The sequence below is a fragment of the Pseudomonas sp. L-22-4S-12 genome (assembly GCF_009799935.1).
Lineage (GTDB): Bacteria > Pseudomonadota > Gammaproteobacteria > Pseudomonadales > Pseudomonadaceae > Aquipseudomonas.
In genome coordinates this window covers 1,283,846-1,338,730 of sequence record NZ_WELL01000001.1, presented here as the reverse complement: position 1 = coordinate 1,338,730, position 54,885 = coordinate 1,283,846, and the positions used below count along the sequence as shown (strand labels likewise).

Below are 54,885 nucleotides of genomic sequence, written 5' to 3'. Positions count from 1 at the left end.
CGGATTATCGCCGGGCCACGGCTCCCGACCAGAAGGACCTTGCCATGCCCACTGCCCTCTACCGAATTGTCCTGTCACTGGCCCTGCTCCTGCCACTGACCGCCCATGCCGGCGATGCCGCCGATTTCGTCGCGGCCAATCCCGCCCAGCAGGCCAGGCTGCTGGAAAGCTGGGCCGCCCAGCCCGACCCCGCCCGCCTGTCGCTGCTCGATGCCCTGCAGAACGGCCGCCTGGCCAACGACAGCGGCAAAGTGCCCTTCATCGAGGAAGCTGGCCGCTTCGTCGCCGCCGAAGGCCAGGCCGAGCCGGCCAGCACACCGAAGAAGCTGCGCCTGAACAACCGCCTGCGCGGCCTGCTGGCTACCGCCCAGGCCAGCCACCAGTTGCTCGCCAGCGAGCCGGCCGTGCGCCTGGCCGCCGCCCAGGAGCTGCAGAAGAAAGCCAAGCCGGCCCAGCTGGGCCTGCTCAACGACCGGGTCGCCAGCGAACAGGACGCCGCCGTGCGCGACGCCCTGGCCCTGGCGCTGGCCAACCTGCAACTGGTCGACCCGGACCCGGCGATCCGCCTGAGCGCCGTGCGCCTGCTCGGCGAGACCGGCGAGCCGCTGGCCCGCACCCGCCTGGAAGGCCTGCTGGCCGATGGCGTGGAGAGCGACGCCGGCGTGCGCACCGCCGCGGAAACCAGCCTGGCCCAGGTCAAGCGCCGCCTGCTCGGTGGCGAGCTACTCGGCCAAGCCTTCAGCGGCCTGAGCCTGGGCAGCATCCTGCTGCTGGCTGCCCTCGGCCTGGCCATCACCTTCGGCCTGCTCGGGGTGATCAACATGGCCCACGGCGAGATGCTGATGCTCGGCGCCTACACCACCTACATGGTGCAGATCGCCTTCCAGAAACTCGCCCCCGGCTACCTGGCCATCTACCCGCTGGCCGCCCTGCCGATCGCCTTCTTCGTCACCGCCGCCATCGGCATGGCCCTGGAACGCACGGTGATCCGCCATCTCTACGGGCGCCCGCTGGAAACCCTGCTGGCCACCTGGGGCATCAGCCTGATCCTGATCCAGCTGGTGCGGGTGATCTTCGGCGCGCAGAACGTCGAGGTGGCCAACCCCGAATGGCTGTCCGGCGGCATCCAGGTGCTGCCCAACCTGGTGCTGCCCTACAGCCGCATCGTCATCATCGGCTTCGCCCTGTTCGTCGTGTTGCTGACCTGGCTGCTGCTGAACAAGACCCGCCTAGGCCTCAACGTGCGCGCCGTCACGCAGAACCGCAACATGGCCGCCTGCTGTGGCGTGCCCACCGGCCGCGTGGACATGCTCGCCTTCGGCCTCGGCTCGGGCATCGCCGGCCTCGGCGGCGTGGCCCTCAGCCAGATCGGCAACGTCGGCCCGGACCTGGGTCAGAGCTACATCATCGACTCGTTCCTGGTGGTGGTGCTCGGCGGCGTCGGCCAGTTGGCCGGTAGTGTGCTGGCCGCCTTCGGCCTGGGCGTGGCGAACAAGATCCTCGAACCGCAGATCGGCGCCGTGCTGGGCAAGATCCTGATCCTCGCGCTGATCATCCTGTTTATTCAGAAACGCCCGCAGGGACTCTTCGCATTGAAAGGACGGGTGATCGACTGATGACTATGCCCCTGAATCAAACCCTATTGGCTCGTGCCAGCCATGCCCTCGGGCCGAAGACCTCGCTGGCCGTCGGCGGCCTGATCCTGCTTCTGCTGCTGGCCATGCCGCTGCTGCATCTGCTGCCGGCCGACCATGCCCTGCACGTCTCGGCCTACAGCCTGACCCTGGTCGGCAAGATTCTCTGCTACTGCGTGGTCGCCCTGGCCCTGGACCTGGTCTGGGGCTATGCCGGCCTGCTCTCGCTCGGCCACGGCCTGTTCTTCGCCCTCGGCGGCTACGCCATGGGCATGTACCTGATGCGCGAAAGCGCCGGTGACGGCCTGCCCGCATTCATGGTGTTCCTCTCCTGGACCGAGCTGCCGTGGTACTGGTACGGCACCTCCAGCTTCCTCTGGGCGCTGTGCCTGGTGGTGCTGGCGCCGGGTCTGCTGGCCCTGGTGTTCGGCTTCTTCGCCTTCCGCTCGCGGATCAAGGGCGTGTACTTCTCGATCATGACCCAGGCGCTGACCTTCGCCGGCATGCTGCTGTTCTTCCGCAACGAAACCGGTTTCGGCGGCAACAACGGCTTCACCAACTTCCGCAGCATGCTCGGCTTCGACATCACCGCGCCGAGCACCCGCGCCGTGCTGTTCCTCTGCACCGTGGCGCTGCTGGTCGGCAGCCTGCTGCTGGGCTTTCGCCTGGCGCGCAGCAAGTTCGGCCGGGTCCTCACCGCCCTGCGTGATGCGGAGAACCGCCTGATGTTCTGCGGCTACGACCCGCGCGGCTACAAGCTGTTCATCTGGGTGCTCTCCGCCGTACTGTGCGGCCTGGCCGGCGCGCTGTACGTGCCACAGGTGGGCATCATCAACCCCAGCGAAATGTCGCCGACCAACTCCATCGAGGCCGCCGTGTGGGTCGCCCTCGGCGGGCGCGGCACGCTGATCGGCCCGCTGCTCGGCGCCGGCCTGGTCAACGGCATGAAGAGCTGGTTCACCGTGGCCTTCCCCGAATACTGGCTGTTCGCCCTGGGCTTCCTGTTCATTATCGTCACGCTGTTTCTGCCCAAGGGAGTCATAGGACTGCTGCGCAAGGAGAAGGAGCAATGAGAGCCACTCCGGTACCCGAGTTCATGCTCGAACCTGCGTTCAACCCCAACAGCGATGCCGGCACCAGCCGCGAAGCGGTCGGTCTCGGCAGCGCCGCGGCCAAGGGCCTGGATGTGCGCCACGGCACCATCCTTACCCTGGAAGGCATCAACGTCAGTTTCGACGGTTTCAAGGCGCTGACCGACCTCAACCTGTACATCGGCGTCGGAGAACTGCGCTGCATCATCGGCCCCAACGGCGCCGGCAAGACCACCATGATGGACGTGATCACCGGCAAGACCCGCCCCGACAATGGCCACGCCTACTTCGGCGAAACCCTCGACCTGACGCAGATGAGCGAAGTCGAGATCGCCCAGTCCGGCATCGGCCGCAAGTTCCAGAAGCCCACGGTATTCGAGGCCCTCAGCGTATTCGAGAACCTCGAACTGGCACTGAAGACCAACAAGTCGGTATGGGCCAGCCTGCGCGCCAAGCTCTCCGGCGCGCAGAAAGAGCGGATCGATGAAGTCCTCGCCACCATCAAGCTGGAAAGCTCGCGCCAGCGCCCGGCCGGGCTGCTGTCCCACGGCCAGAAGCAGTTCCTCGAGATCGGCATGCTGCTGGTCCAAGACCCGCAATTGCTGCTGCTCGACGAGCCGGTGGCCGGCATGACCGACGCCGAGACCGAATTCACCGCCGAGCTGTTCAAGTCCCTGGCGCGCAAGCACTCGCTGATGGTGGTCGAGCACGACATGGGCTTCGTCGGCTCCATCGCCGACCACGTCACCGTGCTGCATCAGGGCAGCGTGCTGGCCGAAGGCTCGCTGGCCCAGGTGCAGGCGGATGAGCGGGTGATCGAGGTTTATCTGGGACGCTGACCCTCTCCCCCGGCCCCTCTCCCGCAAGCGGGCGAGGGGAGACAAGCAGCGCGGCGCTTAGCCTATGCCTCGCACCAGTCACCTCTCCCACTCTTGTTTATGAAGAGAAGGGAGAGGGTTAGGGAGAGGGCTGGCGGCGCCAAGCCACAAGAACAGAAACAAGGACATCGACATGCTGCAAGTCCAACAACTGCACCAGTACTACGGCGGCAGCCACATCCTGCGCGGCCTCTCCTTCGAGGCCAAGGTCGGCGAAGTCACCTGCCTGCTCGGCCGCAACGGCGTGGGCAAGACCACCTTGCTGAAATGCCTGATGGGCCTGATCCCATCCAAGGAAGGCGCCGTGCAATGGGAAGGCAAGTCGATCACCGCGTTCAAGCCACACCAGCGCGTGCACGCCGGCATCGCCTATGTGCCACAGGGCCGTGAGATCTTCCCGCGCCTGACGGTGGAGGAAAACCTGCTAATGGGCCTGTCACGTTTCCCCGGCAGCCAGGCCAAGGAAGTTCCGGCCTTCATCTACGAGCTGTTCCCGGTGCTGCTGCAGATGAAGCAACGCCGCGGCGGCGACCTCTCCGGCGGCCAGCAGCAACAGCTGGCTATCGGCCGCGCGCTGGCCAGTAAGCCGCGCCTGCTGATCCTCGACGAACCCACCGAAGGCATCCAGCCCTCGGTGATCAAGGAGATCGGCGCGGTGATCAAGAAGCTCGCCGAGCGCGGCGACATGGCCATCCTGCTGGTCGAGCAGTTCTATGATTTCGCTGCCGAGCTGGCCGACCAGTACCTGGTGATGAGTCGCGGCGAGATCGTCCAGCAAGGCCGCGGCGAGACGATGGAAGCCGATGGCGTGCGCGGACTGGTGGCGATTTGAACCGCCATCCCGTAGGTTGGGTTGAGGAGCACAGCGACGAAGCCCAACAGACCTTCCGGCGACACGTTGGGCTGCGCAAGCTCATCCTAACCTACGGACTCGGTTGCCCGTTATGAACGCTCCCGCCCACCTGTTCACCCCCAGCTGGCATGCCGAGCTGGAGCTCGGCTATGCGCGCCAGGGCGATGCCACGCGGCCCGTGCAGCGCCGCCACCTCGGCCCGCTGCGGGTGCAGAAACACCTGTACGCCGAAGGCCCCGAGGTGTGCCAGCACATCATCGTCCACCCACCGGGCGGGATTGCTGGGGGTGATCGCCTGCACATCAGCGCCAGCCTCGGCGAGCACGCCTGGGCCCAGCTGACCAGCCCCGGCGCCGCCAAGTGGTACCGCGCCGCCGGGCCGGCCTATCAGCAGCTGGAACTCAAGGTCGGCGCTGGCGCCACCCTGGAATGGCTGCCGCAGGAAACCATCGTCTACGCCGGCGCCCAGGCCGAGCTGAGCACCCGCATCGACCTCGAAGGCGACGCCCGTTTGTGCTACTGGGACATGGTCGCCCTCGGCCGCCCGGCTGCCGGCGAGCGCTTCGACAGCGGGCATTTCCAGGCGCACCTGGATATCCGCCGCGACGGCCAGTTGCTCTGGCACGAGCGCCAGCGCATGAGTGGTGACGACGGCCTGCTCGACTCGCCGATCGGCCTGGATGGCCAGCCGGTGTTCGCCACCCTGCTGATCAGCGGCGAACTCTCCGCCGAACTGCTGGAACGCTGCCGCACCCTCCCCAGCCCGGTGCGCGGCGACCTCAGCCAGCTGCCGGGCCTGCTGGTCGCCCGCTGCCTGGCCGGCGAGGCGCTGCATGCCCGCGCCTGGCTGATCGAACTCTGGCGCCTGCTGCGCCCTGCCTTGCTCGGGCGCGCCGCCGTGCCCCCTCGTATCTGGAGTACCTGATGGACCTTTCGCCCCGCGAGAAAGACAAGCTGTTGATCTTCACCGCCGGCCTGGTCGCCGAGCGGCGCCTGGCCCGTGGGGTCAAGCTCAACTACCCGGAAGCCATGGCCTATATCAGCGCCGCCCTACTCGAAGGTGCCCGCGACGGCCAGACCGTGGCCGAGCTGATGCACTTCGGCACCACCCTGCTGAGCCGTGAGCAGGTGATGGAAGGCATCCCGGAAATGATCCCGGAAATCCAGGTCGAGGCCACTTTCCCGGATGGCACCAAGCTGGTCACCGTGCATCAGCCGATCCCATGAGCATTTCAATTCGCGACGCCCGCGACAGCGACCTGGAAGCCATCCGCGACATATTCAACGACGCCGTGCGGAGCACCACGGCGATCTGGATGGACGCCACCGTTGACCTGGCCAACCGCCAGGCCTGGCTGGCCGCACGCCGCCAGCAAGGCTACCCGGTGCTGGTGGCGGTGGATGCCGAGGACAGCGTGCTCGGCTATGCCGCCTATGGCGACTGGCGGCCCTTCGACGGCTTCTGCAACACCGTGGAGAACTCGCTGTACGTGAGCGCCGAGCAGCGCGGCCGTGGCCTCGGTGTGCTGCTGCTCGGCGCCCTGATCGAGCGCGCCCGGGCGGGCGGCAAGCATGTGATGGTCGCCGCCATCGAGAGCGGCAATAGCGCCTCCATCGGCCTGCATCAGCGCTTTGGTTTCACCATCACCGGGCAGATGCCCCAGGTCGGCCGCAAATTCGGGCGCTGGCTGGATCTGACCTTTATGCAGCTGATCCTTACCCCCGAGAGGAGCGCGCCATGATCCCCGGCGAATACCAGATCCAGGACGGCGAGATCGAACTCAACGCCGGCCGCCGCACCCTGAGCATCACGGTGGCCAACAGCGGTGACCGGCCGATCCAGGTCGGCTCCCACTTCCATTTCTTCGAGACCAACGATGCGCTGACATTTGACCGCGCTCCGACCCGAGGCATGCGCCTGAATATCGCCGCCGGCACCGCCGTACGCTTCGAACCGGGCCAGTCCCGCGAAGTCGAGCTGGTCGAGCTGGCCGGTGACCGTCGCGTCTACGGTTTTGCCGGCCGCATCATGGGAGCGCTGTGATGAAGATTTCCCGCCAAGCCTACGCCGACATGTTCGGCCCCACCGTCGGTGACAAGGTGCGCCTGGCTGACACCCAGCTGTGGATCGAGGTGGAAAAGGACTTCACCACCTACGGCGACGAAGTGAAGTTCGGCGGCGGCAAGGTGATCCGCGATGGCATGGGCCAGAGCCAGCTGTGCGCAACTGACGTGGTCGACACGGTGATTACCAATGCGCTGATCATCGACCACTGGGGCATCGTCAAGGCCGACGTCGGCTTGAAAGGCGGGCGCATCGCCGCGATCGGCAAGGCCGGCAACCCGGACATCCAGCCGAACGTGACCATCGCCATTGGCGGTGCCACGGAAGTGATCGCCGGCGAAGGCATGATCCTCACCGCCGGCGGCGTCGACACCCACATCCACTTCATCTGCCCGCAGCAGATCGAAGAAGCCTTGATGAGCGGCACCACCACCATGATCGGTGGCGGCACCGGCCCGGCCACCGGCACCTACGCCACCACGGTGACCCCGGGGCCGTGGCACATGGCGATGATGCTCAAGGCCGCCGATGCCTTCCCGATGAACATCGGCTTCACCGGCAAGGGCAACGTCTCGCTGCCCGAGCCTTTGATCGAGCAGGTCAAGGCCGGCGCCATCGGTCTGAAGCTGCATGAAGACTGGGGCACCACCCCGGCGGCGATCGACAACTGCCTGAGCGTGGCAGACCAGTACGATGTCCAGGTGGCCATCCACACCGACACCCTCAACGAGTCCGGTTTCGTCGAGACTACGCTGGGCGCCTTCAAGGGCCGCACCATCCACACCTACCACACCGAAGGCGCCGGCGGCGGCCATGCGCCGGACATCATCAAGGCCTGTGGCTTCCCCAACGTGCTGCCCAGCTCGACCAACCCGACCCGGCCGTTCACCAAGAACACCATCGATGAACACCTGGACATGCTGATGGTCTGCCACCACCTCGACCCGAGCATCGCCGAGGACGTCGCCTTCGCCGAAAGCCGCATCCGCCGCGAGACCATCGCCGCCGAGGACATCCTGCATGACCTCGGCGCGTTTTCCATGATCAGCTCCGACAGCCAGGCCATGGGCCGTGTCGGCGAGGTGATCACCCGCACCTGGCAGACCGCCGACAAGATGAAGCAGCAGCGCGGCGCTCTGCCCGAAGATGCCGCGGGCAACGACAATTTCCGCGTGAAGCGCTACATCGCCAAGTACACCATCAACCCGGCGATCACCCACGGCATCAGCCACGAAGTCGGTTCCATCGAAGTGGGCAAGTTTGCCGACCTGGTGCTGTGGCGCCCGGCGTTCTTCGGGGTAAAACCGACTCTTATTTTGAAGGGTGGCGCCATCGCCGCCAGCCTGATGGGCGACGCCAACGCCTCGATCCCGACCCCGCAACCGGTGCACTACCGGCCGATGTTCGGCAGCTACGCCGGCATGCTGCATGCCACCAGCCTGACCTTTATCAGCCAGGCCGCCTTCGATGCCGGGGTGCCGCAGCAGCTCGGTCTGCAGAAGCAGATCGGCGTGGTCAAAGGCTGCCGCACGGTGCAGAAGAGCGATCTGATCCACAACGACTACCTGCCGGACATCAAGGTCGACCCGCAGAACTATCAGGTCAAGGCCGACGGCCAGCTGCTGTGGTGCGAGCCGGCCGAAGTGCTGCCGCTGGCGCAGCGCTACTTTCTGTTCTGACGCCTCGTTCGTTGGGCTTCGCTGCGCTCAACCGCAACCTACGGTCATGGGGCTCAACCAACCCGTAGGTTGGGTTGAGCCGCGCAGCGGCGAAGCCCAACACAGCGCACTGGTCTACGCTAGAAACGTCTTCTTTTCACCATGGACGGTGAACATGCGTTATCGGCGTGCCAAGGTGCCGGGTGGCACCTATTTCTTCACGGTGGCCCTGGCCGACCGCTCTCAATGCCTGCTGACCGAGCATATAACGGCTCTGCGCCAGGCCATGCGCACCGTGCGCGCCAACCATCCCTTCGAGATCCTGGCGATGGTGGTGCTACCCGAGCATCTGCATTGCATCTGGCAATTACCGCAGGGCGACCTCAATTACCCAACCCGCTGGGCCCTGATCAAGCCAGCATTCAGCCGCCAGATCGCTGCTGGCGAAAGCGTTAGCCTGTCACGCCACCTCAAGCGCGAGCGCGGAATCTGGCAACGTCGCTACTGGGAACACTGCATCCGCGACGAACAGGACCTGCAGCGGCACATCGATTACATCCACTACAACCCGGTCAAGCACGGTTACGTGCAACGTCCGATCGACTGGCCTTTTTCCTCCATTCACCGCTATATCCGACAGGACCTGCTAACGGCCGATTGGACGGTGCAAGCGTAGGTTGGGTTGAGGCGCGCAGCGGCGAATCCCAACGTAGCCGCGCACAAGACACCGCCCGTTGGGCTTCGCTGCGCTCAACCACAACCTACATCAAACCCAACCTACCGGGTCCGCTGCCCCCAGGCCAAGGCCGCGCCGCTGAGGATGATCACCGTCATGCCGAGGATCGACCAGGCATCCGGGGCATGGTCGAAGAACACCAGGCCGAGCAGCGTGGCGGTGACGATCTGGCCGTAGGTGAACGGCGCCAGGCTGGCCGCGCTGGCGAAGCGGTAGGCGTGGGTCAGCAGCATGTGGCCGGTCATGGCGGTGGCGCCCAGGGTCGCCATCAACAGGCCATCCACCAGGCTCGGCGTCTGCCAGGCCCAGGGCAGTAACACGCTCATGCTCAGGGTGCCGACCAGGGCAGAGAGGAAGTTGCTGGTGGCCGGGTGGTCGGTCGCGCTCAGCCGCCGGGTCAGCAGCTGATACAGGCCGAAGCAGAGCGCCGCGCCCAGCGGCAGCAGGATCGCCGGAGTGAACAGCGCACCACCGGGACGCACGATCAGCAGCACGCCGAGCAGGCCGCAGCCCACCGACAGCCACAGGCCGCGGCTGATGTGCTCTTTCAGCCAGGTCGCCGACAGCACGATGACCACCAGCGGCGCGAGGAAGATTACCGCCGTGGCTTCGCCCAGGGGGATAAAGCGCAGCGCGCTGTAGAACAGTAGGGTAATCGCCACCAAGCTCAGGCCGCGCACCAGCTGCAGCCAGGGCCGTTGGGTGCGCACCAGGCTCCAGCCCATGCGCGGCGCAAACAGCGCCAGCATCAGCACGCTCTGTGACAGGTAGCGCAGCCACACCACCAGCAGCACCGGATACACCGCCGTGAGGATCTTCGACAGCGCATCCTGGCTGGCCAGCAGCAGGCCGGAACAGAGGATCAGCAGTATCCCCAGCCCCGGACGAGAGGTGTTATGCACAGAAGGTAACCCGACACATAATTAGCAAGCTATCCATATTACTGAACGGCCGCCCAGCCTGACCAGCGGGTCGAGTCTTTTATTGACCGGCGGCCATGCACCCGGGCAGTCGAGGACTAAAGTCAAAGGTACCTCCACTGCGCGAGATACCCGTATGCCTTCCCTCAAGCCCCTCTCGGCCAGCACCGCCTTCCTGCTGCTGTTCAGCCTCGGCCCGGTGCACGCCGAAACCCTGGTGCCGTTGAACGGCCAGACCCAGCAACAGATCCAGAGTGATATCGCCGCCTGCCAGAGCCAGGCCGCCGGCAGCTCGACCAGCACCAGTGACAGCGGGAGTGACGGTGGCGGCCGGCTACGTGGCGCGGCTGCCGGGGCAGTGGCGGGTGCGGCGGCGGCCGAGGTGCGCGGCGAACGCCACGAAGAGGCCTATGACCGGGTGGACGATGATGTGAAACAGGAATACCGGCAGGACCAGGCACGCGAGGCCGCAGCCGTCGGCATGGTGGTCGGTGGCTCCCGCGACCGCAGGGATCGGCGTGACGACAGGCGCACGACCGAGCAGACGGCCAGTACCTCGAGCTCGGCCTACTCCAGCTGCATGCAGAGCCGCGGCTACTCGATCACGCCCTGATCAGCGCAGCTGGCTGTCCTTGCTGCCGCGCCGGTTGTAGCCGGCGAACTGCGCCTGCTCCTGGTCGTGCTCGCTCTGGCAGGCCACGCACAGGCGCACCCCGGGTACGGCTTGGCGCCGGGCTTCGGGAATGGCGGCGGCGCATTCCTCGCAATGGCTCAGGCTCGCACCGCGCGGCAGCCGGCTGCGCGCTCGGGCGACGGCATCCTCGATGCTGCTGTCGATCTGTTCCTGCACCGCGCCATCGCTGCTCCAGCCACCGGCCATGACAACCTCCCGCCTCGCTACTGCCCTGTCACAGTTATGCGCAGGCGCGCGGCGAATTACCAGTGCAGTTCGTCTACTCCTGCACGTCCATGTACTCGCGCGCCCAGACGATGTAGTCCTCGGGCCGGGTGTACTTGTGGGTCAACTCGGTGGCGCTGTGCGCACTGGCGGCGATGCCGCGTTGCTCGCGCAGGCAGTCGTAGGTGGCCTTGATCGCGGCGAAATAGGCGGCATGGCCGTCGACCACGATGCGTACGCCGAGGCTGGCCAGGCGGGCGTCGTCGCGCAGCGAGGGGTTGCCGTAGCTGACCAGCATCAGCGGCACACTGAGGTTCTGCGCGATCAGCTCCAGATGGGCGAAATCGCGCACCCCGACCATGCAGATGGCATCGGCCCCGGCGGCCTGGTAGGCCAGGGTGCGGCGGATCACCTCGTCGACATCCAGCACGCCGGCATGGGTACGGGCGATGATCGCCAGGTCGGGATCGACCCGCGCCTCCAGCGCCGCGCGGATCTTGCCGACGCCTTCGTCGATGCCGATCAGGTCGGTGGACTTGCGCCCGAACTGGGCCGGCAGCAGGGTGTCTTCCAGGGTCAACGCGGCGATGCCGGCACGTTCCAGCTCGACCACCGTGCGCATCACGTTGAGCGCGTTGCCGTAGCCGTGGTCGGCATCGGCGATCACCGGCAGGCGGGCGACCCGGCCGATGCGGGTAGCCTGCTCGACGAACTCGCTGAGGCTGATCAGGGCAAAGTCCGGCGCCGCCAGCACTTGTAGTGAAGCTACAGAACCACCCAGGATACCCACCTCGAAACCGAGGTCGGCGGCGATCCGCGCAGACATGGGATCGAACACGGATGCCGTGTGATAGCAGGAATTAGCTGCAAGAAGTGCGCGAAACTGCGCTCTAAGGTCGTGATGTGAAGCTCTTTGCATGGTCTGCACTACAAGTCGTTGTCTGCTCTGAAGGATCAATTATGTAGCAAAACTACAAAAGCATCCATGCACCAAGATCTCCATATAGCCCCATCAACCTTGCACCCAGCTTTCAGCAACGAAGCAAAGGCCATATCCCGCTTACGCACTGCCGCAGGCTGCCCACCGAGGTCCGGCGAGCCTGCCCCGCCTGCCGGGCCCGCGCTCGACGCCAACCGACCCGTGCCAAAACACGGGGCGACCCTGCCAAGCTGAATCAGACCCGGCGCCACTACCCGTACCGATGACCCGGCAGCCGTTCACCGACGTTGCGTGGCAACTGTCGCGACCCGATCGCCGACAAATCCATTCCCACGCCAGGCCCGATGAGCGCCGTGGCACGCCACCGGGCATTTCCTATTGCGCGGGCTCTGCGGAGCCGGGTTCAGGCAGCCAGCGCTGCCGGATCTGCATGAGGCTACCGTCCCGGCGCATCCCATCAAGCTGCCGCTGCCACTCGGCGATCACCGCGGGGGCGGTCTGCCTGGAAAACGCGATGTAATAATCGGACTTCATGAAGCTCAGGTGGGCCTGCACGTCATCGGTGCTCAGCCCGCCGGCGGCCAGCTCCTCGCGCAGGGTCACGTCCTCGGCGGCGATCAGCTTGACCCGGCCGTGCTTGAGCATGATCACCATCTGCCTGGAGTTGGGCACGCCGTAGAGGTTGGTGAAGCCCATGCGCTGCAGGGTCTCGAAGCTGTACCACTGCTTGGGCAGGGCCAGGGTGCCGCTGTTGGCGACATCCTCCAGGGTATCGATGCGCAGGTTGCTGGACTTCAGCGAATAGAAGCGCGTGGTGCCCTGCAGGATCGGCCCCACCCACTGGAACAGCGGCTCACGCGCCTCGGTTCGGACCATGGAGAACAGCGCCGTGTCGGGCTCGGTCTTGACCAGATGGTAGGCCCGCGTCCAGGGCAGCAACTCCATGTGCACGGCATGCCCGGTGCGCTGCACCAGCATGCGCACCACTTCCACCGAGTAGCCACCCAGCCTGCCGTCGCGGCGATAGCTGGTCGGCGGTGCCTCCTCGGTCAGCAGCAACAACTCGGCCGAACCCGGGCTCGGCAGAACCAGGCCCAGCAGCAAGCCGGCCAGCAGCCATGCACGCATTGTCGCCTCCTCCCCGTTCAGTTCAGCCTAGCCCATGTCGACGCACTTGCCGGGCGGCCATGAGGGTCGGCCAAGCCAGGCCTGGCCAGCGGCGATCCATGGCTTGCAGGTGTCAGTCGGCATTCGTCCCGCATCCCCCAGCCCGGCATGACGCGCCCCGACACACGGGTGCAGATTCCCCGAGCACGACGCGCCGCTCTCGCATAAACTGCGCGGCCGTTTTTTCCCGGAACCGCTGCAGCATGAGTCTCGATCTTCCCGCCAATGCCCTGGGCATCGACTTCGGTACTTCCAACTCCACCGTCGGCTGGTGGCGCGCAGGCGTCGAGCCGCTGCTGGAACTGGAAGACGGCAAGATCACCCTGCCCTCGGTGGTGTTCTTCAACACCGAGGAACGCCGCCCGGTGTATGGCCGCCTGGCCCTGCACGAATACCTGGACGGCTACGAAGGCCGCCTGATGCGTTCGCTGAAGAGCCTGCTGGGCTCCAAGCTGCTGAAAAGCGAAACCACCGTGCTCGGCAGCGCCCTGCCGTTCCGTGATTTGCTCGGTTTCTTCATCGGCGAGCTGAAGAAGCGTGCCGAAACCTTCGCCGGCCGCGAGTTCGAACAGGTGGTACTGGGTCGCCCGGTGTTCTTCGTCGACGACGACCCGGTCGCCGACCAGGAAGCCGCCAACACTCTGGTGGCGGTGGCCAACAAACTCGGTTTCAAGGACGTGTCGTTCCAGTTCGAACCGATCGCCGCGGCCTTCGACTACGAACGCACGGTGACCCGCGAGGAACGCGTGCTGATCGTCGATATCGGCGGCGGCACCTCGGACTTCTCGCTGATCCGCCTGTCGCCGGAACGCCGCGACCAGGCCGACCGGCAAAGCGACATCCTCGCCACCGGCGGCGTGCACATCGGCGGCACCGACTTCGACAAGCAGCTCAGCCTGGAAGGCGTGATGCCGCTATTCGGCTATGGCAGCCGGATGAAGAGCGACGCTTTCATGCCGACCAGCTACCACCTCAACCTGGCCACCTGGCACACGATCAACGCGGTGTACGCGCAGAAGTCGCAGCTGGCGCTGCAGAACATGCGCTACGACATCGTCGACCCGAGCGGCATCGACCGCCTGTTCAAGCTGATCGAGCAGCGCGCCGGGCACTGGCTGGCCATGCAGGTGGAAGAAGGCAAGATCGCCCTGACCGAGCACGACCAGCACCGTATCGACCTGCAACGGGTCGAGAGCGGCCTGCAGGTTCTGCTCGACCGGCCGCTGTTCGACCAGGCCATCGGCGGCCTGCTGGAGCGGGTCACCGCCAGCGTCGCCGAGCTGCTCCAGCAGGCCGGGGTGAAAGCCGAGGAGATCGACACGGTGTTCTTCACCGGCGGCTCCAGCGGCATCCCGGCCCTGCGCCAGAGCATCTGCGCCCTGCTGCCGAATGCCCGCGCCACCGAAGGCAACACCTTCGGCAGCATCGGCAGCGGCCTGGCCATCGAGGCGAAAAAGCGCTACGGCTGATTCAGCCGAGCAATCCGGCCAGCTCGACGCGGCGACTGGCCGCGATGCCCGAGGCAGGCTATGGTGACGCCCTACCCTTGCCGGAGCCCGCCATGCGTACAGCCCTCATTTCTGCCTTGCTGATCCTCGCCCTGAACGGCTGCGACGCCGGCGCCACCGCGACCACCGCCGTCCTGCAGGCCGAACAAGCCAAGCAGGCACAGCAGCAGATGGACCAGCTCAAACAGCAGATCGACCAGGCCAACGCCCAGAGTCAACAGCGCCTGCAGCAGCTGGAACAAGAGTCGCAGTAACGACGGGCTTCGCGGCTGAAGCCGCTCAAGCGACTCAGCATGAAAAACGGCACCTTTGGGCGCCGTTGTCTATTTCAGAGAATCTGTCCCAGGGCATCCAGCAACGCCTGGCTCTGCTCCGGCGCACCGATGGTGATGCGCAGGAACTGGGCAATGCGCTGCTGCTTGAAGTGCCGCACGATCACCCCGTGCTCACGCAGGGCCGCGGCCAGCTCGCCGGCATCGCGCTGCGGGTGGCGGGCGAAGATGAAATTGGCGGCCGATGGCAGCACCTCGAAACCCAGGCCAGTCATGGCGGCGACCAGCGCCTCGCGGCTGGCGATCACCGCCTGGCAGGTCTGCTGGAAGTAGGCCCGATCCTCGAACGCCGCCGCCGCACCGGCAATCGCCATGCGGTCCAGCGGGTAGGAGTTGAAGCTGTTCTTGATCCGCTCCAGCGCCTCGATCAGGTCCGGGTGGCCCACCGCCAGGCCGACGCGCAGGCCGGCCAGGGAGCGCGACTTGGACAGGGTCTGGGTCACCAGCAGGTTGGGATACTGGTTCACCAGGCCGATCGCCGTTTCGCCACCGAAGTCGATATAGGCCTCGTCGACCAGCACCACGGTGTCCGGGTTGGCCTTGAGCATCTGTTCGATGGCCGCCAGGCCCAGGGCACAGCCGGTCGGCGCATTGGGGTTGGGGAAGATGATGCCGCCATTGGGCCGCGCGTAGTCTTCCACGCGGATCTGGAACTGCTCATCCAGCGGCAAGGCCTCGTAGGGAATGCCGTACAGGCCGCAGTACACCGGGTAGAAGCTGTAGGTGACATCCGGGAACAGCAACGGCCGGCCGTGCTGGAACAGGCCGTGGAAGGCGTGCGCCAGCACCTCGTCGGAACCGTTGCCGACGAATACCTGGGCGGTGCTCACGCCGTAGTAGTCGGCCACCGCCTGTTTCAGGCGATCGCTGTTGGGGTCCGGATACAGGCGCAAGCTGTCGCCCAGCTCGGCCTGCATGGCGGCGATCGCCTTGGGCGACGGGCCGTAGGGGTTCTCGTTGGTATTGAGCTTGACCAGCTTGGCCAGTTTCGGCTGCTCACCCGGCACGTAGGGCACCAGGTCCTTGACGAAGGGGCTCCAGAATTTGCTCATCTGCCCTTCTCTCCTCGATTCTTGAGTAAGGCGCGCGCGGCGCGCCTGCGAAAATTCAGTTCTTGATGCGGTACTCGGCGCTGCGCGCATGCGCAGTCAGCGACTCGCCGCGGGCCAGCACGCTGGCGACCTTGCCCAGCTCCGACGCACCTTCTGCCGAGCAGTGGATGATCGACGAGCGCTTCTGGAAGTCGTACACGCCCAGCGGCGAGGAGTAGCGCGCGGTGCCGGAGGTCGGCAACACGTGGTTGGGCCCGGCGCAGTAATCGCCCAGCGCTTCCGCGGTGTAGCGGCCCATAAAGATCGCGCCGGCATGGCGGATCAGCGGCAGATACTGCTCGGGGTTTTCCACCGACAGCTCCAGGTGCTCCGGGGCGATGCGGTTTGCCACCTCGATGGCCTGGGCCATATCGGCGACCTGGATCAGCGCGCCGCGGCCTTCGAGAGAAGTGCGGGCAATCGTTTCGCGCTCCAGGGTCGGCAGCAGCTTGGCGATGCTTGCGGCGACGCGGTCGAGGAAGGCCGCATCCGGGCTAACCAGGATCGACTGGGCGTCTTCGTCGTGCTCGGCCTGGGAGAACAGGTCCATGGCGATCCAGTCCGGATCGGTCTGGCCGTCGCACACCACGAGGATTTCCGACGGCCCGGCGATCATGTCGATGCCGACCTTGCCGAACACGTGGCGCTTGGCGGTGGCCACATAGATATTGCCCGGCCCGACTATCTTGTCCACCGGCGGCACGCTCTCGGTGCCATAGGCCAGCGCGGCCACGGCCTGGGCACCACCGATGGTGAATACCCGGTCGACGCCGGCGATGCAGGCGGCGGCGAGGACGATCTCGTTGATCTCGCCGCGCGGGGTCGGCACCACCATCACCACTTCCGGCACGCCGGCGACCTTGGCCGGGATGGCGTTCATCAGCACCGACGACGGATAGGACGCCTTGCCGCCCGGCACATAGAGGCCGGCGCGGTCCAGCGGGGTGACCTTCTGCCCCAGCACCGTGCCGTCGGGCTCAAGGTAGGTCCAGGAATCCTGCTTCTGCCGCTCGTGGTACAGGCGCACGCGCTCGGCAGCCTTTTCCAGGGCGCTGCGCTGCTCGGGGGTGATGCGGGTCAGGGCCAGCTCCAGGCGCTCGCGCGGCAGGATCAGGTCGGCCATGGCGGCGACGTCCAGGCCGTCGAACTGCTTGGTGTACTCGACCAGGGCGGCATCGCCCCTGCTGCGCACGGCCTGGATGATCTCCAGCACGCGCTGGTTGACCGCGTCGTCCGACACGCTTTCCCAGCTCAGCAGATGATCCAGATGACGAGCGAAGTCCTGGTCGGCGGCGTTGAGTCGGCGGATGGCGATAGGTACGGTCATAGCGGGCCTCATGATTGGCAAATGCTCAGGCGCCCGTAGAGTACCAGCCGCTCCGCGCGGGCACCTGAGAATTCTGGCTATGACACGGATAGGCGGGCGCGACGCGATGTCGCGCTAGGGGTGTCAGCTGGGGTGTCGCGACTCGACGGCGGCACGCAGGGTATCGATCAGCGCCTGGATGCGACTGTGCTGCATCTTCATCGACGCCTTGTTGACGATCAGCCGCGAGCTGATGGTGGCGATCAGCTCCTGGGCTTCCAGGCCGTTGGCACGCAGGGTATTGCCGGTATCGACCACGTCGATGATCTTGTCGGCCAGACCGACCAGCGGTGCCAGCTCCATGGAACCGTACAGCTTGATCACCTCGACCTGGCGGCCCTGCTCGGCGTAGTAGCGCTTGGCCACGTTGACGAACTTGGTGGCCACGCGCAGGCGGCCTTTCGGCTCCGGCGCGCCGACCTTGCCGGCGGTCATCAGCTTGCATTTGGCGATCTGCAGGTCCAGCGGCTCGTAGAGCTGGCCGCCGTACTCGAGCAGCACGTCCTTGCCGGCCACGCCGATATCGGCCGCGCCATGCTCGACATAGGTCGGCACGTCGGTGGCGCGGACGATCAGCAGCTGCACATCTTCCTGGGTGGTGGGGATGATCAGCTTGCGGCTCTTTTCCGGGTTCTCGGTGGGCACGATGCCGGCTTCGGCCAGCAACGGCAGGGTGTCATCGAGAATACGGCCTTTGGACAGGGCGATGGTCAGCATGAAGCGGTTTCCTTAGAACAATGACCAGCCCGTTCGGGCTGGCTGTTGGGCTTCGCCAAGCTCAGCCCAACCTAGCCCGGCACGCGGCGGATCTTGGCGCCCAGCAGCTGCAGTTTCTCTTCGATGCACTCGTAACCACGGTCGATGTGGTAGATGCGGTCGATCAGGGTTTCGCCTTCGGCCACCAGGGCGGCAATCACCAGGCTGGCGGACGCGCGCAGGTCGGTGGCCATCACCGGGGCGCCCTTGAGCTGTGGCACGCCGGTGACGATGGCGGTGTTGCCCTCGACCAGGATCTGCGCGCCCATGCGGTTCATCTCGTAGACGTGCATGAAGCGGTTCTCGAACACGGTCTCGATGACGGTGCCGGTACCCTCGGCGATGGCGTTGAGGGAGATGAACTGGGCCTGCATGTCGGTCGGGAAGGCCGGGTACGGCGCGGTGCGCACGTTGACCGCCTTCGGCCGCTTGCCCTTCATGTCCAGCTCGATCCAGTCCTTGCCGGTGGTGATCTCGGCGCCCGCTTCCTGCAGCTTCGACAGTACCGCCTCGAGAATGGTCGGATCGGTGTCCTTGAGCTTGACCCGGCCACCGGTGGCGGCAGCGGCCACCAGGTAGGTGCCGGTTTCGATGCGGTCGGGCATCACGCTGTAGCGACCGCCACCGAGGCGCTCGACGCCGTCGATGGTGATGGTGTCGGTACCGGCACCGCTGACCTTGCCGCCCATGGCGTTGATGAAGTTGGCCAGGTCGACCACTTCCGGCTCACGCGCGGCGTTTTCCAGCACGGTACGGCCCTTGGCCAGGGCCGCGGCCATCATGATGTTCTCGGTACCGGTCACGCTGACAATATCGAAGAAGAAGTGCGCGCCACGCAGGCCGCCTTCCGGCGCCTTGGCCTTGATGTAGCCGCCTTCGACGTCGATCTTCGCACCCATGGCTTCCAGGCCGCGGATGTGCAGGTCGACCGGACGCGAGCCGATGGCGCAACCGCCGGGCAGCGCGACTTCGGCCTCACCGAAACGGGCGACCATTGGGCCGAGCACCAGGATCGAGGCACGCATGGTCTTCACCAGCTCATAGGGCGCGACCAGGGTTTTGATGCTGCTGGCGTCGACTTCGACGCTGAGCTTCTCGTCGATCACCGGTTGCACGCCCATGCGCCCGAACAGCTCGATCATGGTGGTGATGTCGTGCAGGTGCGGCAGGTTGCACACGGTGACCGGGGTATCGGCCAGCAGGGTGGCGGCGAGAATCGGCAGGGCGGCGTTCTTCGCCCCGGAAATGCGGATTTCGCCGTCGAGGCGGATACCGCCGGTAATAATCAGTTTATCCATTGCTATCTCGCTGCCCGCAGGCTCAGGAGCGCTCGGCCCAGGCGGCCTGGCTGAAGAATTTCATGGTCACTGCGTGGATACTGCCATCGGCGATCCAGGCATTGAGGTGGGCATAGACTTGTTGCTGGCGCTTGACCGGGCTGAGGGCGGCCAGCTCATCGCTGATCAGGTTCAGCTGGAAATTGCAGCCCTCGCCTTCCACCTCGACACGGGTGTTCGGCATTTTGGCTTCCAGGAGGCTTTTTACTTCGACGGCCTGCATGCTCAACCTCGATCGGCGCATAAGGAATCATTGGCGGGCCGAGGCTCGCGGGCCGGCCATGATACAAAAAAGCCCCCCGCCTGCGAAGCCCGGATGCCGGTATCGCTGACGGAGGGCCCTGCAGCCTGCGCGCGAGCCGCGATGCGGCGCTCAAGCCGGCGGAACGAGCAGCTCGAGCAGGCCGGAAACCTTGGCGATTTTCTGCATGTCCGCCGGCAAGCCGCGAATGCTCAGGGTCTTGCCCGCCGCCCTGGCATCGCGCAGAAAGGCCAGCAGCAGCGACAGACCGACACTGCTGGACTTCTCCACCGCCGCACAGTCCAGCACCAGGTTTGCCTGCTGACTGGCCTGGATCAGCCGGCGCCCGGCCTCGCGCACGGCCGGGCCGGTGCGGTAGTCGAGCGTGCCAAGCAGCTGCAGCTCGCCGCTGTCGGCCTGGCGCACGGAGCCGCCGTTCATTGACCGGCGGCCTGCTGGCCTTCGGCGCTGTCCTTGGCCTTGGCGACCACGTCGGCCCAGCCGTCGATGGTCTTGTCCAGGTCGTTGCCGTTCTTCTGCATGCTGTCGGCGAACTGGTCGCGGAACAACTTGCCGATGTTGATGCCGTTGATGATCACGTTGCGCAGCATCCACTGGCCGTTGATCTGCACCATGGTGTAGGACACCGGGTAGATGGTGCCCTTGCTGTCCGTCACTTCCATGCCGACGCTGGCGCGCTCGGCGCCCTCGGCCTTGGCCGGCAGCACGCGGATGCCCTGGTTGTCGTATTCGAGCAGGGCATTGCCGTAGAACTGCATCAGGCTGCGCTTGAAGTTGTCCTCGAAGCGCTTCATCTGCTCGGCATTGGCCTTGCGCGAGTACTTCACGGTCATGATGCTGCGCGAGATGCCTTCGCTGTCGACCACCGGACCGAGGATGCGATCCAGCGCCGCATAGAAGTCCTGCGGGGTCTGTTTGTAGGTGGCCTTGTTGGCCTTCAGGTCGCCAAGCAGCTGATCGGTGGTCTGCTGCACCACGTCATGGGCGCTGGGCGCCGCCTGAACCAGCAACGGCAGGGCGGCGAGCATGACCAGCAGGCCGTTTCGCAGAGTCTTCAGCATGGTGAAAATCCTCATTTGCTTTCTTTATTCACCGAATTGATCAGGAACTTGCCGATCAGGTCTTCCAGCACCAGGGCCGACTGGGTGTCCTGGATCACCCCATCGCCTTTCAGCACTTCCTCTTCGCCACCGACGCTGATGCCGATGTATTTCTCGCCGAGCAGGCCGGCGGTGAGGATGGATGCGGTGGAGTCGGCCGGCAGGTTGTCGACGCGATTCTCGATTTCCATGGTCACCCGCCCGGTGTAGCTGTCGCGGTCCAGGTCGATGGCGGTGACCTTGCCGATGGTCACACCGGCCATGGTCACCTTGGCTCTGACCGTCAAACCGGCAATATTGTCGAAATTCGCGTAGAGCTTGTAGGTGTCGCCCGAACTTGCCGCGGACAGGCCACTGACTCGCAGGGCCAACAGCAGCAGGGCCAGCAATCCAGCCAGCAGGAACAGGCCGACGCCGATTTCCAGGGAGCGGCTTTGCATCAGAGATCTCCAAACATCAGGGCGGTCAGAATAAAGTCGAGGCCGAGTACGGCCAGGGAGGCATACACCACGGTCTTGGTCGTGGCGCGGCTGATGCCTTCCGAAGTGGGTTCGCAGTCATAGCCCTGGAACACGGCGATCCAGGTCACCACGAAGGCGAAGACGATGCTCTTGATCACGCCGTTGAGCACATCTTCGGTGAATTCCACACTGTTCTGCATGTTCGACCAGAACGAGCCGTCGTAGACGCCCAGCCAGTCCACCGCGACCATCGCCCCGCCCCAGATGCCGACCACGCTGAAAATGGTGGCCAGCAGCGGCATGGAGATGAAGCCGGCCCACAGGCGCGGGGCGATGATGTACTTGAGCGGGTCGACGCCGATCATTTCCAGGCTGGACAGCTGCTCGGTGGACTTCATGTTGCCGATCTCGGCGGTCAGCGCCGAACCGGCACGCCCGGCGAACAGCAAGCCGGTCACCACCGGACCCAGCTCGCGCAACAGGGTCAGGGCAACCATCTGCCCGACCGCCTGCTCCGAACCATAGCTGCTGAGGATGTTGAAGCCCTGCAGCGCCAGGACCATGCCGATGAACAGCCCGGCGACCACGATGATCGGCAACGACAGCACGCCGACCGAGTACAACTGGCGTACCAACAGCTGGAAGCCATTGCGCAGGCCGCTGCGGCCGAACAGCGAACTGAGCAGAAACAGCGACGAGCGCCCGAGGACCTGGACCACATCGATCCCGGAACGGCCCAGCAGGCGAATGCGCTCGAGCGGGGACGACTTACGCATCAACGCGCTCCCAACAAATCATCAAGGTAATCCGGCGCCGGATAGTGGAAAGGCACCGGACCATCCGGAATGCCCTGCATGAACTGCTGGATGCGCGGGTTGTCCGAATGCATCAGCTCGGCCGGAGTGCCCTGGCCGAGCACCTGGCCATCGCCCACCACATAGAGGTAGTCGGCAATGCTGGCGGTTTCCGCCAGGTCGTGGGAGACCACGATACTGGTGATGCCCAGGGCATCGTTGAGCAGGCGGATCAGGCGCACCAGCACGCCCATGGCGATCGGGTCCTGACCGACGAACGGCTCGTCATACATCAGGATCTGCGGATCCAGGGCGATCGCCCGGGCCAGCGCCACGCGGCGCTTCATGCCGCCAGACAGCTCATCCGGCATCAGCTCGTAGGCCCCGCGCAGGCCCACGGCCTGCAACTTCATCAGCACGATGTCGCGAATCATCTCGTCGGACAGGTGCGTGTGCACCCGCAGCGGAAAGGCCACGTTCTCGAACACATCGAGGTCGGTGAACAGCGCACCGCTCTGGAACAGCACACCGAACTGCTTGCGCATGTCGAACAGCTCGCTGCGCGACAGGCTCGGCAGGTTCTGCCCGTTGACCCAGACCTGGCCGCTGGCCGGCTTGAGCTGGGCCGCGATCAGGCGCAGCAGGGTGGTCTTGCCGCAACCGGAAGGCCCCATGATGCCGGTGACCTTGCCACGCGGGATGCGGATATCGACGTTGTCAAAGATGGTGCGTGCGCCACGCTTGAAGGTCAGGCCCTTCAGCTCGACGGCGTAGGCATTTTCGGCGCTCATCCAAACTCCTTGTGATACAGCCTTCCATAGGCAGACGCAGCATTCCCGAGGCGGGATAGCACGCGGCACGGGCAGGCCGAACAGGCCGCGCAATATACCACCGCAACCCCGCGCACCCAAGGCGCTGCAATGTTTTCAGGGAATTTCGCCAGCGCGCCACGCAACCTGCGATCCGCTAGAGGTGAGGCTGCGTCGCTTTCCCGTTATAATCGCCGACTTTTCTGCCGGCCACCGTGAATCCAGCCATGAGCCAGTCCACCGATCTGATCCAATCCGCCCAGCGCACCATGCGCCTCGAACTCGACGCTATCGAGGCCCTGCTGGGTCGCATCAATGGCGACTTCGTCCGCGCCTGCGAACTGATGCTGGCCTGCAAGGGCCGTATCGTGGTGGTCGGCATGGGCAAGTCCGGGCATATCGGCAACAAGATCGCCGCCACCCTGGCCAGCACCGGCACCCCGGCATTCTTCGTCCACCCGGCCGAAGCCAGCCACGGCGACATGGGCATGATCACCCGCGACGACGTGGTGCTGGCCCTGTCCAACTCCGGCTCCACCGCCGAAATCGTCACCCTGCTGCCGCTGATCAAGCGCCTCGGCATCACCCTGATCAGCATGACCGGCAACCCCGAGTCGCCGCTGGCCAAGGCCGCCGAAGTCAACCTGGATGCCCAGGTCGCCCAGGAAGCCTGCCCGCTGAACCTGGCGCCGACCTCCTCGACCACCGTCTCCCTGGTGCTCGGCGACGCCCTGGCCATCGCCCTGCTGGAAGCCCGCGGCTTCACCGCCGAAGACTTTGCCTTCTCCCACCCGGGCGGCGCGCTCGGCCGCCGCCTGCTGCTCAAGGTGGAGAACGTCATGCACAGCGGCACCCGCCTGCCACTGGTACAGCGCGGCACCAGTCTGCGCGACGCCCTGCTGGAAATGACCCGCAAGGGCCTGGGCATGACCGTGGTGGTCGAGAGCAACGGCCAGCTGGCCGGGATCTTCACCGACGGCGACCTGCGCCGCACCCTGGACAAGGGCATCGACGTGCGCGAAGCCAGCATCGACGCGGTGATGACCGTGCACGGCAAGACCGCCCGCGCCGACATGCTCGCCGCCGAGGCCCTGAAAATCATGGAAGACCACAAGATCAACGCCCTGGTCGTAGTCGATGACGAGGAGCGCCCGGTCGGCGCCCTCAACATGCACGACCTGCTGCGCGCCGGAGTGATGTAAATGAACGACGAACTGCAACAGCGCGCCAAGGCCATCAAACTGGCCATCTTCGATGTCGACGGCGTACTGACCGACGGCCGCCTGTACTTCCTCACCGATGGCAGCGAGTTCAAGACCTTCAACACCCTCGACGGCCACGGCATCAAGATGCTGATCAACTCCGGAGTGCGCACCGCCATCATCAGCGGGCGCAAGACCCCGGTGGTCGAGCGCCGCGCGCAGAACCTCGGCATCCAGCACCTGTACCAGGGCCGCGAAGACAAGCTGGTGGTGCTCGACGAACTGCTCGGCGAGCTCGGACTAAGCTACGAGCAAGTCGCCTACCTGGGTGACGACCTGCCCGACCTGCCGGTCATCCGCCGGGTCGGCCTGGGCATGGCCGTGGCCAGCGCCGACGGCTTCGTCCGCCAGCACGCCCACGGCGTCACCGCGGCACGCGGCGGCGAAGGCGCGGCGCGCGAATTCTGCGAATTGATCATGCGCGCCCAGGGCAGCCTCGAAGCCGCCCAAACCGCCTACCTCTAGGATCAGCCATGCCGGCCAAACAGCGACAACTCCTGATCTACGGCCTGATCGCCGCCCTGCTGGGCGCGATCGGCTACTGGAACATCCGCCCGGAAAGCTTCCTGGACAAGCCGACCGTTGGCGAAAGCGACAGCACCATCGACTTCTACGTGGTCAATGCGCGCACCCTGCAATACCAGGAAGACGGTCAGCTGCAGTACGAGATGACCACCGACAAGCTGGAACATATCAAGGCCAGCGACATCACCCTGCTGAGCCAGCCGGACCTGCAACTGTACCGCGGCAGCGCCTACCCCTGGCACGTGCAGAGCGCGCGGGGCGAAGTGGCGCCGCAAGGCAAGCAAGTCGAACTGATCGATGACGTGCGCGTGGCGCGCACCGATGCCAAAGGCCGCCCCACCGTGATCACCAGCAGCCGGATGACCGTATTTCCGGATGAGGAATATGCGCAAACCCGGCAAGCCGTTAGAATCGAGGCCGCCAACGGGGTGACCACGGCACAAGGAATGAAAGCGTACATGAATGACGGCCGGATCCTCCTGCTGTCCAACGTAAGAGGCCAGCATGAGGCTCGTTAACAGTTTCCCCCTCCGGACCCTCCCCCTATTGCTCATCAGCCTCGGTGCCGCGCTCGGAAGCGCCAGCACCTGGGCCCTGCCCAGCGACCGCGAGCAACCGATCCGGGTCCAGGCCGACAGCGCCGAACTGGACGACAAGCAAGGCGTGGCGGTGTACCGCGGCGGCGTGGTGATCACCCAGGGCACCCTGAAGATCACCGGCGACACCGTGACCATCACCCAGGATGCCAACGGCGACGTCGAAGTCTTCACCTCGGTGGGCAAACCGGCCTACTACGAGCAGAAACCCGCCGTGGACAAGGAAATCGTCAAGGCCTACGGCCTGACCATCCAGTACTTCGCCAGCAACGAGCGCATCGTACTGATAGACCAGGCCAAGGTAATCCAGGAAGGCAACACCTTCGAAGGCGAGAAGATCGTCTATGACACCCAGCGCCAGATCGTCAACGCCGGCCGCGCCACTGGCGCCGCCCTGAGCGCGCCGCGCCCACGCATCGACATGGTCATCCAGCCGCGCAAGAAAACCGGCCAGCCGGAGCAAGCGCAGTAATGGCAACCCTCAAAGCCCAGCATTTGGCCAAAAGCTACAAGGGCCGCCAGGTGGTACGCGACGTCAGCCTGTCCATCGACAGCGGCCAGATCGTCGGCCTGCTCGGTCCCAACGGCGCCGGCAAGACCACCTGTTTCTACATGATCGTCGGCCTGGTGCAGGCCGACCAGGGCCGCGTGCTGATCGACGATCTCGACGTCAGCCACCAGCCCATGCATGGCCGCGCCCGCGTCGGCATCGGCTACCTGCCACAGGAAGCCTCGATCTTCCGCAAGCTGACGGTAGCCGACAACATCATGGCCATCCTGGAAACCCGCAAGGATCTCGACCGCGCCGGCCGCCGCGCCGCCCTGGAGAGCCTGCTGCAGGAGTTCCACATCAGCCACATCCGCGACAACCTCGGCATGAGCCTGTCCGGCGGCGAACGCCGGCGCGTGGAAATCGCCCGCGCCCTGGCCACCGAACCCAAGTTCATCCTGCTCGACGAACCCTTCGCTGGCGTCGACCCGATCTCGGTCGGCGACATCAAGCAGATCATCCATCACCTCAAGGCCAAGGGCATCGGTGTGCTGATCACCGACCACAACGTGCGCGAGACCCTCGACATCTGCGAGACCGCCTACATTGTTAATGACGGCCAACTGATCGCCGAAGGCGATGCCGAAAGCATCCTGGCCAACCAGCTGGTTAAAGAAGTCTACCTCGGGCACGAATTCCGCCTCTGATGCAGGCGTCGCCGCACTACACGGATGTTGTCAAGCCTAGGCAAAGCCGCCAGTTTCAGGCATATAATTTGCTTATTGGCGGCGCCCCGGCGCCCTGTAGTGAATGGCGCGACTGCGCCGGCAAATAAGGTGCAAAGCTTCCTGCCATGAAACCTTCGCTAGTCCTCAAGATGGGCCAGCAGCTGACGATGACACCGCAGCTGCAACAAGCCATTCGCCTCCTCCAGCTGTCCACCCTGGACCTGCAGCAGGAAATCCAGGAAGCCCTGGAATCCAACCCCATGCTGGAACGCCAGGAAGACGGCGAAGACTTCGACAACAGCGATCCGCTGGCCGACGGCGAAGAACAGAACACCCAGGCCGCGCCCCAGGACACCTACCAGGAAACCAACAGCACGCCCGCCGATGCCATCGAGGACGGCGAGTGGAACGAACGCATCCCCAGCGAGCTGCCGGTCGATACCGCCTGGGAAGACGTCTACCAGACCAGCGCCAGCAGCCTGCCGAGCAACGACGATGACGAGTGGGACTTCACCACCCGCACCTCCGCCGGCGAGAGCCTGCAGACCCATCTGCTGTGGCAACTGAACCTGGCGCCGATGTCGGACACCGACCGCCTGATCGCCGTGACCCTGATCGACTGCATCAACGACCAGGGCTATCTGGAGGAGTCGCTCGAGGAAATCGTCGAGGCCTTCGACCCGGAAATGGACGTCGAGCTGGACGAAGTCGAAGCCGTCCTGCACCGCATCCAGAACTTCGACCCGGCCGGGGTCGGCGCCCGCGACCTGCGCGAATGCCTGCTTCTGCAGCTGCGCCAGCTGCCGGCCAGCACGCCCTGGCTGAGCGAGGCCCAGCGCCTGGCCGGCGACCACCTCGACCTGCTCGGCAGCCGCGACTACAGCCAGCTGATGCGGCGCATGAAGCTCAAGGAAGACGAGCTGCGCCAGGTCATCGAGCTGATCCAGAGCCTCAACCCGCGTCCCGGCTCGCAGATCGAAGCCAGCGAGCCGGAATACGTGGTACCGGACGTGATCGTGCGCAAGCACAACGAGCGCTGGCTGGTGGAGCTCAATCAGGAAGCGGTGCCGCGCCTGCGGGTCAACGCGCAGTACGCCGGCTTCGTCAAACGCGCCGACTCCAGTGCCGACAACACCTTCATGCGCAACCAGCTGCAGGAAGCGCGCTGGTTCATCAAGAGCCTGCAGAGCCGCAACGAAACCCTGATGAAGGTCGCCTCGCAGATCGTCGAGCACCAGCGCGGCTTTCTCGAGTACGGCGACGAGGCGATGAAGCCGCTGGTCCTGCACGACATCGCCGAGGCGGTGGGCATGCACGAGTCGACCATCTCGCGGGTCACCACGCAGAAATTCATGCACACCCCGCGCGGTATTTACGAGCTGAAATACTTCTTCTCCAGCCACGTCAGCACCTCGGAAGGCGGCGAATGCTCGTCGACGGCGATCCGCGCCATCATCAAAAAACTGGTCGCCGCGGAAAACGCGAAAAAGCCATTGAGTGACAGCAAGATCGCTGGTTTACTGGAAGCACAGGGCATTCAGGTAGCCCGTCGCACCGTCGCCAAATACCGCGAATCCCTCGGGATAGCGCCTTCGAGCGAACGCAAGCGGTTGATCTAGTCATAGACGCGACTGCTGTGACGCGGCACTGAGGGAAGGCTTTTGCAAAACTGGATACGCGCCATGCGCCCTGCCCCGCGGGGGGACTGCAGGACAGTTCTGCAAAAGCCTTCTCACGCCAGAGTGTTACGGTGGCAGGCCCGCTAGCCTGTCTCTTACACAAGGCAACAAGGAGAAGCGGTATGCAAGTCAACATCAGTGGACATCAACTGGATGTGACCGACGCCCTGCGTGACTATGTCGGGGAAAAACTCAGCCGACTGGAACGCCATTTCGACAAGATCACCAACGTGCAGGTGACCATGGCAGTCGAGAAGCTCAAGCAGAAAATCGAGGCGACCCTGCATGTTGCAGGCGGCGAAGTAGTCGCCAACGCCGAACACGACGACATGTATGCGGCGATCGACCTGCTCGCCGACAAACTCGACCGCCAACTGATCAAACACAAGGAAAAGCAGCTCGGCCGCCTGCAAGGCGCGACAGCCCGCTGACATCCCCCACCCATGATCCGACTTGAAAATATCCTGACCGCCGGCCGTTCCCTGGTGAACGTGCCGGGCGGCAGTAAGAAGCGCGTCCTCGAACAGATTGCCAACCTGGTCGCGCGCGAACTGCCCGACCTCGACTCGCAGGACATCTTCGAAAGCCTGATTGCCCGTGAAAAACTCGGTTCCACCGGGTTCGGTAACGGCATCGCCATTCCCCACTGTCGCCTGCCCGGCTGCAGCGCCCCCATCAGTGCGGTGCTGCGCCTGGATGCGCCGGTGGACTTCGACGCCATCGACGGCGCCCCGGTCGATCTGCTGTTCGTCCTGCTGGTACCCGAAGCGGCGACCGACGAACACCTGGAGCTGCTCCGCCAGATCGCCAGCATGCTCGACCGCAGCGAAGTGCGTGAGCGCTTGCGCCAGGCGTCAAGCAGCGAGAACCTCTACCAGGTGGTTGTCGACGTACAGAGCGGCCAATAGGCCAGGGTAGGACAGCGTCATGCGCCTGATCATCGTCAGCGGTCGCTCCGGCTCGGGCAAAAGCACCGCCCTCGACGTGCTCGAGGACAACGGTTTCTACTGCATCGACAACCTGCCGGCGATCCTCCTGCCGGAACTGGCCGAGCGCGCCCTGCTGCACACCGAGCTGCTGCACCCGCAGGTCGCCGTATCGATCGACGCACGCAACCTGCCCAGCCAGCTCAAGCGCTTCCCCGAACTGCTCGCCGAAGTGCGCGCCCGTCACATCGTCTGTGACGTGCTCTATCTGGATGCCGACGAAGAGACCCTGCTCAAGCGCTTTTCCGAAACCCGCCGGCGCCACCCGCTGACCAGCGAGACGCGCTCCCTCGCCGAAGCCATCCGCGACGAAGCCGCCCTGCTCAGCCCGATCACCGACCTGGCCGACCTCAAGCTCGACACCACCCACCTGAACCTCTACCAGCTGCGCGACAGCCTCAAGCTGCGCCTGCTGAACAAGCCCGAGCCCGGCACCGCGTTCCTCATCGAGTCCTTCGGCTTCAAGCGCGGCATGCCGGTGGACGCCGACCTGGTATTCGACGTGCGCTGCCTGCCCAACCCGTACTGGAAGCCCGAGCTGCGCGAAATGTCCGGGCTGGAGCAGCCGGTCGCCGACTACCTGGCCGCCCTGCCGGATGTCGAGGAGATGTACCAGGACATCCATGCCTACCTGCACAAGTGGCTGCCCCGCTTTGCTTCCAGCAATCGTTCCTACGTGACCATCGCCATTGGCTGCACCGGCGGCCACCATCGCTCGGTGTACCTGGCCAACCGCCTCGGCGCAGCCCTCAAGCCCACACTGAAGAATCTCCAGGTTCGCCACCGCGAACTGGGTTAAGGACTGTCCGCCGTATGCCCGCCTGCGAAATCACCATCATCAACAAGCTCGGCCTGCATGCGCGGGCGGCGGCCAAGTTCGTCGGCGTGGCCGGCAGCTTCCCCTGCCAGATTCGCGCCGGGCGCTCGGCCGAGAGCCTGGTCGACGGCAAGAGCATCATGGCGGTGATGATGCTGGCCGCCGGCAAGGGCACCAGCCTGCACCTGCACGCCGAAGGCGAACAGGCGGACGAAGCGCTGAATGCGCTGATCGAACTGATCAACAACCGCTTCGACGAAGGCGAATAACTCGCCGACATGCAAAAGGGGCTGACGGGATAACCGGACAGCCCCTTTTTTCGTGGTGCCGCAGGTCAGCTGCCGGCGACCGTCATCTTCTCGATCAACACAGAACCGGTGCGGATATTGCCGCGCAGCTCCAGGTCGCATCCCACTGCGACGATCTGCCGGAACATCTCGCGCAGGTTGCCGGCAATCGTCACCTCCTGCACCGGGAACTGGATCTCGCCGTTTTCCACCCAGAAGCCGGCGGCACCGCGCGAGTAGTCGCCGGTGACCATGTTCAGCCCCTGCCCCATCAGCTCGGTCACCAGCAGGCCGCGACCCATGCGCTTGAGCAGGGCCTGCTGGTCTTCGTCGCCATGGCTGACGAACAGGTTGTGCACGCCCCCGGAGTTGGCCGTGCTGGGCAGGCCCAGCTTGCGCCCGGAGTAGGTGCCGAGGATGTAGGAAACCAGCTCGCCGCCGGCGACGAAGGGCTTGGCATAGGTGGCCAGGCCGTCGCCATCGAAGGCGGCGCTGCCCATCGCCCGCGGGATATGCGGGCGCTCGTCGAGGCTCAGCCAGTCGGGGAACAGCTGCTGGCCCAGGGCGCCTTCGAGGAACGACGACTTGCGATACAGGTTGCCACCGGAGATCGCCGCCAGGAAGCTGCCGAACAGCCCGGTGGCCAGCTCGGCGGCAAACAGCACCGGCACCTCGCAGGTCGGCACCGGCCGCGCGCCCAGCCGTGCCGCCGTGCGCCTGGCCGCATGGCGACCGATCTGCAGCGGATCGGCGAGCAGCTCGCCCTGGCGATTGACGTCGTACCAGTAGTCGCGCTGCATCTGCCCCTCGCCCTCGGCGATCATCACGCAGCTCAGGCTGTGGCGGGTGCTGGCATAACCGCCGACGAAGCCATGGCTGTTGCCATACACGCGGCAGCCCTGGTGGGTGTTGAGGGTGGTGCCGTCGGCCTTGGTAATCCGCGGATCGGCAGCGAACGCCGCCTCTTCGCAGGCCAGGGCCAGCTCGATGCCCTGCTCGGGCGCCAGGGCCCAGGGGTGGTAGAGGTCCAGCTCTGGAAACTCGCGCGCCATCAGGCCGGCGTCGGCCAGGCCGGCGCAGTCGTCCTCGGACGCGTGCCTGGCGATGGCCAGGGCCGCCGCCACGGTTTCGCGGATCGCCGCCGCCCCGGTGGCCGAAGTACTGGCCGAGCCCTTGCGCTGGCCGACATACAGGGTGATGCCGAAGCCCTCGTCACGATTGAACTCGACCGTTTCCACCTCGCGCTGGCGCACGGTGGTCGACAAGCCCTGCTCCATCGAAACCGCCACCTCGCAGGCGCTGGCGCCCTGGCGCCGTGCCTCGGCGATGATCTGCTCGACCTGCGCCTGCAACGCCGGCAATGCCTGCGGGCCAACCACTTCTGCTGCACTCATAAATCACTCCAGAAACTGCACTCTGGCAGCCCGCCGGCCAAGCCCTGTGCTTGCCGTGTGAGGCTTGCCGCTACCCTTGCTGCTATCATTGCGACGTTTCCCTCTGGACCGCCCCCATGGCTGATTCTTACGACGACGACTTCTCCGGCGAGAAGAGCAAAACCCAGATCAAGCGCGAGTTGCATGCGCTGCAGGAACTGGGGCAACGCCTGACCACCCTCAAGCCCGACATGCAGGCCAAACTGCCGCTGACCGACGGCCTGCGCAAGGCCCTGGCCGAAGCGCCGAAACATACCGCCAATGCCGCCAAGAAGCGCCATGTGCAGTTCATCGGCAAGCTGATGCGCGACCAGGACATCGAGGCGATTCTCGCCCTGATCGACCAGGTCGACAGCTCCACCCGCGAATACAACGAACGCTTCCATGCCCTCGAACGCTGGCGTGACCGCCTGATCAGCGGCGACGACACCACCCTGGAAAGCTTCGTCAGCGAATACCCGCAAGCCGACCGCCAGCAACTGCGCAGCCTGATCCGCCATGCCCAGCATGAGGCGGCGCACAACAAACCGCCGGCCGCCGCCCGCAAAGTCTTCAAATACATCCGCGAACTGGACGAGGTCCAGCGCGGCCTGCGTTAATCCTGTGTAGGTTGGATTGAGCGCTGCGAAGCCCAACGGCGAACGGCTAGGCTACGACACGGCCTGAACCTTTGCTCGTTGGGCTTCGGGGCTGCGCCCCTCAACCCAACCTACGCGCTGTTGCGACTGCCCAGCCAGATGATCAACGGCACCACCCAGGCCAGCGTGAACACCAGGCCCAGCAGCGCCACCAAGCCATCATTCCAGCGCTTCGGCTCGATACGTCCGCCCGATAGCACGCGCAACAGCCAATAGCCCTGGCCGTACAGCAGCACCTCGACCAGGATATGAAACAGGGCCTCCCACATCAGCCGCCCGTGCCGCCCACGGTAATCGCATCAATCTTCAGGGTCGGCTGGCCGACGCCCACCGGCACCGACTGGCCATCCTTGCCACAGGTGCCGACGCCGCTGTCCAGGGCCAGGTCGTTGCCGACCATCGACACCCGGCTCATCGCCTCCGGACCGTTGCCGATCAGGGTGGCGCCCTTGACCGGGGCGGTGATCCTGCCGTCCTCGATCAGGTACGCCTCACTGGTGGAGAAGACGAACTTGCCGCTGGTGATATCCACCTGGCCGCCACCCAGATTGGCGCAGTAGATGCCGTTCTTCACCGAGCGGATGATTTCTTCCGGGTCGCTCTCACCGGCCAGCATGTAGGTGTTGGTCATGCGCGGCATCGGCAGGTGCGCGTAGGATTCGCGACGGCCGTTACCGGTGCAGGCCACACCCATCAGGCGTGCGTTCAGCTTGTCCTGCATGTAGCCCTTGAGCACGCCGTTCTCGATCAGCGTGGTGCACTGGCTCGGCGTGCCTTCGTCGTCGACACTGAGCGAACCGCGGCGCCCGGCCAGGGTGCCGTCGTCGACTATGGTGCACAGGCTGGAGGCGACTTGCTCGCCGATCCGGCCGCTGTAGGCCGAGCTGCCTTTGCGGTTGAAGTCGCCTTCCAGGCCGTGGCCGACCGCCTCGTGCAGCAGCACGCCGGACCAGCCCGGGCCCAGCACCACCGGCAGGGTGCCGGCCGGCGCCGGCTGCGCCTCGAGGTTGACCAGGGCCTGGCGCAGCGCCTCGCGGGCATAGCCCATGGCGCGCTCCTCGCCGAGGCCGCCCGGCTCCAGGAAGAAGCGGTAGTCGGTACGCCCGCCACCGCCCTGGCCGCCACGCTCGCGGCGGCCATTGTGCTCGACGATCACGCTGACGTTGAAACGCACCAGCGGGCGGATGTCGGCGCCCAGGCTGCCATCGCTGGCGGCCACCAGGATGCGGTCCCAGACCCCGGCCAGGCTCACGGTGACCTGCTGGATGCGCGGATCGAGGGCACGCGTGGCGACGTCGATGCGCTTGAGCAGGTCGACCTTGGCCGCGCGATCGAGCACGTCCAGGGGATTATCCGGGGCATACAGTGCGGTCACCGGCGGGCTGCTGAATGCCTGCACGCTGCCGTGCTGGCCGGCCCGGGAGATCGAGCGGGCGGCCTGGGCGGCTTGGCCCAGCGCCGTGGCGGTGATCGCGTTGCTGTAGGCGAAGCCGGTCTTCTCGCCGGACTGGGCGCGCACGCCGACGCCCTGATCGAGGTTGAAGCTGCCTTCCTTGACGATGCCGTCCTCCAGCACCCAGGTCTCGGAAATCTGGCTCTGGAAGTACAGGTCGGCCGCATCGATGCCCGGCCCGGCCAGGTCGCCGAGGATCGCCGGCAACTGCTCGATGCTCAGGCCGCCGGGGGCCAGCAGGTGTTCGCTGACCGCTAACAACAGGTTACTCATAACTTCTCCGTAGGCGCCGGCCCTGGAACGGCCGGTGCAAAAAATCGTCGATGGCTGGCCACCGGCATGCGCTGGCGGATCGCCGCCTGCTCGGCACTGTCGCGCGCGCCCAGCAGAACCGCCTCGCCGCTCGGCTGCTCGGCCTGCACGCGGCCCCAAGGGTCGATGATCGCCGAGTGGCCGAAAGTCTCGCGCCCGCCTGGGTGGCTGCCGCCCTGCCCCGCAGCCAGCACATAGCACTGGGTCTCGATGGCCCGCGCACGCACCAGTACCTGCCAGTGCGCCGCGCCGGTCACCGCGGTAAAGGCCGCCGGCGCCGTGATCAGCTCGGCTCCAGCCGCCCGCAGCCCGCTGTACAGCTCGGGGAAGCGCAGGTCGTAGCACACCGTCAGCCCCAGGCGGCCCACCGGGGTCTCGGCGACCACCAGTCGGCTGCCGAAAGCGTAGTCGTCCGACTCGCGGTAGCGGCCGCGGCGGTCCGCCACGTCCACATCGAACAGGTGCAGCTTGTCGTAGCGCGCCACGCGCTGGCCGTGCTCGTCGAACAGCAGCGAACAGGCATGCGCCTTGGCATCCGCCTGGCCATCGGGCGGCAGTGGAATGGTGCCGGCCACTATCCATAAGCCGAGGTCGCGCGCGGCCCGGTGCAGCCAGGGCAGGATGGGGCCCTCACCGCTGGCCTCGGCACGCCCGAGCGCCGCCAGGTCGCGGCGGCCCATGGCGGCAAAGTTTTCCGGCAACACGGCAAGACGCGCACCCGCGGCGGCCGCCTGTTCGAGCAGGCGGCGGGCGGTGGCGAGGTTGGCCAGCACATCATCCTGGCTGACCATCTGAATCACGGCAAACGACATGGAAACTACCGACTGGGTGATGACTGCATGCTACCCCATGTCGGCCGCTCTGGCCGCAGAACCTGCTCGGGTTCTGCGCGGCTCAGCGGGCCTTCTCGAAGGGCTTGTCGAACGTGATGTTCGGGTTCTGCCACGGCCCCTTGACGCTGTACTGCACGCTGGCGAAGCGGGCCACCCGATCGCCCAGCAGCTTGTCGACGACGAACAGCGCGCCGCCGATTGCCGGCGCGCCGACGATAAGCGCCGCCAGCGGCAGGTTGTTGGTCACCGGCAGGGTCACCAGCAGCTTGGCGTCGATCTGGTCGCGGGCCATGTCCAGGGTGCCGTTCAGCTCCAGGCCGGTGGACGGGCCTTCCATCTTGATCGGCACCTGGGTGAGGAACACCCCGTCCCTGGCCGTCAGCCGGCCCTTGACCCGGTCGTAGCTGAGGCCTTTGCCGAGCAGGTCGGAGAAGTCCAGACGCAGGCGCCGGCTGATCGAGTTGAAGTTGAGCAGGCCGAACACCCGTAGCGCCGAGGCCGAGCCCTGCACCTCGACGAATTGGCCCTTGCGCAGGCTGGCGTCCAGGCTACCGCTGAAGCGCTTGAGGCTCATCCAGGCCGGCGAACCCGGGGTGCGCCCGTCGATATCCACACGAAAACGCTCGCTGGTGGCCGTCGGGGCGAAGTTCCAGGCCAGCAGCACGTCGGCCAGGTTCTCACCCTCGATGCGCCCCTTGAACCAGGTGCTGCTGGCGCCCGGCGCGCCTTCCCAGCCGGCATTGCCGCCGACCTGCAGGCCCTTGAGCTGCAGCGACAGCTTGTTGAACGCCACGCCCTGCGCCGTCGGCCGGGCCTGGAGCGACCAGGCGCCGAGCAGCTGCTCGCCCTGCAGGACCCGTTCGATGCGCAGGTCCAGCGCTGGAATCTGCCGGGGATCGACCGCCGCCAGGCTATCGGGCTTGTTCGGGTCGACCGGCTCGTTGGGCTTGCTCGGCGGGAAACTCAGGCGCTGCAGGTTGACCTGGATCGGCGCGCCCTGGGCATCGGGCAAGCCGATGCGGCCCTGCAGCAGGTCGCTGTCGAGGGTCAATGCCCAGGCCTGCTCGGCGCGCGTCAGCTGCGCCTGCAGGTTGTCGAGCTGCAGGCCGAAGCCGGTAAAGCGCTCGATCTGCACATCCGCACCGCGGAACGCCTGCACGCCGCTCGGATTGCCCTGCCCGCCCAGGTAGCGCTTGCCCACCGCCTGCCAGGCACTCCAGTCGAGCTGGCTGAGCCGACCCTTGACGCGCAGGCCGGGGGCGCCTGGCAAGCTGGCGGCGCCGCCGCCCAGGCGCAGTTCGCCACGCCCCTGCAACAGCTGCCCCGGCGCGGCGGCGAAGGCCAGGCTGGCCAGCTCGGCATAATCGAACCAGTAGCGCCGCTCGTTACCCTGCAGGGTCATGCGCCAGGTCGCCGAGCCACTGTCCGCCGCCGCCTTGCCGAAGGGCGCCGGCAGATCCACGGCCAGCCCCTTGAGGTCGGAACTGACGCGCAACTGGCTGTCGGCCCCCTCCAGGGTCAGGCGCAGGGCGTAGGGCAGCTCGCCGCCGAGCGGCAGCGGCTGGGTCACGCCCAGCCAGCTGCTCAGGGTCGCCAGCGGCACCCGGCCATTGGCCTCGATGCGCGTACGCTGCTTGCCGCGCGAGCCTTCGGCGATGGCCCGGCCGCGCACCGCCCGGCCGAACACCTGGGCGCGGATATCCGGGGCACTGAGGCCGTTCGCCGTGTTGAAGCGGAATGCGCCCTTGAGCTGGCTCAGTTCGAGGGTCGGATTGCTCAGGCTCAGCGTGGCGCCTTCGGTGGCGAAATCCACCTGCACCTGCGGCGGCTGGCCCTTGGCCAAGGGGATATCGAGCTTCAGCTGGCCGGCCAGCGGGCCCTCGCCGCGCCAGCCGGCGAAGGTCGCCGCCGTGCCCAGCGGCGCCTCCTGGAGGATCTTCAGGGCGTCCACCAGGCTGCTCTGCACCTGCCCCTGCAGCGCCAGCCGCGGCGCGCTGCCCGGCTTGGCCTGGGGAATCTCGACGCTGACCTGCTCGACCCGGCTATCCAGCAGGCGCCCCTCGGGCACCCGCACGCGCACGCCACTGTCTTCGATCAGCACCTCGCCGCGCGCCTCGCGCAGCGCCGGCCAGCCCGGCTGGAAGGCCAGCTCGGCGGCATGCACGCGAAAATACAGGCTGAGGCTGCGCGCCGCGGCGTCGGCACCCTTGAGCAGCGAGCCCTGGTACTGGAAATAGCCTTCGTCGACCTTGCCGGCACGGATCGCACTGTTCAGCCATTCGCTGAGCGCCGGGCTCATGCCCGGGGAACGGGTGGGCAGGTACTTGCCGGTAAAGCGCGCATCGCCCTCGCGGATGCCCACGCGCAAGTCCATGTAGTCCTCTTCGAGCGGGTCCTTGCGCAGGCGCACGAGGAAATCGCCGGCGACCTTGCCTTCCTCGCCCTGCACCTGCAGGTACGGGCTGCGCAGGGTCAGGCCGGCATCGTCGTAGTGCCAGAGCAGTTGCGCGCCGGCCGTACCGTAGCGCCACATAGCGGGAAACAACTGATCGAAGTGCAGGCCGAAGTTCTCGCTGGCCAGGCGCCCCTCGCCATCGCTGAGGTTGCCGCTGACGCTGCCGCTGGCGTTCTCCACGGCGGGGATGCCATGCCAGGGGCTGATGCCGACCTGGCTCAGGTTGGCCGAGTACTGCAGGCGCTGGGCATCGGTCAGTTGCGGGCGCAAGGCCAGCTGCAGGTTGTTCAGGATGCCCTTCGGCTGCAGGGCATGCAGGGCCTCGGCCGCCTGCTCCGGCAGCGGTGCCAGGGCGCTGACCACCTGAGCCAGCGGCCCCAGGTCGAGGCGATCGGCGCTCAGCGACCAGAGCTCCTCGCGACCCTCGCCGGCGTTCTGCCGGCGCAGGGCCAGCTGCACCTCGCCCCAGCGGGTCTCGTCCAGGGTCAGGGCCAGCGGGTCGAGCAGCAAGTCGAAGCCGCTCGGCGTGCGCTCGTAGAACGCGCTCAACAGCAGGTCCTGCAGCTGCAGCGACTTGCGCTCGGCATAGCCGCCGGCCAGTTCCGGCGCATGCAGGCGCGCCACCGCGCGCTGCACCTGGCCGTCCCGCCAGGCGAGCCAGAATTCGCCGCCGGCCTTGAGCTTTTCCAGGCGCCAGGCGCGGGTCAGCCCCGCCGGCAGCCAGCGCGCCCAGTCGCTTTGCGGCAGGCTGAGGTAGACATCGGCCTGGCTGGCCCGCCAGTCCGGCACCTGCAGACGGGCATCCAGGCGCAGGGCCAGCGGCTGGCCGTCGGGCAGCAGCAGGCGGGCGTCGATGCGCTGGCGGCTCGGCCCGTTGCGCAGGGTCAGGTTGGCATAGGTGAAGCTCAGGGGTTTCTGCTTGAAGGCTTCCAGGGTGAACTGGCTGTCCAGCAGGGAAATCGTGGCCACTCGCTGCAGGCCTTGCAGCAGTTGCTGCGGGTCGACCGGGGTCGGCGTTTCGCGAGCGGGCAGGCCCTCCACCCGCCAGGCGCCGGCCTCGTTCTGGCGCAGACTCAGCTGCAGGCCTTCGAGTTCCAGGCTGGCAATGCGCAGCTGCCGGGCCAGCAGGCTGCCGAGCACGTCCGGCTGCACCCGTACCTGATCCAGACGCACCCGGTCGGCGCCGGCGCCCAGTTGCACATCGTGCAGCAGCAGCAAGGGCGCCATGCCGCGCCAGCGCCCTTCCAGGCTGCCGATGCTCAGCGGCATGCCCAGTGCGGCCTGCGCCTTGCCTTGCACCTCGTCGCGGTATTCGGCCACCAGCGGCACCAGCTCGCGGCCCAGGCTGACATACAGCGCGGCCAGCACCAGCCCCAGGGCGCACAGCCCCAGAGCGCCGCGCAGCAGGGCAACGAACAGACGCGCCAGCCGATTCATGCCGCTAGATCCACCCTGTTCCCCGGCATGTCAGAGCAGCACCACATCGTACTGTTCCTGCGAATACATGCTTTCCACCTGGAACTTGATGGTGCGGCCGATGAAGGCCTCCAGGTCGGCGACATTGCCCGACTCCTCGTCGAGCAGGCAGTCGACCACCTGCTGGCTGGCCAGCACACGGTAACCCTCGGCCTGGTAGGCACGGGCCTCACGCAGGATCTCGCGGAAGATCTCGTAGCAGATGGTTTCCGGGGTCTTCAGCTTGCCGCGGCCCTGGCAGCAGCTGCAGGGTTCGCACAGCACCTGTTCGAGACTCTCACGGGTGCGCTTGCGGGTCATCTGCACCAAGCCCAATTCGGTGATGCCGATGATGTTGGTTTTGGCGTGGTCGCGCTCCAGCTGCTTCTCCAGGGTGCGCAGCACCTGGCGCTGGTGCTCCTCGTCCTCCATGTCGATGAAGTCGATGATGATGATCCCGCCGATGTTGCGCAGGCGCAGCTGGCGGGCAATCGCGGTGGCGGCCTCGAGGTTGGTCTTGAAGATGGTCTCTTCGAGGGTGCGGTGGCCGACGAAGGCGCCGGTGTTGACGTCGATGGTGGTCATCGCCTCGGCCGGATCGACCACCAGGTAGCCGCCGGACTTGAGCGGCACCTTGCGCTCCAGGGCCTTCTGGATCTCGTCCTCGACCCCGTACAGGTCGAAGATCGGCCGCTCGCCCGGGTAGTGCTCCAGGCGGTCGGAGATTTCCGGCATCAGCTCGGCGACGAACTGGGTGATTTTCTGGAAGGTTTCCCGCGAGTCGATGCGGATCTTCTCGATCTTCGGGTTGACCAGATCGCGCAGGGTGCGCAGCGCCAGGGACAGATCCTCGTAGATCACCGAGGGCGTCTTGGCGCTCTGCATCTGCCCGGCGATCTGCCCCCACAGGCGGCGCAGGTAACGGATGTCGGCGAGGATCTCGTCGGCGCCGGCACCTTCGGCGGCGGTGCGCAGGATAAAGCCACCGGACTCCTCGATGCCTTCGGCGGCCACGCAATCGGCGACCACCTGCTTCAGGCGCTCCCGCTCGGCCTCATCCTCGATCTTCAGCGAGATGCCGACATGGCTGGTACGCGGCATGTACACCAGGTAGCGCGAGGGGATCGACAGATGGGTGGTCAACCGCGCGCCCTTGCTGCCGATCGGGTCCTTGGTCACCTGCACGATCAGGCTCTGCCCCTCATGCACCAGGGCGCTGATGCTTTCCACCGCACTGCCTTCGCGGGTGGAGATTTCCGCGGCATGGATGAACGCGGCGCGGTCCAGGCCGATGTCGACGAAGGCCGCCTGCATGCCCGGCAGCACCCGCACCACCTTGCCCTTGTAGATGTTGCCGACTATGCCGCGGCGCTGGGTGCGCTCGACATGCACCTCCTGCAGCACACCGTTTTCCACCACCGCCACGCGCGACTCCATCGGCGTGATGTTGATCAGGATCTCTTCGCTCATGCATCCCACTCTGCGCGATGAAGCTGCCGGTCCTGAACCGCGGGCCGAAGCGGCAGCCTCTTAACTGTTGACCGGCACTGTCTGCCAGCACGGAATTGCGAATTCGTTGAGCATTTGTGCAGTTTCGCACAAGGGCAAGCCGACCACCGCCGAGTAACTGCCCTGCAGCTGGCTGACGAACACCGCCGCCAGGCCCTGGATGCCATAGCTGCCCGCCTTGTCGCAGGGCTCGCTCGTGGCCCAGTAGGCCTCGGCCTCACCGGGGCGCAACGGGCGGAAGGTCACGCGACTGGTCACCACCTGCACCGCGCTGCGCGTGCGGCTGGCCAGCGCCACGGCCGTCAGCACCTGATGCTCGCGCCCGGACAGGGCGGCCAGCATCGCCAGGGCTTCGCTGCGATCCTGCGGCTTACCGAGGATCTGCCCGTCGAGCACCACGGCGGTGTCGGCCCCCAGTACTACAGCATCGGTGTTATCGGCCAGGCTGGCCAGCCCCACGCGCGCTTTCTCCAGCGCCAGGCGCTCTACATAGCCATGCGCCGGCTCATCGGGCAATGCACTTTCATCGATGGCGGCGCCAAGCGTGACGAAGGGCACACCGATTTGCGCCAGCAACTCGCGCCGGCGGGGGGAACCGGAGGCCAGGTAGAGCGAGGCCATGCAGACTTCTCCCTGTCGAAAAATGGCGGTTGCCGGCGCACCGGCCGGCAACCGGTTCAGTAAACGCGGAAGCGTTGCTGCAGCCAGCGCAGGGTGGCGAACACCCAGGGCCAGAGCAAGGCGCTGACCAGCGCCGGGAAGACGAACTCGAGGGTCGGCTGGCGATTGCCGGTCAGGGCGTTGAGCCACAGGTGCACCAACTGGGCCAGACCGAACACCACCAGCAGCACCAGGCACTGCTGCCACATGGGGAACATGCGCAGGCGCCGCTGCAGCGACAGCACGAGGAACACGATCAGGGTCAGGACCAGGGCATTGAGCCCCAGCAGCGAGCCGCTCAGCACATCCGCCAGCAGGCCGAAGACCCAGGCCGAAACCATGCCCAGGCGATGCGGCACGGTCAGCGCCCAGTAGGACAGGAACAGGGCCAGCCACAGCGGCCGGCCGATGTCCATGAACTTGAGCATGGGCGCCACGCTGAACAGCAAGGCGAACGCCAGGCTGACCCAGATCACCCAGCCATTGGCGGAACGTGCAGCCACCATCAGTCGTTCTCCTCGGTAGCCGGTGCCGGTGCGACGGCCTCGACCGGCGCCGCTTGCGCGGCAGCGGGCGCCGGCTCGCCATCGGCCTCCTGCTGGGCCTCGGCGGCGGCGGTGGCGCGTTCTTCGGCGCTGCGCCGGTCGACATCCACCAGCAGCATGTGCCGGCTGCGGTTCAGCGCGGCAGTCGGCACGGCCCGCACGATGGCGAACGGCTGGCCGGAGTCGTGGATCACTTCGTTGACCATGGCCACCGGGTAGCCGGCCGGAAAGCGCTGGCCCATGCCCGAGCTGACCAGCAGGTCGCCGACCTTGATATCGGCAGTATCGGCGACATGGCGCAGCTCCAGGCGTTCCGGATTGCCGGTGCCGCTGGCGATGGCGCGCAGACCGTTGCGATTGACCTGTACCGGGATGCTGTGACTGGTATCGGTGAGCAGCAGCACCCGGGCCGCGTAGGGCATCACCTCGACCACCTGGCCCATCAGGCCGCGGGCATCGAGCACCGGCTGGCCGACGAAGGCGCCGTCTTTCTCGCCCTTGTCGATCAGGATGCGGTGGGTGAAGGGGTTGGGGTCGACGCCGATCAGCTCGGTGGCGATCACCTTGTCGTCCACCAGCGCGGAGGAGTTGAGCAGCTCGCGCAGGCGCACGTTCTGTTCGGTCAGCGCCGCCAGCTTCTGCACCCGGCTCTGCAGCATGAGCATTTCCGCCTTGAGCTTCTCGTTCTCGGCGGCCAGTTCGTTGCGGCTGCTGAGTTCCTGGGTCGCCGCCTCCCACAGGGTCAGCGGCAGGCGCCCGACCCAGTAGACCGGCTCGACCAGCAGGCCCATCTGCGCACGCAGCGGCTTGAGCACGGTAAAGCGCGCATCCACCACCATCAGCACGGCCGACAGCACTACCAGCACCAGCAGTCGTACGCCCAGCGATGGCCCCTTGGCAAATAGCGGTTTGATGGCAGCTCCCCTTTGAACAGACCCTTAAGCGAAACCTAGAAAACAGAAAGCCGGAAGTACGAACCTCCGGCTTCGGTTTACCCCATCAGGATCATTCCGAGGAGAGCAGATCCATGCTGTGGCGATCCATCATTTCCAGTGCACGGCCACCACCGCGCGCCACGCAGGTCAGCGGGTCTTCGGCGACGATCACCGGCAGGCCGGTTTCCTGCGACAGCAGCTTGTCCAGATCGCGCAGCAGCGCACCACCACCGGTCAGCACCAGGCCGCGCTCGGCGATGTCGGAGGCCAGCTCCGGCGGCGACTGTTCCAGGGCGCTCTTGACCGCCTGGACGATGGTCGCCAGGGATTCCTGCAGCGCTTCCAGCACTTCGTTGGAGTTCAGGGTGAAGCTGCGCGGTACGCCTTCGGCCAGGTTGCGGCCACGCACGTCGACTTCACGCACTTCGCCACCGGCGTAGGCGGTACCGATTTCCTGTTTGATGCGTTCGGCGGTGGATTCGCCGATCAGCGAGCCGTAGTTACGGCGCACGTAGGTGATGATGGCTTCATCGAAGCGATCGCCACCGACCCGCACGGATTCGGCATAGACCACGCCGTTCAGCGAGATCAGGGCGATTTCGGTGGTGCCACCGCCGATATCGACGACCATCGAGCCGCGGGCCTCTTCGACCGGCAGGCCGGCACCGATGGCAGCGGCCATCGGCTCTTCGATCAGGAACACTTCGCGGGCACCGGCACCGAGGGCCGATTCGCGGATGGCGCGGCGCTCGACCTGGGTCGATTTGCACGGCACGCAGATCAGTACGCGCGGCGACGGCTGCAGGAAGCTGTTTTCGTGAACCTTGTTGATGAAGTACTGCAGCATCTTCTCGCAGACGCTGAAGTCGGCGATCACGCCGTCCTTCATCGGACGAATGGCGGAAATGTTGCCCGGGGTACGGCCGAGCATGCGCTTGGCTTCGGTACCGACGGCAACCACGCTCTTCTGGTTGTTGGCGCTGGTACGGATGGCAACCACGGACGGCTCGTTCAGCACGATGCCGCGCTCGCGCACATAAATCAGGGTATTGGCAGTGCCCAGGTCGATCGACAGATCGCTGGAAAACATGCCACGCAGTTTCTTGAACATGGGGGGGATAACCCTAGACAGAGCGTGGTGAAAACGCTGGGTAAAAAAGTGCGGCAAACTCTATCAACGACCAGCCTTTTGGGCAAGGCGCGTGATGTGCTAAATTGCCAGCTTTTCCGGGCTTTAGGGCCCACAATTCGCGGCTTTCGACCGCAGCACGCGGTATCCGTTCCCCGCCCGTATTTCGTCTGGCCACCCGGCCTGCTCTTGGAGAATCCCGATGGCGCTTGAACGCTCCGACGTGGAAAAGATCGCCCATCTCGCCCGCCTGGGCCTGAATGAGGCGGATATTCCACGAACCACCGAGACCCTCAACAATATTCTCGGCCTGATCGACGCCATGCAGGCGGTCGATACCGACGGCATCGAGCCGCTGGCCCACCCGCTGGAAACCACCCAGCGCCTGCGGGCCGACGTGGTCACCGAGCAGAACCGGCGCGACGCCTACCAGGCCATCGCCCCGGCCGTCGAGAACGGCCTGTACCTCGTGCCGAAAGTCATCGAATAAAAGGAAAGGGTTCCCCATGCATCAACTGACCCTCGCCGAGATCGCCCAAGGCCTCGCCGGCAAGCAATTCTCCGCCGAAGAGCTGACCCGCAGCCTGCTGGCGCGCGTCAAGCAGCTCGATCCGCAGCTCAACAGCTTCATCACCGTCACCGAAGAGCTGGCCCTGAGCCAGGCGCAAGCCGCCGACACCCGCCGCGCCGCCGGCGAAAACGGCGCCCTGCTCGGCGCGCCGATCGCCCACAAGGATCTGTTCTGCACCCAGGATGTGCTGACCAGCTGTGGCTCGAAGATCCTCACCGGCTTCAAGGCCCCCTACAACGCCACCGTGGTCGAGAAACTCGCCGCCGCCGGCGCCGTGACCCTGGGCAAGCTGAACATGGACGAGTTCGCCATGGGCTCGGCCAACGAATCCAGCCACTACGGCGCGGTGAAGAACCCCTGGGACCTGTCCCGCGTACCGGGCGGCTCCTCCGGCGGCTCGGCCGCCGCCGTCGCCGCCCGTCTGATTCCGGCCGCCACCGGCACCGACACCGGCGGCTCGATCCGCCAGCCGGCGGCGCTGACCAACCTCACCGGGATCAAGCCGACCTACGGCCGCGTCTCGCGCTGGGGCATGATCGCCTACGCCTCCAGTCTCGACCAGGGCGGCCCGCTGGCGCGCACCGCCGAGGACTGCGCACTGATGCTGCAGGCCATGGCCGGTTTCGACGCCAAGGACTCGACCTGCGTCGACCAGCCGGTGGACGACTACCTGGCCGCCCTGCAGCAGCCGCTGGCCGGCCTGCGCATCGGCCTGCCCAAGGAGTACTTCGGCGCCGGTCTCGACAGCCGCATCGCCGACAAGGTGCTGGCGGTGGTCGAGGAGCTGAAGAAGCTCGGCGCCACGGTCAAGGAAATTTCCCTGCCGAATATGCAGCACGCGATTCCCGCCTACTACGTGATCGCCCCTGCCGAGGCCAGCTCCAACCTGTCGCGTTTCGACGGCGTGCGCTTCGGCTACCGCTGCGAGAATCCGGTCAACCTCGAAGACCTGTACAAGCGCTCGCGCGGCGAAGGCTTCGGCGCGGAAGTGAAGCGCCGCATCATGGTCGGCACCTACGCCCTGTCCGCCGGCTACTACGACGCCTACTACCTGAAGGCGCAGAAGATCCGCCGCCTGATCAAGAACGACTTCGTCGCCGCCTTCAATGATGTCGACGTGATCCTCGGCCCGACCACGCCGAACCTGGCCTGGAAGATCGGCGCAAAGAACAACGACCCGGTCGCCGAATACCTGGAAGACATCTACACCATCACCGCCAACCTGGCCGGCATCCCCGGCCTGTCCATGCCCGCCGGCTTCGTCGACGGCCTGCCGGTTGGCGTGCAACTGCTTGCGCCCTACTTCCAGGAAGGTCGCCTGCTGAATGTCGCCCACCAGTACCAACAGGTTTCTGACTGGCACAAACAAGCACCGACAGGCTTCTAAGAGCCTGTTCAAGGTCTAGCCGAGCGCCGCTCAGGCAAGGCGGGAACAGGCGAAAAAGCGCAGTTTACGCGCGGTAAATGAGCATTTTGAGTCTGTTTCCAACGCAGCCTGGGCAAGCGCAGGCAGACATTGAACAGGCTCGGAGGACGATACAGATGCAATGGGAAACAGTAATCGGGCTGGAAATCCACGCCCAGCTCAGCACCCAATCGAAGATCTTCTCGGCCAGCGCCACCACCTTCGGCGCCGAGCCCAACACCCAGGCCAGCCTGGTTGACCTGGGCATGCCAGGCACCCTGCCGGTGTTGAATGCCGAAGCCGTGCGCATGGCCTGCAAGTTCGGCCTGGCGATCGACGCGCACATCGCGCCGACTAACGTCTTCGCGCGCAAGAACTACTTCTACCCGGACCTGCCCAAGGGCTACCAGACCAGCCAGATGGACCACCCCATCGTCGGCAAGGGCTTTTTGGACATCACCCTGGAAGACGGCACCACCAAGCGCATCGGCATCACCCGCGCGCACCTGGAAGAGGACGCCGGCAAGAGCCTGCACGAAGACTTCCACGGCATGAGCGGCATCGACCTCAACCGTGCCGGCACGCCGCTGCTGGAAATCGTCTCCGAGCCGGACATCCGTTCGGCCAAGGAAGCGGTAGCCTACGTCAAGGCGATCCACGCCCTGGTGCGTTATCTGGGCATCTGCGACGGCAACATGGCCGAAGGCTCGCTGCGCTGCGACTGCAACGTTTCGGTACGGCCGAAAGGCCAGGCCGAGTTCGGCACCCGCGCCGAGATCAAGAACGTCAACTCGTTCCGCTTCATCGAAAAAGCCATCAACCATGAAGTGCAGCGGCAGATCGAGCTGATCGAGGACGGCGGCAAGGTGGTGCAGGAAACCCGCCTGTACGACCCGAACAAGGACCAGACGCGCTCCATGCGCAGCAAGGAAGAAGCCAACGACTACCGTTACTTCCCCTGCCCGGACCTGCTGCCGGTGGTGATCGAGCAGAGCTTCCTCGACGAAGTGCGCGCCAGCCTGCCGGAGCTGCCGGTGCAGAAGCGCGAGCGCTTCGAGGCGCAGTTCGGCCTGTCCGCCTACGACGCCACGGTGCTGGCCGCCAGCCGCGAGATGGCCGACTACTTCGAGTCAGTGAACAGCGTGTGCGGCGATGCCAAGCTGGCCGCCAACTGGGTGATGGGCGAGCTGTCCAGCCTGCTCAACAAGGACAACCTGGACATCGAGCAGTCGCCGGTTTCGGCCGAACAGCTGGGCGGCATGATCCTGCGCATCAAGGACAACACCATCAGCGGCAAGATCGCCAAGATGGTGTTCGAAGCCCTGGCCGCCGGCGAAGGCGCCACGGCCGACGAGGTGATCGAGAACAAGGGCCTCAAGCAGGTCACCGACTCGGGCGCCATCGAGTCGATGCTCGACGAAGTGCTGGCGGCCAACGCCGAGCAGGTCGAACAGTACCGCGCCGCTGACGAAGCCAAGCGCGGCAAGATGTTCGGCTTCTTCGTCGGCCAGGCCATGAAGGCCTCGAAAGGCAAGGCCAACCCGGGGCAGGTGAACGAACTGCTGAAGAAAAAGCTCGAAGGCTGAGCCGGAGCGGTTCGCCTACGCTAGCGATAACGACGCCGGGTTAGCCCGGCGTTGTTTTATGCGTCGACTGGACACCTAACGGAGCCGCCATGCGTATTGCCCTCACCCTGCTCGCCAGCCTGCTGCTCGGCGCCTGCGCCAGCCAGGACGTGGTCGACCCGCAGGGTTACCGCGCCGAAGGCCAGGCCTCCTGGTACGGCGCCAAGCACCACGGGCGCAAGACCGCCAGCGGTGAGCGCTTCGACCAGAATGCGCTGACCGCCGCCCATCGCCAGCTGCCTTTCGGCACCCGGGTAAAGGTCACCAACCTGCGCAACGGCAAGCAGGTGGCCGTGCGCATCAATGATCGCGGCCCCTACTCGCGCGGGCGCCTGATCGATGTATCGAGGGCGGCCGCCGAGCAGCTCGACATGCTGCGCCAAGGCGTGGCGCCGGTGCGCATCGAAGCCCTGGACGACTGACACAAAGCGATACACCCGGCACTGGCATCGCCGCTGCCAATGAATAAGCTATGCCGACTTTTTTCGGAGCCTGATCATGACCCTGATGACCTTCGTCTATCTGATCGCCGGCCTGGTGCTGCTGGTCGCCGGCGCCGAGGTGCTGGTACGCGGCGCCGCCAAGCTGGCCGCCCAGTTCGGCATTCCACCGCTGATCATTGGCCTCACCGTGGTCGCCTTCGGCACCAGCGCCCCGGAAACCGCGGTCAGTGTGCAAGCCGCCCTGGAAGGCAGCGGCGACCTGGCCATCGGCAACGTGGTCGGCAGCAACATCGCCAACGTGCTGTTCATCCTCGGCCTGACTGCACTGATCGCACCGCTGCTGGTGTCGCGCCAGCTGATCCGCCTGGACGTGCCAATCATGATCGGCGCCAGCCTGCTCACCTATGCCCTGGCCTATGACGGCAGCCTCAGCCGCCTGGACGGCGCCCTGCTGTTCGCCGGCGTGGTCGCCTACACCGGGTTCCTGATCGTCAGCAGCCGCCGCGAGAAGAAAGCCGAGGGCGGCGACGAGTTCGAAGACGAATACGGCCTGAACCAGCCCGCCAAGCCCTATGCCTGGGCCATCAACCTGGGACTGATCGTCGCCGGCCTGGTGCTGCTGGTCAGCGGCTCCAACTTCCTGGTCGAAGGCGCCGTGCAGATGGCCCGCGCCCTGGGCATGTCGGAGCTGGTGATCGGCCTGACCGTGGTCGCCGTCGGTACCTCGCTGCCGGAGTTGGCCACTTCGGTGATGGCAGCCATCAAGGGTGAGCGCGATATTGCCGTGGGCAATATAGTCGGCAGCAACATCTTCAACCTGCTCTGTGTGCTCGGCCTGGCCTCGCTGGTCTCGCCCAGCGCCATCCCGGTGGCGGCCAACGCCCTGGCCTTCGACTTTCCGGTGATGATCGCGGTGGCCGTGGCCTGCCTGCCGATCTTCTTCAACGGCTACTCGATCAACCGCTGGGAAGGCGCGTTGTTCATCGTCTACTATGCCATCTACACCACCTACCTGATCGTCCACAGCAGCGGCGCGCCCTGGCTCGATGCCTTCCAGCAAGCCATGCAGACCTTCGTCCTGCCGCTGACCGCCGTCACCCTGGCGGTGATCGGCGCCCGCGCCTGGCACCGCCAGCGCTAACCCCCGGAGTAGACCAATGAGCCAGGAAAAACCCAGCGGCCTGCAGGTGCGCCGCGAGGTGATGGGCGATGCCTTCGTCGACCGCGCCCTGGGCAATGCCACCGACTTCAGCCAGCCTCTGCAGGACTTCGTCAACGAGCACGCCTGGGGCGGGGTGTGGAACCGCGAGGGGCTGGATCGCAAGACCCGCAGCCTGATCACCCTGGCGGCACTGACCGCGCTGAAATGCCCGCAAGAGCTCAAAGGCCACGTGCGCGGCGCCCTGAACAACGGCTGCTCGGTCGAGGAAATCCGCGAAGCGCTGCTGCACTGTGCGGTCTACGCCGGCGTACCGGCGGCCATCGACGCCTTCCGCGCCGCCCAGGAAGTCATCGATGCCTGGCAGGCATCGTAGGTTGGGTTGAGGAGCGCAGCGACGAAGCCCAACGAGCAACACCTGGAGCCCACCGCGTTGGGCTTCGCTGCGCTCAACCGCAACCTACCCGCAACCTACCCCTTACCTGCCGGGCTTACGGATAGCTGAACCGCTTGACCAGGGTCAGCTCTCCCGGTGCGCGCATCGGTACCAGGAAGGACTCCTGCTTCTCGTTCGGCGTTCCCTCCTCGCTGATCAGGGTGATCTGCGCGGTGGTCAGGTCGACCGCGGCGTTGCCCTCGCTGTTGTAGCCGCCGCCGAAATAGTTGACGTAGACCAGGTACTGGCCCTTGAGCGGGGTCGGCGAGGCGATCATTTCCGGGCCGTAGCCGGTGGTCACGTCGACATCCAGCGCCGCGCCGTTGGCCAGCGAGCGCTCGCCGTACCAGACATGCCCGCCGTCGGGCGTCACCAGGTGCAGGTCGAGGTCGGTGTTGTCGCTGTCCCAGGACAGCAGCACGCGCAGCTTGGCCGGCGTCTCGCCGCGGCCCTGGTTGTAGAACTGCACGCGGCGGGTCTGCTGGCCATCCGGGCTGCGCACCTCGACATTGTTGCTGCCGGACGGGAACACGAACGGCCGGTCGAAACGACCGTCTTCCTGCACCTTGAGCGGCATGCTGACGCCATTGACGATCAGCCGCGCCGGCGCGCCCTCGACCTTGGCCATATTCTTGATCTGGCCGAGGATGCGCGCGGTATCGGCCTGATCCGGCGCGCTGCTGACCGAGGAGGCCGGGTAATTGACCTCCTGAATGAAATGCGCGCCATCGCCGCTGCCCTGGCGCCAGCCGGCGCGCGGGGTGTCCAGTTGGATCTCGGCAAGGGCGCCGACCGGCAAGAGGCTGGCCAGAAGCAGCGCGACGGGGTGCAGGCGAAGAGTCATGGGGTCTATTCCAGCAGCAGATGGCGGGCGAGGCCTTCGATGTAGGTTTCGTCCTGGCCGTTGGGGTGTGCCTCGAAGGCCAGGTGCAGGTATTCGTGAGTCAGGTCGAGGCGGTCCTGCAGGCTGAACAGGCCGCGCACGAAGATCCGCCGACGCTCGCGGTCGACATGCGGGTTGCCGCTCTGCAGGCGACACACGGCGAACTGCGCCACCTCGCCGTAGCCGGGTTCGCCCTCCAGGCGCGTGCGCCACTGGCGGCGCTGGCCGTGCAGCCAATCCTCGGCGGCCGGCAGCGCCTGGCAGGCGGCCAGCGGCTTGTCCCAGCGGCTCAGGCTAGCGCGCGGAAAGGCGCGGGCGAGGATGGCGTCGTAGCGCAGGCCGGCATTGGCCTGTTCGACGGCCACCTGCCAGGCCAGGCGCTCGGGACCCGGCAGGTCGGAGTGGTAGGTGACCCTGCTGCCGGCCAGCACCAGGTCGGCGGTCCAGGCGGCGATGGCGCGCGCCGCGGCCGAAGCCGGACGCGGGGCGACCCGCTGACTGGCGCTGCTGTCGCGGATCGCCAGGCACTCGCCGCGGCGTTCGGCGTTCTGCAGCAGGTAGCTGCGGATGGTCACGGCCAGGGCCTTGGCCGCCTCGACCGGCTGCGCGGCGGCTTCGCGATCGAGAACGCGGGCCACGTAGTCCTCGCGCGGCAGCTGGGCGGTGAGCTGCAGCGCATCGCCACCGCCATGCAGGAACAGCTCGCCGGCGCTCTCGATCGGCAGGCGATTGCCGTTGGCGAACAGCACCTCGTAGCGCCCGCGCAGGGCGCCGGCCGGCGCGAGCGCGCCATCGTCCAGACGGCGCACCTGGCGCAACGGGTAACGAGCGAACAGCTCGACCTCGACGCAGCCGCCCGGCTCCGCCGGCCAGGCCGTCGGCAAGGCCTGGCCCAGCGCCTCGGCATAGCCCTGCAGGAGGATCTGGCTGGTGCCCGGGCCGCCCAGCCACAGCGGCGTGCCGTCGGCCAGCCAGCCGGCGAAACCACCCTGGCGCGCCCGAGCATCGCCATCGGCCAGCCAGCTCCAGGTCTTCACCCGCAAGCGCCCGCCCAGCGCGCCGAGCACATTGCCGTCCGCCGCGCGCAGCGGCACGTCGAGCAACACCCGACGCGCCTCGGCCTGGGCCGGCAGACGCGCCAGCACCTCAAGCAGTTCGCCGACCGCCACCCGCCGCTGCGGCTGCAGGCCGTCCAGGTCGTGCAGCCAGGCCGGCGCTGCCTGCGCCTGCCAGTAGCGTTGCCACTCGCCGGCCTGCAGCCCCAGGTGCGCCGGGGCGAAATACAGGCCGCAGGACTGCGCCAGTGCCTGCTCGCGATCGATGCGCTCGCCGGGGTTGCAGCAATAGACTTCGTCGCGGTCCTGGCCGGTACAGACGTAGCCGGGGTCCGGCAGTTGCCTGTCGACCTGGTAGGCGTAGACGAACAGCTTCCACAGGCTGCCCAGCGGCGTATCCAGCTGCGCCGGCAGCGCCGTGCGCGCCAGCACCTGCTGGCGATCCAGCTGCAGCAGCTGGTTGCCCTGGGCCGTATGCAGGGCCAGCTGCACGGGCGCCGGCGCCTGCCCCGCTTGCGCGAGCAGGGGCAACAGCAGCGCCAACCAGCCGACCTTGCGCATGCCTCAGTCGACCTTCAGCGCGGCCAGGGCCGGGTTGGCCTCGACCGCCTGCTGCTGCGGGTCGTACATGCGCACATAGCGCGCCGGCGGCAGGTTGAACTGGCCCTTCTGCGAGAAGCGCACCAGGTGGCGCAACGTGACAGTGCCCTGCAGGCTGTCGACCGGCACCGCATAGAGCATCTGCCCCGCTTCGTGGCGCGCCTTCTCCAGCGGCGCGGCCTCTGCCGAACCCAGGCCGCTGACCTGAATGCCCCAGGTGGTGCGTTCGACATCGGCGCCCGGCGGCAGCGGCACTTCCAGCAGGCCGTAGCGATAGGCCTGCTGCTCGTCGCCACCGGCCAGGGTCACCTCGTCGAGGTACAGCTCGTCGCTGGACAGCGGGCCATCGCCGACCTCCTCGACGCTGAAGCTGAAGGCCTCCTCGCCCGGCACCAGGCGCAGCAGACGGCGGCTGAGCCTGACGTCCAGATTGCCGGTCGGTGCCGCGGCGCTGGTGAAACTCAGGGTCGCCGCCAGCGGGCGCGCCTGGTCGGTCGGCAGGCTCAGCGCCTGCGGCGGTTCGCTGCCCTGCCATTGCCACCAGGTTTCGCCGGTGGCGCCCTGCTGGGCCAGCCAACCGGCACCCGGCGACGGCACCACGGGCGGAGCGCTCTGCTCCACCCGACGCTGCAGCCAGGTCAGTGCCAGCGCCCGTTCCAGGGTGGCCTGTGCCGGAGTCAGGCGCTGCAGCAGGGCATTGACCTGCAGCGGGTCGAGCGGGCCGCGCGACAGGCGCACGGCATCGGCGAACGGATGGGTACTCGTCGCCACCCGCTGGCGGGCGCCGTCCAGGCCGGCGGCGAAGGCCGCCGGCAGGGCGACCTTGTGCGCCGCCGCCAGGTCCGCGGCGATCACCCGCGCCAGCGCCAGGCCGAGTTGCGAGCCCGGCGCGGCCATCACCTGGCTGCTCAGGCCATCGTCGGCCAGGGTCACGTCGTCGCCTTCACCGGCGCCGCCGAGATCGGCCAGCAGGCCCTGCAGCAGGGTGTTCAGCGGCAGCTGCATCTCGCCGGCGAACTCGAGGATTAGCGCGCGCTGCAGCAGCGGCGTGTTGCCGGCCTGCTTGGCGTAGACCTCCAGCACGCGCTGCCAGTGTTCCGGCGGCAGGCTGATGTGCAGCGCGCGGCTGGCGTGCCAGTCGGCGTAGTAGGCATAGGCGGTGAGGAAGGCATCCGCCTCGCCCTCCTCGCCCCACCAGGTGAAGCCGGCTTCCGGGCCGGCCATCTGCACCAGGCGCAGGCGGCTGTTCTGCATGATCAGGCGCAGGCGTTCGCCGATGCGCGCCTCGCCCTTGGCCAGGCTCGGGTAGGCCAGGCTCAGCGGCAGCAGACGGCTGGCGGTCTGCTCGACGCAGCCGTAGGGGTATTCCAGCAGGTCGTCGAGGGCCGCGCGGAACAGCGCCTGCGAGCTGTCGTCCAGCCGCAGGCGGATGCTGCCGGCATCGGCCGGCAGGCTCAGGGCATTGCTGCCGGCAGCGAGGCTGAGGTTCTGCGTGTGCTGGCTCTGCCAGCCGGCGCCGGCCACGCGCAGGCGGATGCCGAGGGCGTCCACCGGCTTGCCGTCCTGCACCAGCTCGGCGCTCCACTCGCCGGCCTGCAGGGCGGTCGGCGGCAACGCCAGGTAGTTGATGCCCTTCGCCAGCTCCACCTCGCGGCGCTGTTCCTGGCCGGCATAGCGGGTCACCAGTTCGGCCCTGGCCTCCTCCTCGCCCTGGTTGAAGGCGAACAGGCCCAGCTGCGGCTGATCGCCGGCACGGAACAGGCTCGGCCCGCTCCATTTCAGGTACAGCGGCTTCTCGGAACGGATGAACTGCTTCTTCTGCCCCACTTCGCCGGCCTCGTTGACCGCGCGCACGGTGATGCGCCAGCGGGTCAGCGAGTCGGGCATGCGGAAGCTGAAGCGCGCCTTGCCCTCGGCGTCGGTGACCAGGTCCGGCTGCCAGGCGGCAGTGTCGACTTCCTCGCGGCGCGGCCGCTCCAGCACCTTGACCCCGCGCTCGCTGCGGTTGGCGCGCCCTGGCGCGCTCGGGTTGCCGGGCAGGGCCACGTCGTAGCTGATAAAGGCCAGGCTGGCGCTGGTGCGCACGTTGTTGCGCCGCGGGTGGTAGAAGAACTGGTCGATGCCCGGGGCGATTTCCGGCTGCAGGGCGTAGATCATCTCGTCCACCACGCTGACGGTCAGGCGCGTGGCCGCCGGCTTGCCCTGGAACCGGGTGGCCAGCTCGACGGTCACCGTCTCGCCCGGCTGGTAGCGCTCCTTGTCGGTGCTCACGGCGATTTCCACCTGCGGCTTGGCCACCTTGATCCCGGCGTTCTGGAAGCTGTAGTCGCCGCCCTTGGTGTAGAGCACGGAGAAGGTCAGGTTGGGTGCGAAGTGCTCGCCCACCGCAATCTGCGCGCGGTACTGGGTATCGTTGAGCTTCTCCAGCTTGAGCCAGTCGCCGCCGCTGGACAGCAGCGCGGTGGCTTCGACCCGGTCGCGCTCCAGGGTCAGCAGCGCGTCGCCGACCGGTTCGGGGAAGGTGATCAGCGCCAGGGCCTCCTCGCCGGCCTGGTACTGGTCCTGGTCGAACACCACTTCGACGGTGCCGGCCACCGCCTTGACCCCGTCGCCGCTGACCGCGTGGCCGGTGGCGCCGAGGATCAGGCCGTGGTCGTCCTTGAGGGTGATGCTGTAGGTGCCGGGGCGCGCGAAGGTCAGGCTGAAGCCCTGCGCATCGTCATCCAGGCTGCCACCGTCCTGGCTCTGGTCTTCCAGGCGCACCCACTCGTAGCGGGCCGGCTTGAGCCGGGTCGGCCGCTCGCTGCGGTAGCTGAACGGCACCGCCTCGCCCGCCGCGCTGAAGCGCTGCGGCGCCTCCAGGCGGTAACGCGCGGCACCGCGCTCGATGAGGATTTCCTTGCTGACCTTGACCCGGTAGGCGGCACCGTCGCTGGCGAACACGGTGAGCAGGTAGCGGCTCGGCTTGTCCGCGGCCGGCAGTTCGAGGACGGCACGGCCCTGGTCGTCGGTGGTCAGCTCGCTGCTGGAGAGCTCGACCGGGAACTGGCCGAGGTACTGCAGTTCGTTGTCGATCATCGACAGCTGCTGGGCACGCAGGCTCAGTTGCAGGCGCGCATTCTGCACCGGCTTGCCGTCCGGGTAGAGCAGCACCAGGTTGCCGCTGACCTTCTCGCCGGTGCGGAAGTCCGGCTTGCTCAGGTCGAGGGCGATCTCGAAGTGCGGCTTGATGTAGTCGGCGACGCGGAAGGCGCTGCTGTACAGCTGGTCGCGGTAGCTGAAGCGCAGCTCGTAGCCGCCGGCCACGGCATTGTCCGGCAGCTGG

General features: G+C 66.4%; 57 protein-coding genes (1 of these 57 running past the window's edge). 30 read left to right on the top strand and 27 right to left on the bottom strand.

What is annotated here, in order from left to right; translation table 11 throughout:
- The first annotated feature begins 44 nt into the window (after window positions 1–44).
- The 10 genes from urtB to F3I16_RS06030 all read left to right on the top strand — a co-directional run bounded on the left by urtB (window position 45) and on the right by F3I16_RS06030 (window position 8,855).
- The gene (gene urtB / locus F3I16_RS06075; RefSeq protein WP_160492798.1) at window positions 45–1,616 is read left to right on the top strand and encodes an urea ABC transporter permease subunit UrtB; all 1,572 of its coding nucleotides are present in this window, start codon (window positions 45–47) and stop codon (window positions 1,614–1,616) included.
- Entirely contained in the window at window positions 1,616–2,707 is a 1,092-nt protein-coding gene (gene urtC, locus F3I16_RS06070; protein ID WP_160492797.1) for an urea ABC transporter permease subunit UrtC, read from the top strand. Before urtB ends, urtC begins: the two co-directional genes overlap by 1 nt.
- Window positions 2,704–3,564: an urea ABC transporter ATP-binding protein UrtD gene (urtD, locus tag F3I16_RS06065; protein ID WP_160492796.1), complete on the top strand. Its 861-nt coding sequence runs from the start codon at window positions 2,704–2,706 to the stop codon at window positions 3,562–3,564. Before urtC ends, urtD begins: the two co-directional genes overlap by 4 nt.
- A 172-nt stretch (window positions 3,565–3,736) precedes the next feature.
- Entirely contained in the window at window positions 3,737–4,435 is a 699-nt protein-coding gene (gene urtE / locus F3I16_RS06060; protein WP_160492795.1) for an urea ABC transporter ATP-binding subunit UrtE, read from the top strand.
- A 112-nt stretch (window positions 4,436–4,547) separates the two neighbouring features.
- Window positions 4,548–5,381, top strand: a complete 834-nt coding sequence (locus F3I16_RS06055) for an urease accessory protein UreD (protein ID WP_160492794.1) — start codon at window positions 4,548–4,550, stop codon at window positions 5,379–5,381.
- Window positions 5,381–5,683, top strand: coding sequence for an urease subunit gamma (gene ureA, locus F3I16_RS06050; RefSeq protein WP_160492793.1), 303 nt, complete (start codon window positions 5,381–5,383; stop codon window positions 5,681–5,683). The genes F3I16_RS06055 and ureA overlap by 1 nt, the downstream gene beginning before the upstream one ends.
- The gene (locus F3I16_RS06045; RefSeq protein WP_160492792.1) at window positions 5,680–6,198 is read left to right on the top strand and encodes a GNAT family N-acetyltransferase; all 519 of its coding nucleotides are present in this window, start codon (window positions 5,680–5,682) and stop codon (window positions 6,196–6,198) included. The genes ureA and F3I16_RS06045 overlap by 4 nt, the downstream gene beginning before the upstream one ends.
- Entirely contained in the window at window positions 6,195–6,500 is a 306-nt protein-coding gene (locus F3I16_RS06040; protein ID WP_160492791.1) for an urease subunit beta, read from the top strand. The genes F3I16_RS06045 and F3I16_RS06040 overlap by 4 nt, the downstream gene beginning before the upstream one ends.
- Window positions 6,500–8,200 (top strand): urease subunit alpha, encoded by a 1,701-nt coding sequence (gene ureC / locus F3I16_RS06035; RefSeq protein WP_160492790.1) that lies wholly within the window; start codon window positions 6,500–6,502, stop codon window positions 8,198–8,200. Before F3I16_RS06040 ends, ureC begins: the two co-directional genes overlap by 1 nt.
- A 154-nt stretch (window positions 8,201–8,354) precedes the next feature.
- Entirely contained in the window at window positions 8,355–8,855 is a 501-nt protein-coding gene (locus tag F3I16_RS06030) for a transposase (protein WP_160492920.1), read from the top strand.
- A gap of 101 nt (window positions 8,856–8,956) precedes the next feature.
- Here F3I16_RS06030 and F3I16_RS06025 read toward each other — a convergent pair whose 3' ends face one another.
- Window positions 8,957–9,817, bottom strand: coding sequence for a DMT family transporter (locus F3I16_RS06025; RefSeq protein WP_372239596.1), 861 nt, complete (start codon window positions 9,815–9,817; stop codon window positions 8,957–8,959).
- 154 nt (window positions 9,818–9,971) lie between these two features.
- On the opposite strand from F3I16_RS06025, the gene F3I16_RS06020 reads away from it, so the two are divergent.
- Window positions 9,972–10,448: a YMGG-like glycine zipper-containing protein gene (locus tag F3I16_RS06020; protein WP_160492789.1), complete on the top strand. Its 477-nt coding sequence runs from the start codon at window positions 9,972–9,974 to the stop codon at window positions 10,446–10,448.
- On the opposite strand, the gene F3I16_RS06015 is transcribed toward F3I16_RS06020, so the two are convergent.
- The 3 genes from F3I16_RS06015 to F3I16_RS06005 form a co-directional block, all read right to left on the bottom strand.
- A complete protein-coding gene (locus F3I16_RS06015) occupies window positions 10,449–10,715 on the bottom strand; it encodes a DksA/TraR family C4-type zinc finger protein (RefSeq protein WP_160492788.1) in 267 nt (88 codons plus the stop codon).
- Window positions 10,716–10,788: 73 nt separating this feature from the next.
- A complete protein-coding gene (locus F3I16_RS06010) occupies window positions 10,789–11,652 on the bottom strand; it encodes an oxaloacetate decarboxylase (RefSeq protein ID WP_160492787.1) in 864 nt (287 codons plus the stop codon).
- A 396-nt stretch (window positions 11,653–12,048) separates the two neighbouring features.
- Complete coding sequence (locus F3I16_RS06005; protein WP_160492786.1) at window positions 12,049–12,801, bottom strand: ABC transporter substrate-binding protein; 753 nt, start codon at window positions 12,799–12,801, stop codon at window positions 12,049–12,051.
- A gap of 242 nt (window positions 12,802–13,043) precedes the next feature.
- On the opposite strand from F3I16_RS06005, the gene F3I16_RS06000 reads away from it, so the two are divergent.
- Together F3I16_RS06000 and F3I16_RS05995 are read left to right on the top strand one after the other, a co-directional pair.
- On the top strand, window positions 13,044–14,309 hold the full coding sequence (locus F3I16_RS06000; RefSeq protein WP_160492785.1) for an Hsp70 family protein: 1,266 nt from the start codon (window positions 13,044–13,046) through the stop codon (window positions 14,307–14,309).
- 92 nt (window positions 14,310–14,401) lie between these two features.
- Window positions 14,402–14,602, top strand: a complete 201-nt coding sequence (locus tag F3I16_RS05995; RefSeq protein ID WP_160492784.1) for a hypothetical protein — start codon at window positions 14,402–14,404, stop codon at window positions 14,600–14,602.
- 74 nt (window positions 14,603–14,676) lie between these two features.
- Here the strand turns inward: F3I16_RS05995 and hisC are convergent, their stop codons facing one another.
- From hisC to F3I16_RS05945, 10 genes are all read right to left on the bottom strand, one after another.
- Entirely contained in the window at window positions 14,677–15,732 is a 1,056-nt protein-coding gene (hisC, locus tag F3I16_RS05990; protein WP_160492783.1) for a histidinol-phosphate transaminase, read from the bottom strand.
- Window positions 15,733–15,787: 55 nt separating this feature from the next.
- Window positions 15,788–17,098: a histidinol dehydrogenase gene (gene hisD, locus F3I16_RS05985; RefSeq protein ID WP_160492782.1), complete on the bottom strand. Its 1,311-nt coding sequence runs from the start codon at window positions 17,096–17,098 to the stop codon at window positions 15,788–15,790.
- 123 nt (window positions 17,099–17,221) lie between these two features.
- Entirely contained in the window at window positions 17,222–17,854 is a 633-nt protein-coding gene (hisG, locus tag F3I16_RS05980) for an ATP phosphoribosyltransferase (protein ID WP_160492781.1), read from the bottom strand.
- Between the two features lie 71 nt (window positions 17,855–17,925).
- A complete protein-coding gene (gene murA / locus F3I16_RS05975) occupies window positions 17,926–19,191 on the bottom strand; it encodes a UDP-N-acetylglucosamine 1-carboxyvinyltransferase (protein ID WP_160492780.1) in 1,266 nt (421 codons plus the stop codon).
- Window positions 19,192–19,213: 22 nt separating this feature from the next.
- Window positions 19,214–19,453 carry a BolA family protein gene (locus F3I16_RS05970; protein WP_160492779.1) on the bottom strand — a complete coding sequence of 80 codons (240 nt, stop codon included), beginning with the start codon at window positions 19,451–19,453 and terminating at the stop codon, window positions 19,214–19,216.
- A 150-nt stretch (window positions 19,454–19,603) separates the two neighbouring features.
- Entirely contained in the window at window positions 19,604–19,912 is a 309-nt protein-coding gene (locus tag F3I16_RS05965) for a lipid asymmetry maintenance protein MlaB (RefSeq protein ID WP_160492778.1), read from the bottom strand.
- On the bottom strand, window positions 19,909–20,553 hold the full coding sequence (locus F3I16_RS05960; RefSeq protein WP_160492777.1) for a phospholipid-binding protein MlaC: 645 nt from the start codon (window positions 20,551–20,553) through the stop codon (window positions 19,909–19,911). The genes F3I16_RS05965 and F3I16_RS05960 overlap by 4 nt, the downstream gene beginning before the upstream one ends.
- An 11-nt stretch (window positions 20,554–20,564) precedes the next feature.
- Window positions 20,565–21,032 (bottom strand): outer membrane lipid asymmetry maintenance protein MlaD, encoded by a 468-nt coding sequence (gene mlaD / locus F3I16_RS05955; RefSeq protein ID WP_160082030.1) that lies wholly within the window; start codon window positions 21,030–21,032, stop codon window positions 20,565–20,567.
- Window positions 21,032–21,829: a lipid asymmetry maintenance ABC transporter permease subunit MlaE gene (mlaE, locus tag F3I16_RS05950; RefSeq protein WP_160492776.1), complete on the bottom strand. Its 798-nt coding sequence runs from the start codon at window positions 21,827–21,829 to the stop codon at window positions 21,032–21,034. Before mlaE ends, mlaD begins: the two co-directional genes overlap by 1 nt.
- Window positions 21,829–22,638, bottom strand: a complete 810-nt coding sequence (locus F3I16_RS05945) for an ABC transporter ATP-binding protein (RefSeq protein ID WP_160492775.1) — start codon at window positions 22,636–22,638, stop codon at window positions 21,829–21,831. The genes mlaE and F3I16_RS05945 overlap by 1 nt, the downstream gene beginning before the upstream one ends.
- A gap of 245 nt (window positions 22,639–22,883) precedes the next feature.
- Here F3I16_RS05945 and F3I16_RS05940 point away from each other — a divergent pair, with 245 nt between their 5' ends.
- The 10 genes from F3I16_RS05940 (at window position 22,884) to F3I16_RS05895 (ending at window position 30,008) form a co-directional block, all read left to right on the top strand.
- Window positions 22,884–23,858, top strand: a complete 975-nt coding sequence (locus F3I16_RS05940) for a KpsF/GutQ family sugar-phosphate isomerase (protein WP_160492774.1) — start codon at window positions 22,884–22,886, stop codon at window positions 23,856–23,858.
- On the top strand, window positions 23,859–24,383 hold the full coding sequence (locus F3I16_RS05935) for an HAD family hydrolase (RefSeq protein ID WP_160492773.1): 525 nt from the start codon (window positions 23,859–23,861) through the stop codon (window positions 24,381–24,383).
- 8 nt (window positions 24,384–24,391) lie between these two features.
- Entirely contained in the window at window positions 24,392–24,961 is a 570-nt protein-coding gene (gene lptC / locus F3I16_RS05930) for an LPS export ABC transporter periplasmic protein LptC (RefSeq protein WP_160492772.1), read from the top strand.
- Window positions 24,948–25,511: a lipopolysaccharide transport periplasmic protein LptA gene (gene lptA, locus F3I16_RS05925; protein ID WP_160492771.1), complete on the top strand. Its 564-nt coding sequence runs from the start codon at window positions 24,948–24,950 to the stop codon at window positions 25,509–25,511. The genes lptC and lptA overlap by 14 nt, the downstream gene beginning before the upstream one ends.
- On the top strand, window positions 25,511–26,236 hold the full coding sequence (gene lptB / locus F3I16_RS05920; protein ID WP_160082044.1) for an LPS export ABC transporter ATP-binding protein: 726 nt from the start codon (window positions 25,511–25,513) through the stop codon (window positions 26,234–26,236). The genes lptA and lptB overlap by 1 nt, the downstream gene beginning before the upstream one ends.
- Before the next feature lie 146 nt (window positions 26,237–26,382).
- Entirely contained in the window at window positions 26,383–27,876 is a 1,494-nt protein-coding gene (locus tag F3I16_RS05915; RefSeq protein WP_160492770.1) for an RNA polymerase factor sigma-54, read from the top strand.
- Between the two features lie 182 nt (window positions 27,877–28,058).
- Window positions 28,059–28,367 carry a ribosome hibernation-promoting factor, HPF/YfiA family gene (gene hpf / locus F3I16_RS05910; RefSeq protein ID WP_160082048.1) on the top strand — a complete coding sequence of 103 codons (309 nt, stop codon included), beginning with the start codon at window positions 28,059–28,061 and terminating at the stop codon, window positions 28,365–28,367.
- 12 nt (window positions 28,368–28,379) lie between these two features.
- Window positions 28,380–28,844, top strand: coding sequence for a PTS IIA-like nitrogen regulatory protein PtsN (ptsN, locus tag F3I16_RS05905; RefSeq protein ID WP_160492769.1), 465 nt, complete (start codon window positions 28,380–28,382; stop codon window positions 28,842–28,844).
- Between the two features lie 19 nt (window positions 28,845–28,863).
- On the top strand, window positions 28,864–29,721 hold the full coding sequence (rapZ, locus tag F3I16_RS05900; RefSeq protein WP_160492768.1) for an RNase adapter RapZ: 858 nt from the start codon (window positions 28,864–28,866) through the stop codon (window positions 29,719–29,721).
- A gap of 14 nt (window positions 29,722–29,735) precedes the next feature.
- The gene (locus tag F3I16_RS05895) at window positions 29,736–30,008 is read left to right on the top strand and encodes an HPr family phosphocarrier protein (RefSeq protein ID WP_160492767.1); all 273 of its coding nucleotides are present in this window, start codon (window positions 29,736–29,738) and stop codon (window positions 30,006–30,008) included.
- Between the two features lie 65 nt (window positions 30,009–30,073).
- On the opposite strand, the gene pmbA is transcribed toward F3I16_RS05895, so the two are convergent.
- Window positions 30,074–31,420: a metalloprotease PmbA gene (gene pmbA / locus F3I16_RS05890; protein WP_160492766.1), complete on the bottom strand. Its 1,347-nt coding sequence runs from the start codon at window positions 31,418–31,420 to the stop codon at window positions 30,074–30,076.
- Window positions 31,421–31,536: 116 nt separating this feature from the next.
- On the opposite strand from pmbA, the gene yjgA reads away from it, so the two are divergent.
- A complete protein-coding gene (yjgA, locus tag F3I16_RS05885) occupies window positions 31,537–32,058 on the top strand; it encodes a ribosome biogenesis factor YjgA (protein ID WP_160489165.1) in 522 nt (173 codons plus the stop codon).
- A gap of 110 nt (window positions 32,059–32,168) precedes the next feature.
- On the opposite strand, the gene F3I16_RS05880 is transcribed toward yjgA, so the two are convergent.
- The 9 genes from F3I16_RS05880 to mreB form a co-directional block, all read right to left on the bottom strand.
- Window positions 32,169–32,366: a hypothetical protein gene (locus F3I16_RS05880; RefSeq protein WP_160492765.1), complete on the bottom strand. Its 198-nt coding sequence runs from the start codon at window positions 32,364–32,366 to the stop codon at window positions 32,169–32,171.
- Entirely contained in the window at window positions 32,366–33,823 is a 1,458-nt protein-coding gene (gene tldD / locus F3I16_RS05875; RefSeq protein WP_160492764.1) for a metalloprotease TldD, read from the bottom strand. Before tldD ends, F3I16_RS05880 begins: the two co-directional genes overlap by 1 nt.
- Window positions 33,820–34,674: a carbon-nitrogen hydrolase family protein gene (locus tag F3I16_RS05870; protein ID WP_160492763.1), complete on the bottom strand. Its 855-nt coding sequence runs from the start codon at window positions 34,672–34,674 to the stop codon at window positions 33,820–33,822. Before F3I16_RS05870 ends, tldD begins: the two co-directional genes overlap by 4 nt.
- An 82-nt stretch (window positions 34,675–34,756) precedes the next feature.
- Entirely contained in the window at window positions 34,757–38,587 is a 3,831-nt protein-coding gene (locus F3I16_RS05865; RefSeq protein ID WP_160492762.1) for a YhdP family protein, read from the bottom strand.
- A 30-nt stretch (window positions 38,588–38,617) separates the two neighbouring features.
- Window positions 38,618–40,075: a ribonuclease G gene (gene rng, locus F3I16_RS05860; RefSeq protein WP_160492761.1), complete on the bottom strand. Its 1,458-nt coding sequence runs from the start codon at window positions 40,073–40,075 to the stop codon at window positions 38,618–38,620.
- A gap of 60 nt (window positions 40,076–40,135) precedes the next feature.
- Window positions 40,136–40,735: a nucleoside triphosphate pyrophosphatase gene (locus F3I16_RS05855; protein ID WP_160492760.1), complete on the bottom strand. Its 600-nt coding sequence runs from the start codon at window positions 40,733–40,735 to the stop codon at window positions 40,136–40,138.
- Window positions 40,736–40,791: 56 nt separating this feature from the next.
- On the bottom strand, window positions 40,792–41,280 hold the full coding sequence (gene mreD, locus F3I16_RS05850; protein ID WP_160082070.1) for a rod shape-determining protein MreD: 489 nt from the start codon (window positions 41,278–41,280) through the stop codon (window positions 40,792–40,794).
- Window positions 41,280–42,233: a rod shape-determining protein MreC gene (mreC, locus tag F3I16_RS05845; RefSeq protein WP_160492918.1), complete on the bottom strand. Its 954-nt coding sequence runs from the start codon at window positions 42,231–42,233 to the stop codon at window positions 41,280–41,282. Before mreC ends, mreD begins: the two co-directional genes overlap by 1 nt.
- Window positions 42,234–42,324: 91 nt before the next feature.
- A complete protein-coding gene (gene mreB / locus F3I16_RS05840; RefSeq protein ID WP_160082072.1) occupies window positions 42,325–43,365 on the bottom strand; it encodes a rod shape-determining protein MreB in 1,041 nt (346 codons plus the stop codon).
- 220 nt (window positions 43,366–43,585) lie between these two features.
- Here mreB and gatC point away from each other — a divergent pair, with 220 nt between their 5' ends.
- The 6 genes from gatC to F3I16_RS05810 all read left to right on the top strand — a co-directional run bounded on the left by gatC (window position 43,586) and on the right by F3I16_RS05810 (window position 48,962).
- The gene (gene gatC, locus F3I16_RS05835; RefSeq protein ID WP_160082074.1) at window positions 43,586–43,873 is read left to right on the top strand and encodes an Asp-tRNA(Asn)/Glu-tRNA(Gln) amidotransferase subunit GatC; all 288 of its coding nucleotides are present in this window, start codon (window positions 43,586–43,588) and stop codon (window positions 43,871–43,873) included.
- A 16-nt stretch (window positions 43,874–43,889) separates the two neighbouring features.
- The gene (gene gatA / locus F3I16_RS05830; RefSeq protein ID WP_160492759.1) at window positions 43,890–45,341 is read left to right on the top strand and encodes an Asp-tRNA(Asn)/Glu-tRNA(Gln) amidotransferase subunit GatA; all 1,452 of its coding nucleotides are present in this window, start codon (window positions 43,890–43,892) and stop codon (window positions 45,339–45,341) included.
- A gap of 155 nt (window positions 45,342–45,496) precedes the next feature.
- Window positions 45,497–46,945 (top strand): Asp-tRNA(Asn)/Glu-tRNA(Gln) amidotransferase subunit GatB, encoded by a 1,449-nt coding sequence (gatB, locus tag F3I16_RS05825; protein WP_160492758.1) that lies wholly within the window; start codon window positions 45,497–45,499, stop codon window positions 46,943–46,945.
- A gap of 89 nt (window positions 46,946–47,034) precedes the next feature.
- Complete coding sequence (locus F3I16_RS05820) at window positions 47,035–47,406, top strand: septal ring lytic transglycosylase RlpA family protein (RefSeq protein ID WP_160492757.1); 372 nt, start codon at window positions 47,035–47,037, stop codon at window positions 47,404–47,406.
- 76 nt (window positions 47,407–47,482) lie between these two features.
- On the top strand, window positions 47,483–48,568 hold the full coding sequence (locus F3I16_RS05815) for a calcium/sodium antiporter (RefSeq protein ID WP_160492756.1): 1,086 nt from the start codon (window positions 47,483–47,485) through the stop codon (window positions 48,566–48,568).
- A gap of 16 nt (window positions 48,569–48,584) precedes the next feature.
- Window positions 48,585–48,962 carry a carboxymuconolactone decarboxylase family protein gene (locus F3I16_RS05810; protein ID WP_160492755.1) on the top strand — a complete coding sequence of 126 codons (378 nt, stop codon included), beginning with the start codon at window positions 48,585–48,587 and terminating at the stop codon, window positions 48,960–48,962.
- Between the two features lie 115 nt (window positions 48,963–49,077).
- On the opposite strand, the gene F3I16_RS05805 is transcribed toward F3I16_RS05810, so the two are convergent.
- The 3 genes in view from F3I16_RS05805 to F3I16_RS05795 are tightly spaced (at most 5 nt apart) and all read right to left on the bottom strand, a layout consistent with a single transcriptional unit that may run on beyond the window.
- The gene (locus F3I16_RS05805) at window positions 49,078–49,866 is read right to left on the bottom strand and encodes a YfaP family protein (RefSeq protein ID WP_160492754.1); all 789 of its coding nucleotides are present in this window, start codon (window positions 49,864–49,866) and stop codon (window positions 49,078–49,080) included.
- A 5-nt stretch (window positions 49,867–49,871) separates the two neighbouring features.
- The gene (locus tag F3I16_RS05800; RefSeq protein ID WP_160492753.1) at window positions 49,872–51,521 is read right to left on the bottom strand and encodes a DUF2300 domain-containing protein; all 1,650 of its coding nucleotides are present in this window, start codon (window positions 51,519–51,521) and stop codon (window positions 49,872–49,874) included.
- Between the two features lie 3 nt (window positions 51,522–51,524).
- Window positions 51,525–54,885, bottom strand: partial view of an alpha-2-macroglobulin gene (locus tag F3I16_RS05795; RefSeq protein WP_372239601.1) — the 3' portion only. 1,184 nt of this gene lie beyond the right edge of the window; 3,361 of the gene's 4,545 nt are visible here — the last part of the coding sequence; its start codon lies beyond the right edge, outside the window; the stop codon is at window positions 51,525–51,527.

Coding starts and splice junctions, on each gene's coding strand:
- urtB (WP_160492798.1), top strand. CDS start 45: ATGCCCACTGCCCTCTACCGAATTGTCCTGTCACTGGCCCTGCTCCTG.
- urtC (WP_160492797.1), top strand. CDS start 1,616: ATGACTATGCCCCTGAATCAAACCCTATTGGCTCGTGCCAGCCATGCC.
- urtD (WP_160492796.1), top strand. CDS start 2,704: ATGAGAGCCACTCCGGTACCCGAGTTCATGCTCGAACCTGCGTTCAAC.
- urtE (WP_160492795.1), top strand. CDS start 3,737: ATGCTGCAAGTCCAACAACTGCACCAGTACTACGGCGGCAGCCACATC.
- F3I16_RS06055 (WP_160492794.1), top strand. CDS start 4,548: ATGAACGCTCCCGCCCACCTGTTCACCCCCAGCTGGCATGCCGAGCTG.
- ureA (WP_160492793.1), top strand. CDS start 5,381: ATGGACCTTTCGCCCCGCGAGAAAGACAAGCTGTTGATCTTCACCGCC.
- F3I16_RS06045 (WP_160492792.1), top strand. CDS start 5,680: ATGAGCATTTCAATTCGCGACGCCCGCGACAGCGACCTGGAAGCCATC.
- F3I16_RS06040 (WP_160492791.1), top strand. CDS start 6,195: ATGATCCCCGGCGAATACCAGATCCAGGACGGCGAGATCGAACTCAAC.
- ureC (WP_160492790.1), top strand. CDS start 6,500: ATGAAGATTTCCCGCCAAGCCTACGCCGACATGTTCGGCCCCACCGTC.
- F3I16_RS06030 (WP_160492920.1), top strand. CDS start 8,355: ATGCGTTATCGGCGTGCCAAGGTGCCGGGTGGCACCTATTTCTTCACG.
- F3I16_RS06020 (WP_160492789.1), top strand. CDS start 9,972: ATGCCTTCCCTCAAGCCCCTCTCGGCCAGCACCGCCTTCCTGCTGCTG.
- F3I16_RS06015 (WP_160492788.1), bottom strand. CDS start 10,715: ATGGCCGGTGGCTGGAGCAGCGATGGCGCGGTGCAGGAACAGATCGAC.
- F3I16_RS06010 (WP_160492787.1), bottom strand. CDS start 11,652: ATGCAAAGAGCTTCACATCACGACCTTAGAGCGCAGTTTCGCGCACTT.
- F3I16_RS06005 (WP_160492786.1), bottom strand. CDS start 12,801: ATGCGTGCATGGCTGCTGGCCGGCTTGCTGCTGGGCCTGGTTCTGCCG.
- F3I16_RS06000 (WP_160492785.1), top strand. CDS start 13,044: ATGAGTCTCGATCTTCCCGCCAATGCCCTGGGCATCGACTTCGGTACT.
- F3I16_RS05995 (WP_160492784.1), top strand. CDS start 14,402: ATGCGTACAGCCCTCATTTCTGCCTTGCTGATCCTCGCCCTGAACGGC.
- hisC (WP_160492783.1), bottom strand. CDS start 15,732: ATGAGCAAATTCTGGAGCCCCTTCGTCAAGGACCTGGTGCCCTACGTG.
- hisD (WP_160492782.1), bottom strand. CDS start 17,098: ATGACCGTACCTATCGCCATCCGCCGACTCAACGCCGCCGACCAGGAC.
- hisG (WP_160492781.1), bottom strand. CDS start 17,854: ATGCTGACCATCGCCCTGTCCAAAGGCCGTATTCTCGATGACACCCTG.
- murA (WP_160492780.1), bottom strand. CDS start 19,191: ATGGATAAACTGATTATTACCGGCGGTATCCGCCTCGACGGCGAAATC.
- F3I16_RS05970 (WP_160492779.1), bottom strand. CDS start 19,453: ATGCAGGCCGTCGAAGTAAAAAGCCTCCTGGAAGCCAAAATGCCGAAC.
- F3I16_RS05965 (WP_160492778.1), bottom strand. CDS start 19,912: ATGAACGGCGGCTCCGTGCGCCAGGCCGACAGCGGCGAGCTGCAGCTG.
- F3I16_RS05960 (WP_160492777.1), bottom strand. CDS start 20,553: ATGCTGAAGACTCTGCGAAACGGCCTGCTGGTCATGCTCGCCGCCCTG.
- mlaD (WP_160082030.1), bottom strand. CDS start 21,032: ATGCAAAGCCGCTCCCTGGAAATCGGCGTCGGCCTGTTCCTGCTGGCT.
- mlaE (WP_160492776.1), bottom strand. CDS start 21,829: ATGCGTAAGTCGTCCCCGCTCGAGCGCATTCGCCTGCTGGGCCGTTCC.
- F3I16_RS05945 (WP_160492775.1), bottom strand. CDS start 22,638: ATGAGCGCCGAAAATGCCTACGCCGTCGAGCTGAAGGGCCTGACCTTC.
- F3I16_RS05940 (WP_160492774.1), top strand. CDS start 22,884: ATGAGCCAGTCCACCGATCTGATCCAATCCGCCCAGCGCACCATGCGC.
- F3I16_RS05935 (WP_160492773.1), top strand. CDS start 23,859: ATGAACGACGAACTGCAACAGCGCGCCAAGGCCATCAAACTGGCCATC.
- lptC (WP_160492772.1), top strand. CDS start 24,392: ATGCCGGCCAAACAGCGACAACTCCTGATCTACGGCCTGATCGCCGCC.
- lptA (WP_160492771.1), top strand. CDS start 24,948: ATGAGGCTCGTTAACAGTTTCCCCCTCCGGACCCTCCCCCTATTGCTC.
- lptB (WP_160082044.1), top strand. CDS start 25,511: ATGGCAACCCTCAAAGCCCAGCATTTGGCCAAAAGCTACAAGGGCCGC.
- F3I16_RS05915 (WP_160492770.1), top strand. CDS start 26,383: ATGAAACCTTCGCTAGTCCTCAAGATGGGCCAGCAGCTGACGATGACA.
- hpf (WP_160082048.1), top strand. CDS start 28,059: ATGCAAGTCAACATCAGTGGACATCAACTGGATGTGACCGACGCCCTG.
- ptsN (WP_160492769.1), top strand. CDS start 28,380: ATGATCCGACTTGAAAATATCCTGACCGCCGGCCGTTCCCTGGTGAAC.
- rapZ (WP_160492768.1), top strand. CDS start 28,864: ATGCGCCTGATCATCGTCAGCGGTCGCTCCGGCTCGGGCAAAAGCACC.
- F3I16_RS05895 (WP_160492767.1), top strand. CDS start 29,736: ATGCCCGCCTGCGAAATCACCATCATCAACAAGCTCGGCCTGCATGCG.
- pmbA (WP_160492766.1), bottom strand. CDS start 31,420: ATGAGTGCAGCAGAAGTGGTTGGCCCGCAGGCATTGCCGGCGTTGCAG.
- yjgA (WP_160489165.1), top strand. CDS start 31,537: ATGGCTGATTCTTACGACGACGACTTCTCCGGCGAGAAGAGCAAAACC.
- F3I16_RS05880 (WP_160492765.1), bottom strand. CDS start 32,366: ATGTGGGAGGCCCTGTTTCATATCCTGGTCGAGGTGCTGCTGTACGGC.
- tldD (WP_160492764.1), bottom strand. CDS start 33,823: ATGAGTAACCTGTTGTTAGCGGTCAGCGAACACCTGCTGGCCCCCGGC.
- F3I16_RS05870 (WP_160492763.1), bottom strand. CDS start 34,674: ATGTCGTTTGCCGTGATTCAGATGGTCAGCCAGGATGATGTGCTGGCC.
- F3I16_RS05865 (WP_160492762.1), bottom strand. CDS start 38,587: ATGAATCGGCTGGCGCGTCTGTTCGTTGCCCTGCTGCGCGGCGCTCTG.
- rng (WP_160492761.1), bottom strand. CDS start 40,075: ATGAGCGAAGAGATCCTGATCAACATCACGCCGATGGAGTCGCGCGTG.
- F3I16_RS05855 (WP_160492760.1), bottom strand. CDS start 40,735: ATGGCCTCGCTCTACCTGGCCTCCGGTTCCCCCCGCCGGCGCGAGTTG.
- mreD (WP_160082070.1), bottom strand. CDS start 41,280: ATGGTGGCTGCACGTTCCGCCAATGGCTGGGTGATCTGGGTCAGCCTG.
- mreB (WP_160082072.1), bottom strand. CDS start 43,365: ATGTTCAAGAAACTGCGTGGCATGTTTTCCAGCGATCTGTCGATCGAC.
- gatC (WP_160082074.1), top strand. CDS start 43,586: ATGGCGCTTGAACGCTCCGACGTGGAAAAGATCGCCCATCTCGCCCGC.
- gatA (WP_160492759.1), top strand. CDS start 43,890: ATGCATCAACTGACCCTCGCCGAGATCGCCCAAGGCCTCGCCGGCAAG.
- gatB (WP_160492758.1), top strand. CDS start 45,497: ATGCAATGGGAAACAGTAATCGGGCTGGAAATCCACGCCCAGCTCAGC.
- F3I16_RS05820 (WP_160492757.1), top strand. CDS start 47,035: ATGCGTATTGCCCTCACCCTGCTCGCCAGCCTGCTGCTCGGCGCCTGC.
- F3I16_RS05815 (WP_160492756.1), top strand. CDS start 47,483: ATGACCCTGATGACCTTCGTCTATCTGATCGCCGGCCTGGTGCTGCTG.
- F3I16_RS05810 (WP_160492755.1), top strand. CDS start 48,585: ATGAGCCAGGAAAAACCCAGCGGCCTGCAGGTGCGCCGCGAGGTGATG.
- F3I16_RS05805 (WP_160492754.1), bottom strand. CDS start 49,866: ATGACTCTTCGCCTGCACCCCGTCGCGCTGCTTCTGGCCAGCCTCTTG.
- F3I16_RS05800 (WP_160492753.1), bottom strand. CDS start 51,521: ATGCGCAAGGTCGGCTGGTTGGCGCTGCTGTTGCCCCTGCTCGCGCAA.